General features: G+C 47.7%; 58 protein-coding genes (2 of these 58 only partly in view). 8 read left to right on the top strand and 50 right to left on the bottom strand.

The features are described from left to right. A protein-coding gene (locus AC58QC_RS10055) for a SepM family pheromone-processing serine protease (RefSeq protein WP_497415022.1) crosses the window boundary here: on the bottom strand, positions 1 to 388 show its 5' end (the start). Its footprint begins 734 nt before the window's first position; 388 of the gene's 1122 nt are visible here — the first part of the coding sequence; its start codon is at positions 386 to 388; its stop codon lies beyond the left edge, outside the window. Between the two features lie 123 nt (positions 389 to 511). Between AC58QC_RS10055 and AC58QC_RS10050 the strand changes: the two genes are divergently transcribed. Next, complete coding sequence (locus AC58QC_RS10050; protein ID WP_497415021.1) at positions 512 to 1801, top strand: nucleoside recognition domain-containing protein; 1290 nt, start codon at positions 512 to 514, stop codon at positions 1799 to 1801. A gap of 25 nt (positions 1802 to 1826) precedes the next feature. Here AC58QC_RS10050 and coaD read toward each other — a convergent pair whose 3' ends face one another. The 3 genes from coaD to AC58QC_RS10035 form a co-directional block, all read right to left on the bottom strand. Beyond that, complete coding sequence (gene coaD / locus AC58QC_RS10045) at positions 1827 to 2339, bottom strand: pantetheine-phosphate adenylyltransferase (RefSeq protein ID WP_414813329.1); 513 nt, start codon at positions 2337 to 2339, stop codon at positions 1827 to 1829. Positions 2340 to 2356: 17 nt separating this feature from the next. Then, complete coding sequence (gene rsmD / locus AC58QC_RS10040) at positions 2357 to 2920, bottom strand: 16S rRNA (guanine(966)-N(2))-methyltransferase RsmD (RefSeq protein ID WP_497415020.1); 564 nt, start codon at positions 2918 to 2920, stop codon at positions 2357 to 2359. A gap of 314 nt (positions 2921 to 3234) precedes the next feature. Further along, positions 3235 to 3999 carry a stalk domain-containing protein gene (locus AC58QC_RS10035; RefSeq protein ID WP_497415019.1) on the bottom strand — a complete coding sequence of 255 codons (765 nt, stop codon included), beginning with the start codon at positions 3997 to 3999 and terminating at the stop codon, positions 3235 to 3237. Positions 4000 to 4201: 202 nt separating this feature from the next. Between AC58QC_RS10035 and AC58QC_RS10030 the strand changes: the two genes are divergently transcribed. Then, positions 4202 to 4372 carry a hypothetical protein gene (locus AC58QC_RS10030; RefSeq protein WP_497415018.1) on the top strand — a complete coding sequence of 57 codons (171 nt, stop codon included), beginning with the start codon at positions 4202 to 4204 and terminating at the stop codon, positions 4370 to 4372. An 85-nt stretch (positions 4373 to 4457) separates the two neighbouring features. On the opposite strand, the gene AC58QC_RS10025 is transcribed toward AC58QC_RS10030, so the two are convergent. Continuing rightward, on the bottom strand, positions 4458 to 4742 hold the full coding sequence (locus AC58QC_RS10025) for a hypothetical protein (protein WP_056624777.1): 285 nt from the start codon (positions 4740 to 4742) through the stop codon (positions 4458 to 4460). Positions 4743 to 4895: 153 nt separating this feature from the next. On the opposite strand from AC58QC_RS10025, the gene AC58QC_RS10020 reads away from it, so the two are divergent. Both AC58QC_RS10020 and AC58QC_RS10015 read left to right on the top strand, forming a co-directional pair. After that, positions 4896 to 5393 carry a GNAT family N-acetyltransferase gene (locus tag AC58QC_RS10020; protein WP_497415017.1) on the top strand — a complete coding sequence of 166 codons (498 nt, stop codon included), beginning with the start codon at positions 4896 to 4898 and terminating at the stop codon, positions 5391 to 5393. Positions 5394 to 5512: 119 nt separating this feature from the next. Then, complete coding sequence (locus AC58QC_RS10015; protein WP_497415016.1) at positions 5513 to 6562, top strand: polysaccharide deacetylase family protein; 1050 nt, start codon at positions 5513 to 5515, stop codon at positions 6560 to 6562. An 83-nt stretch (positions 6563 to 6645) separates the two neighbouring features. On the opposite strand, the gene AC58QC_RS10010 is transcribed toward AC58QC_RS10015, so the two are convergent. The 14 genes from AC58QC_RS10010 to AC58QC_RS09945 form a co-directional block, all read right to left on the bottom strand. Next, the gene (locus AC58QC_RS10010) at positions 6646 to 7104 is read right to left on the bottom strand and encodes a Fur family transcriptional regulator (RefSeq protein ID WP_497415015.1); all 459 of its coding nucleotides are present in this window, start codon (positions 7102 to 7104) and stop codon (positions 6646 to 6648) included. A 159-nt stretch (positions 7105 to 7263) separates the two neighbouring features. Further along, complete coding sequence (locus AC58QC_RS10005) at positions 7264 to 8277, bottom strand: CobW family GTP-binding protein (protein ID WP_497415014.1); 1014 nt, start codon at positions 8275 to 8277, stop codon at positions 7264 to 7266. Between the two features lie 41 nt (positions 8278 to 8318). After that, positions 8319 to 8861: a hypothetical protein gene (locus AC58QC_RS10000; RefSeq protein ID WP_497415013.1), complete on the bottom strand. Its 543-nt coding sequence runs from the start codon at positions 8859 to 8861 to the stop codon at positions 8319 to 8321. Between the two features lie 5 nt (positions 8862 to 8866). Beyond that, a complete protein-coding gene (locus AC58QC_RS09995) occupies positions 8867 to 10030 on the bottom strand; it encodes a metallophosphoesterase (protein WP_497415012.1) in 1164 nt (387 codons plus the stop codon). Between the two features lie 39 nt (positions 10031 to 10069). After that, entirely contained in the window at positions 10070 to 10750 is a 681-nt protein-coding gene (locus AC58QC_RS09990; RefSeq protein WP_497415011.1) for an SOS response-associated peptidase, read from the bottom strand. Between the two features lie 149 nt (positions 10751 to 10899). Next, on the bottom strand, positions 10900 to 11424 hold the full coding sequence (locus tag AC58QC_RS09985; RefSeq protein ID WP_497415010.1) for a YhjD family protein: 525 nt from the start codon (positions 11422 to 11424) through the stop codon (positions 10900 to 10902). Further along, on the bottom strand, positions 11421 to 12698 hold the full coding sequence (locus AC58QC_RS09980) for a DNA polymerase IV (RefSeq protein ID WP_497415009.1): 1278 nt from the start codon (positions 12696 to 12698) through the stop codon (positions 11421 to 11423). Before AC58QC_RS09980 ends, AC58QC_RS09985 begins: the two co-directional genes overlap by 4 nt. Beyond that, positions 12695 to 13081 carry a YhjD family protein gene (locus AC58QC_RS09975; protein WP_497415008.1) on the bottom strand — a complete coding sequence of 129 codons (387 nt, stop codon included), beginning with the start codon at positions 13079 to 13081 and terminating at the stop codon, positions 12695 to 12697. Before AC58QC_RS09975 ends, AC58QC_RS09980 begins: the two co-directional genes overlap by 4 nt. Before the next feature lie 242 nt (positions 13082 to 13323). Continuing rightward, positions 13324 to 13611 carry a stage VI sporulation protein F gene (locus AC58QC_RS09970; protein WP_497415007.1) on the bottom strand — a complete coding sequence of 96 codons (288 nt, stop codon included), beginning with the start codon at positions 13609 to 13611 and terminating at the stop codon, positions 13324 to 13326. A 547-nt stretch (positions 13612 to 14158) separates the two neighbouring features. Further along, positions 14159 to 14425: a DUF1294 domain-containing protein gene (locus AC58QC_RS09965; RefSeq protein WP_497415006.1), complete on the bottom strand. Its 267-nt coding sequence runs from the start codon at positions 14423 to 14425 to the stop codon at positions 14159 to 14161. A 91-nt stretch (positions 14426 to 14516) separates the two neighbouring features. Next, positions 14517 to 16562 (bottom strand): ATP-dependent DNA helicase RecG, encoded by a 2046-nt coding sequence (gene recG / locus AC58QC_RS09960; RefSeq protein ID WP_497415005.1) that lies wholly within the window; start codon positions 16560 to 16562, stop codon positions 14517 to 14519. 3 nt (positions 16563 to 16565) lie between these two features. After that, entirely contained in the window at positions 16566 to 17426 is an 861-nt protein-coding gene (locus AC58QC_RS09955; protein ID WP_497415004.1) for a DegV family protein, read from the bottom strand. 45 nt (positions 17427 to 17471) lie between these two features. Then, entirely contained in the window at positions 17472 to 19214 is a 1743-nt protein-coding gene (locus tag AC58QC_RS09950) for a DAK2 domain-containing protein (RefSeq protein ID WP_497415003.1), read from the bottom strand. 28 nt (positions 19215 to 19242) lie between these two features. Further along, complete coding sequence (locus AC58QC_RS09945; protein WP_310499088.1) at positions 19243 to 19602, bottom strand: Asp23/Gls24 family envelope stress response protein; 360 nt, start codon at positions 19600 to 19602, stop codon at positions 19243 to 19245. Between the two features lie 248 nt (positions 19603 to 19850). Here AC58QC_RS09945 and rpmB point away from each other — a divergent pair, with 248 nt between their 5' ends. Further along, positions 19851 to 20039 carry a 50S ribosomal protein L28 gene (gene rpmB / locus AC58QC_RS09940; protein WP_029197753.1) on the top strand — a complete coding sequence of 63 codons (189 nt, stop codon included), beginning with the start codon at positions 19851 to 19853 and terminating at the stop codon, positions 20037 to 20039. Positions 20040 to 20143: 104 nt separating this feature from the next. Here the strand turns inward: rpmB and spoVM are convergent, their stop codons facing one another. The 19 genes from spoVM to AC58QC_RS09845 all read right to left on the bottom strand — a co-directional run bounded on the left by spoVM (position 20144) and on the right by AC58QC_RS09845 (position 41107). After that, the gene (spoVM, locus tag AC58QC_RS09935) at positions 20144 to 20224 is read right to left on the bottom strand and encodes a stage V sporulation protein SpoVM (RefSeq protein ID WP_036634233.1); all 81 of its coding nucleotides are present in this window, start codon (positions 20222 to 20224) and stop codon (positions 20144 to 20146) included. A 230-nt stretch (positions 20225 to 20454) separates the two neighbouring features. After that, positions 20455 to 20700 (bottom strand): hypothetical protein, encoded by a 246-nt coding sequence (locus AC58QC_RS09930; protein ID WP_497415002.1) that lies wholly within the window; start codon positions 20698 to 20700, stop codon positions 20455 to 20457. A gap of 16 nt (positions 20701 to 20716) precedes the next feature. After that, positions 20717 to 21367 (bottom strand): ribulose-phosphate 3-epimerase, encoded by a 651-nt coding sequence (gene rpe / locus AC58QC_RS09925; RefSeq protein ID WP_497415001.1) that lies wholly within the window; start codon positions 21365 to 21367, stop codon positions 20717 to 20719. A 5-nt stretch (positions 21368 to 21372) separates the two neighbouring features. Beyond that, positions 21373 to 22305, bottom strand: coding sequence for a ribosome small subunit-dependent GTPase A (gene rsgA / locus AC58QC_RS09920; RefSeq protein ID WP_497415000.1), 933 nt, complete (start codon positions 22303 to 22305; stop codon positions 21373 to 21375). Beyond that, entirely contained in the window at positions 22305 to 24410 is a 2106-nt protein-coding gene (pknB, locus tag AC58QC_RS09915) for a Stk1 family PASTA domain-containing Ser/Thr kinase (protein ID WP_497414999.1), read from the bottom strand. The genes rsgA and pknB overlap by 1 nt, the downstream gene beginning before the upstream one ends. Further along, on the bottom strand, positions 24407 to 25171 hold the full coding sequence (locus AC58QC_RS09910) for a Stp1/IreP family PP2C-type Ser/Thr phosphatase (protein WP_497414998.1): 765 nt from the start codon (positions 25169 to 25171) through the stop codon (positions 24407 to 24409). Before AC58QC_RS09910 ends, pknB begins: the two co-directional genes overlap by 4 nt. Positions 25172 to 25183: 12 nt before the next feature. Beyond that, positions 25184 to 26254 (bottom strand): dual-specificity RNA methyltransferase RlmN, encoded by a 1071-nt coding sequence (rlmN, locus tag AC58QC_RS09905; RefSeq protein WP_171635546.1) that lies wholly within the window; start codon positions 26252 to 26254, stop codon positions 25184 to 25186. A gap of 80 nt (positions 26255 to 26334) precedes the next feature. Then, positions 26335 to 27795, bottom strand: coding sequence for a 16S rRNA (cytosine(967)-C(5))-methyltransferase RsmB (gene rsmB / locus AC58QC_RS09900; RefSeq protein WP_497414997.1), 1461 nt, complete (start codon positions 27793 to 27795; stop codon positions 26335 to 26337). A 252-nt stretch (positions 27796 to 28047) separates the two neighbouring features. Further along, a complete protein-coding gene (fmt, locus tag AC58QC_RS09895; RefSeq protein ID WP_497414996.1) occupies positions 28048 to 28995 on the bottom strand; it encodes a methionyl-tRNA formyltransferase in 948 nt (315 codons plus the stop codon). After that, positions 28992 to 29474, bottom strand: a complete 483-nt coding sequence (gene def, locus AC58QC_RS09890; protein ID WP_497414995.1) for a peptide deformylase — start codon at positions 29472 to 29474, stop codon at positions 28992 to 28994. The genes fmt and def overlap by 4 nt, the downstream gene beginning before the upstream one ends. 40 nt (positions 29475 to 29514) lie before the next feature. Next, positions 29515 to 32028 carry a primosomal protein N' gene (gene priA / locus AC58QC_RS09885; protein WP_497414994.1) on the bottom strand — a complete coding sequence of 838 codons (2514 nt, stop codon included), beginning with the start codon at positions 32026 to 32028 and terminating at the stop codon, positions 29515 to 29517. Beyond that, positions 32028 to 33251, bottom strand: coding sequence for a bifunctional phosphopantothenoylcysteine decarboxylase/phosphopantothenate--cysteine ligase CoaBC (coaBC, locus tag AC58QC_RS09880; RefSeq protein WP_497414993.1), 1224 nt, complete (start codon positions 33249 to 33251; stop codon positions 32028 to 32030). Before coaBC ends, priA begins: the two co-directional genes overlap by 1 nt. A gap of 68 nt (positions 33252 to 33319) precedes the next feature. Next, entirely contained in the window at positions 33320 to 33547 is a 228-nt protein-coding gene (gene rpoZ / locus AC58QC_RS09875; RefSeq protein ID WP_497414992.1) for a DNA-directed RNA polymerase subunit omega, read from the bottom strand. Continuing rightward, complete coding sequence (gene gmk, locus AC58QC_RS09870) at positions 33548 to 34186, bottom strand: guanylate kinase (protein ID WP_497414991.1); 639 nt, start codon at positions 34184 to 34186, stop codon at positions 33548 to 33550. It lies immediately after the preceding gene. Beyond that, a complete protein-coding gene (gene remA / locus AC58QC_RS09865) occupies positions 34176 to 34436 on the bottom strand; it encodes an extracellular matrix/biofilm regulator RemA (protein ID WP_009672664.1) in 261 nt (86 codons plus the stop codon). Before remA ends, gmk begins: the two co-directional genes overlap by 11 nt. A 34-nt stretch (positions 34437 to 34470) precedes the next feature. Further along, a complete protein-coding gene (locus tag AC58QC_RS09860) occupies positions 34471 to 35355 on the bottom strand; it encodes a YicC/YloC family endoribonuclease (RefSeq protein ID WP_497414990.1) in 885 nt (294 codons plus the stop codon). A gap of 29 nt (positions 35356 to 35384) precedes the next feature. Next, positions 35385 to 37259 (bottom strand): bifunctional homocysteine S-methyltransferase/methylenetetrahydrofolate reductase, encoded by a 1875-nt coding sequence (locus AC58QC_RS09855; RefSeq protein WP_497414989.1) that lies wholly within the window; start codon positions 37257 to 37259, stop codon positions 35385 to 35387. Between the two features lie 49 nt (positions 37260 to 37308). Beyond that, positions 37309 to 38139: a diaminopimelate epimerase gene (gene dapF / locus AC58QC_RS09850; protein WP_497414988.1), complete on the bottom strand. Its 831-nt coding sequence runs from the start codon at positions 38137 to 38139 to the stop codon at positions 37309 to 37311. Between the two features lie 163 nt (positions 38140 to 38302). Then, positions 38303 to 41107, bottom strand: a complete 2805-nt coding sequence (locus AC58QC_RS09845) for a calcium-translocating P-type ATPase, SERCA-type (RefSeq protein ID WP_497414987.1) — start codon at positions 41105 to 41107, stop codon at positions 38303 to 38305. 227 nt (positions 41108 to 41334) lie between these two features. Between AC58QC_RS09845 and AC58QC_RS09840 the strand changes: the two genes are divergently transcribed. Then, entirely contained in the window at positions 41335 to 43098 is a 1764-nt protein-coding gene (locus tag AC58QC_RS09840) for an Rqc2 family fibronectin-binding protein (RefSeq protein ID WP_497414986.1), read from the top strand. A gap of 60 nt (positions 43099 to 43158) precedes the next feature. Here the strand turns inward: AC58QC_RS09840 and galU are convergent, their stop codons facing one another. From galU to AC58QC_RS09815, 5 genes are all read right to left on the bottom strand, one after another. Beyond that, on the bottom strand, positions 43159 to 44040 hold the full coding sequence (gene galU / locus AC58QC_RS09835) for a UTP--glucose-1-phosphate uridylyltransferase GalU (protein WP_497414985.1): 882 nt from the start codon (positions 44038 to 44040) through the stop codon (positions 43159 to 43161). Beyond that, positions 44037 to 44882 carry a PHP domain-containing protein gene (locus AC58QC_RS09830; protein ID WP_497414984.1) on the bottom strand — a complete coding sequence of 282 codons (846 nt, stop codon included), beginning with the start codon at positions 44880 to 44882 and terminating at the stop codon, positions 44037 to 44039. The genes galU and AC58QC_RS09830 overlap by 4 nt, the downstream gene beginning before the upstream one ends. An 83-nt stretch (positions 44883 to 44965) precedes the next feature. After that, the gene (locus AC58QC_RS09825; protein ID WP_497414983.1) at positions 44966 to 45877 is read right to left on the bottom strand and encodes a selenium metabolism-associated LysR family transcriptional regulator; all 912 of its coding nucleotides are present in this window, start codon (positions 45875 to 45877) and stop codon (positions 44966 to 44968) included. Positions 45878 to 45986: 109 nt separating this feature from the next. Next, a complete protein-coding gene (locus tag AC58QC_RS09820; RefSeq protein WP_497414982.1) occupies positions 45987 to 46424 on the bottom strand; it encodes a hypothetical protein in 438 nt (145 codons plus the stop codon). A 267-nt stretch (positions 46425 to 46691) separates the two neighbouring features. Next, complete coding sequence (locus AC58QC_RS09815) at positions 46692 to 46955, bottom strand: YlbG family protein (protein WP_056612401.1); 264 nt, start codon at positions 46953 to 46955, stop codon at positions 46692 to 46694. A gap of 47 nt (positions 46956 to 47002) precedes the next feature. Between AC58QC_RS09815 and AC58QC_RS09810 the strand changes: the two genes are divergently transcribed. Beyond that, entirely contained in the window at positions 47003 to 48007 is a 1005-nt protein-coding gene (locus tag AC58QC_RS09810; RefSeq protein WP_497414981.1) for an asparaginase, read from the top strand. 6 nt (positions 48008 to 48013) lie between these two features. On the opposite strand, the gene AC58QC_RS09805 is transcribed toward AC58QC_RS09810, so the two are convergent. From AC58QC_RS09805 to AC58QC_RS09790, 4 genes are all read right to left on the bottom strand, one after another. Then, a complete protein-coding gene (locus AC58QC_RS09805) occupies positions 48014 to 48463 on the bottom strand; it encodes a YlbF/YmcA family competence regulator (protein WP_497414980.1) in 450 nt (149 codons plus the stop codon). A 52-nt stretch (positions 48464 to 48515) separates the two neighbouring features. Then, positions 48516 to 50570 (bottom strand): helicase-associated domain-containing protein, encoded by a 2055-nt coding sequence (locus AC58QC_RS09800; protein WP_497414979.1) that lies wholly within the window; start codon positions 50568 to 50570, stop codon positions 48516 to 48518. 13 nt (positions 50571 to 50583) lie between these two features. Beyond that, on the bottom strand, positions 50584 to 52269 hold the full coding sequence (locus tag AC58QC_RS09795) for a DNA repair helicase XPB (RefSeq protein WP_497414978.1): 1686 nt from the start codon (positions 52267 to 52269) through the stop codon (positions 50584 to 50586). Between the two features lie 69 nt (positions 52270 to 52338). Then, a complete protein-coding gene (locus AC58QC_RS09790; protein ID WP_497414977.1) occupies positions 52339 to 52527 on the bottom strand; it encodes a hypothetical protein in 189 nt (62 codons plus the stop codon). A 117-nt stretch (positions 52528 to 52644) separates the two neighbouring features. Between AC58QC_RS09790 and AC58QC_RS09785 the strand changes: the two genes are divergently transcribed. After that, positions 52645 to 53571 carry a LysR family transcriptional regulator gene (locus tag AC58QC_RS09785; RefSeq protein WP_497414976.1) on the top strand — a complete coding sequence of 309 codons (927 nt, stop codon included), beginning with the start codon at positions 52645 to 52647 and terminating at the stop codon, positions 53569 to 53571. Here AC58QC_RS09785 and AC58QC_RS09780 read toward each other — a convergent pair. From AC58QC_RS09780 to AC58QC_RS09770, 3 genes are all read right to left on the bottom strand, one after another. Continuing rightward, complete coding sequence (locus AC58QC_RS09780) at positions 53516 to 54589, bottom strand: Gfo/Idh/MocA family protein (protein WP_497414975.1); 1074 nt, start codon at positions 54587 to 54589, stop codon at positions 53516 to 53518. The genes AC58QC_RS09785 and AC58QC_RS09780 overlap by 56 nt on opposite strands. A gap of 23 nt (positions 54590 to 54612) precedes the next feature. Beyond that, positions 54613 to 55764 carry a Gfo/Idh/MocA family protein gene (locus AC58QC_RS09775; protein ID WP_497414974.1) on the bottom strand — a complete coding sequence of 384 codons (1152 nt, stop codon included), beginning with the start codon at positions 55762 to 55764 and terminating at the stop codon, positions 54613 to 54615. Between the two features lie 135 nt (positions 55765 to 55899). Continuing rightward, positions 55900 to 57671, bottom strand: the 3' portion of a protein-coding gene (locus tag AC58QC_RS09770) for a PAS domain S-box protein (protein ID WP_497414973.1). The gene runs 334 nt beyond the window's last position; the window shows 1772 of its 2106 coding nt (coding positions 335-2106); its start codon lies off the right edge, out of view — the gene reads right to left on this strand; the stop codon is at positions 55900 to 55902.

The raw sequence follows: 57671 nt of genomic DNA, 5'->3' as shown, positions 1-57671 counted from the left end.
AGGTCAGCATGACATATTCCTGACGCTGTGTGTACTCCTGCTCAGACTCTCCCTTCTTGAGTACGGCCGTTTTGGGCTGTATTTCTTCATAGGGATGAACGAGTCCTACCAAATAGTTCACGACATTGGCATCTGCTACGCGCACGGTTGTTAGCATGAGCGTCCCTTTTTCTGCACCGGTGCTCTTGGAAATCGACACCATCGGCTTGATTTCTTCCGCGGTACCCGGCATAAAAATAAAAAAGGGCAATCGCACAAAAAACAGCAAATATACAATGATAATACCTACTAGTGCAGATATTAGATAGCGTCTCGTCGCTGAGCTTCTGGGATAACGATACGAATCATTCGACCACGTACGTATCGTGCTCTCTTCTTCCTTATCCATACAGGCTCCCCTTTCCTGTTGTTTTCTCTTGATGTTTTTGGCTATACAATCTCATCGAATGCTTGGTCTAATCACCTTCCATGTTGCGTACAATGAAGCATGTTCGAAGGACGAGGTGATGCTATGCAGCCTATGAATATAAGATCCAGTTCTAAATTTACAACACTAGTTCTGGGAGCTTTGGCTGGACTAGTCGTTATATCTATCATTTTATTTCCAGATAAAGCTTTTCAGTCTTCCCTCGAGGGGTTGACCGTCTGGTGGAAGCTCGTCTTCCCTGCTTTGATGCCATTCCTCATTATGACCGAGCTCTTGATCGGCTTCGGTGTCATCCAAGGGACAGGCGTGCTCTTGGAGCCGCTGATGCGCGTTATTTTCCGTCTCCCTGGTGTGAGCGGTTGGGCACTGGCTTCAGGCTTTGTTGTAGGATTTCCAGCAGGCGCTAAAATTACTGCATCCCTGCGTGAAAAAAATCTCCTTACACGTACAGAAACAGAGCGTTTAACAGCCCTCTCCCATTTGTGCAGTCCTCTATTCCTTATTATGGTTATCGGTATCGGATTCCTTCACAATGCCAAGCTAGGGATCTTACTTGCCATCATTCATTACATTTCCGCGATCGCAACAGGCTTCTTGATGCGACATAGCAAACAAACTATAGCACCTGCTCTTGTTGAGGCGAAATCTCGGACACTTAGACCAAAGGAAATGCAGAATGCTTCCATTTGGAAATCAGCCCTTATGACGATGCGCCAAGCCTATTGGGAGGATGGGCGTGCTTTTGGCAAGCTGCTTGGCGATGCAGTAACATCCGCTGTACAGACGCTGATGTTGATAGGCGGCTATATGATGATATTTTCCGTGTTAATCAACGTCATCTCCATCACTCATTTTGCCGATATGCTCCGCCCCATCATTCAATTTCTACTTAGCTTTATGGGGGTTTTCACGGATACAACACCACAATGGATCAAAGGATTGATGGAGATTCACCTTGGTTCGTATGCTTTTAGCCAAGCTAAGGATCTCCCGCTTCTGCCTCAATTGGCGCTGCTTAGCGCATTCCTCGGCTGGGGAGGCTTGTCAGCCCATGCACAGGTGGCTGGCTTTCATCAGAAAACCGATGCGCGTTACACGTTCTTTCTTCAATCCCGTGCTCTGCATGCCGTGCTTGCGTTGTTCACAACCATTTTGCTATGGAAACCTTTGCAGTTGCTTCTGTTAGATACAGAACCTAGCTTTCTTAGGTTAGATCTCGCTGCTAACACGGCCGCCGCGGCACCGTTTCCTTTGAACGGCGAATCGGCATGGGGCCTATGGGGACCAATGCTGTCGCAATTCTTTTTTCTTTTTACCTTCATGCTATTGGTTTCGGTTGGACTGCGCCTCTTTCATAGAAAAACAATGGATTAACTTGAAATTCCTTTAGATCTGTCTGTTAGGTCTGAGGGAATTTCTTGCGTAACTCCTCTTCCACTTCCGCCGGTACGAGATCCTCGACAGGTCCATGGAATTTGGCAATCTCTTTCACAATGCTTGAGCTCAAATACGAAAACTGCGGCTTCGACGTCATAAAGAACGTCTCCACATCCGGATTCAGCTTATGATTCGTCGATGCCATTTGCAATTCATACTCAAAATCCGAAACGGCCCGAAGTCCGCGAACGATAAGCCTGACATTACGAGCTTTCATGTAATTGACCATCAAGTCCCGAAAACCGTCAATCTCCACATTAGGCAGATCCGCGGTTACTTTTCGAAGCAGTTCCATCCGTTCTTCCAGGGTGAATAGCGCATTTTTGGACGTGTTATTCAGCACCGCTACAATTAGCTTATCAAATACTTTTGCTGCTCTATGTATAATATCAAGATGGCCATAGGTAACCGGGTCAAAGCTCCCTGGATATACCGCGACTGTAATACCGTGTTCTTGCCTCATCATGCTGTTCATCTCCTTCAATTACTGATTCATACAGACGCTATGTCGCGTTTAAATATCGTAACAGCCGTATCCCCATAATCCGCTCTACGTAGCTGCTTGAATCCACCTATCGTTTCTAGCAGTACATCCTTGGCGTCGTGCTCGACCACGATCGTAGCGTTCGCCTCGACTATGGCTTGTTCCTCCATCGTCGTCATTAGTTCAGCGATCCCTTTCATCCGATAAGGAGGATCCAGAAATACCAGTTGGAATTGTTCCGCCCGCTTCGCCAATACCTTCAACGCTCTTGCCGCATCCGTGCGGTAAATCTCCACCTGATCCTTCACTTTGGCTACTTCAACATTATGTTGAATCGTATCGATACTTTTCTTCTCGATATCAATAAATACCGCCTTATCCATGCCACGGCTCAGCGCTTCAATCCCAAGCCCTCCCGTGCCAGCGAACAGATCTAGCACCTGCCCTCCGTCGAAATAAGGTCCGATCATACTGAAGATCGCTTCTTTCACTTTATCTGTTGTTGGCCGTGTGCTTGTACCAGGTACAGCCTTTAACGACCGGCCTTTGGCCGTGCCTGAAATCACTCTCATCGTACTTTATTCCCTTCTTGCTGGTTCATTCTTTTGCTATCGTACCACAAGCACTAATCTGACACAAAAATTTTATCCCTCCGATGTATAAATTTACCGTAAAACGGTCATGCTTGAACTATCGACATCAGAGAATGTCGTAGACAACCGCGGAGAAGGCTTACGTTTCCCCATAAGCTCTTCATCCGGTTTCTCCTCTCCCATGAGGCGGCTGCGCAAGCAGTCGCCGTTATTATTTTATAGGACAGTCATTTCACACAAAATAACGCAAAAATGCCCACATATCCTTTGGGCCTCTTTTGCGTTTTCTACAGTTATATTTTGGACACGGTTTTGCTATTAGAAGATTTATCTGGCAAGAGTTTATTATTCTTAATCTGTAGTTCATGAATGATTGCATTCGTGTTGTTCAAGTTTTTTTGTGCGACTCGCAATGAGCTAAGCAGGCTGATGCTAAATTGTTTCTCGAATTCAGGCATTATATTTCCAGTTAGTTTAAAAGATAGCAGGTTCTTTGTTTGTTGAATATTGTTAATTGCAATGCTCTCACTCTTAATAATAGATATCAGATCATCTGAATTACTCACTGTTTCTGCAAGTTTTTGTGCCATTTGGCTAGAGTCATTGTATAGTTTCATTAATTCTTCAAAATCCGCATTTAATTGATAAGCATATTCGCTACCATTAGTTAAATTGGCATACGGCTGAAGTTGTTGTGAGAAGGTTAGTAATGCTGTATCTGTATCCTTTAGCCATTGGTATGCATTCTGCAAGTATTCTAATTCTTGTTTTGCAGGATCTAATTGTGTTTCTGCTGGGGGAGATTGAGGCATTGTCACATTAACACTATAGGTATTGGGATTCCATGTTACGAGAACCCCGAGTTGTCGCAACATGGACAAGGGTACTACTGTGTGATCTTTATAAATCATTGCGGGTATTTCATCGACATTTAAAACTTGTCCATCAGATGTTACATTTACAATGGGATTACCTTCGAAATCTCCATTTATAGTGGCAGCGCCAGCTACTCCAACGGGGATTGAGAGTACTAGTAAAAATAGAATAAACTTTTTCATTGTTCACCTCGTTAGGAAATAATAATCTTTATGGCTAGTTAGTTGAACCAAGCATTTGTTTGGCTACTAGTTACATTCCACATTTACAGCACACTCTCCTTCTGCTGGCTTGATGCCCCCTTCCATTTTATGCTATAATCAAAACAAGAACATACATTCCCTTTATTTTACATCATCCTACAGTCAGAAAAGAAGGTCAGCCATGAAAGATCAACCTGTATTTGAGAATCTGCGTGACAAGTATGCCGATGAAGACCGCGCCAAGCTTGTGATGCTGCAGTTGCGAACATTAATGGGACAGAAGCAGAAGAAGAAATGGTATCAGAAATGGAAAACACCAACAAAGACGCAGCCGACGAATTGGAACGACTAGAATGTCAGTCTAAGCTTGTGTGCCTCTGAAAATAAAATAAAGGCTCCCCCTCGTAGATGGACTACTTGGAGAGCCTTCTTTATTTTTATCGGTTTCTTTTGCGTGAATAATATAAGACCCCTAAGTAATGCGCCCCTGTAAACAAAGTTAGAATCCCGAAGAATAACAAAAATCCGCCGTTCCGGTCACGGAAAAACAATTGCACAACGAATAACGCAAGGGAGATTTCGCTCCAGAGAAGCGTTCTTTTCTTAAGCTGAGTTAGATCAGCTGTTGATTTACTTATTTTGCGAAGATTCATGTAAGTCAGTCCAGCGAGTACGATGACTCCAATAACGATCACGAGAATATAACTTGAATTGCCTGACATGTGACTCCCCCTAATTCTAGTAGATATTATATTTAAGATACATGGATTAGGACGGAATGTCTATTTGAATATGTCATTTCAAAGAGGTATTTGGCTATTGCTGTGGAACATATATCGAAAATTGTTTACTAAACTCAGCGAGGTGCCCACATCATGTCCACCCTAACATTCAAACCATTAGAGTCGTCCGACATTCCTTTTCTGATGGATATTTACAATCATTTCGTTGTTCACACGACCTATTCTTTCCATACGGAACCTGTTGCATTACCCGAGTTCACAGAAAGTGTGGTCCACACCAACCCCCGCTATCAGACTTACGTGATTCTACTAGATGAGAAGCCACAAGGCTATGTTCAAGTGATGCCCCACAAGAAAAAACAAGCCTATGATACGACCGGTGAGGTGACGATTTACCTTCATCCAGATTGCGTCGGCAAAGGCCTCGGCTCTGCCTCTATTCAATACGTAGAAGCGATCGCCAAAGAGCGCGGCTTCCACTCCCTAATTGCGACTGTTTGTGCGGATAATTCAGCCAGCATTCACATGTTCACTCGGAATGACTATCAGCAATGTGCGCATTATCGCGAGGTCGGCTTCAAATGGGGGCAATTTCTAGATATTGTTACGTTTCAAAAAATCATTTCATGATCGGTTCACATCTTACCTGACCATCTACAAAGACCATCCGTTTCCGTTATTTGCACTGGATAAGATCTCCCTCCCTAACAGAAACTAGAGCATATTCATAATGCTCGGAGGGGATTGCCATGACCAAGCGGCTTTGGTCCTTTAGCATCGTTTGTCTGCTTGTAACCAGCTGCGGTGCGCCTTTTTCAAAGCCTTTTCAAGATCAGAGTTCAGCCCAACATGCCCATCCAGATGTCACCCAGACATCCACGGAGGCAAGTAGGGACTTCGAGGAGTCCCAGCTTGTTACAGATGATGCAGGTTCAAAGAATCGCATTCGCTTGGTGTCACCTACGAGCACACCCTCAACTTCTGTGCAGCCAACAGCTACACGAGCACCAAATCCTACGTTGACGCCTAGTGTGAAGCCTAAGATTAGCCCTAAAAAAACAGCAACTCAGCCAGAAGCTACTAAGCGGCCTTCCTTGCCCGTTCAAAAAAACCAAGGCCAAATCCGAATTTCTCAGAAAAAGCTCACGCTCTCACAGCTAGTTGTTAAATACCCCGATACGTTCAAGCTACGCGGCTCCAGTCAAGAGAAGAAAGTCGCATTAACCTTTGACGACGGACCCGATACGCGGTTTACACCTAAAGTTCTTGATGCCTTGAAAGCGAATCAAGTGAAGGCTACCTTTTTTGTACTTGGTGCAATGGCTAGCACGCATCCCGACATCATACGGCGAATCGTGAATGAGGGCCATGTGATTGGCAACCACTCTTACAGTCATGAGAATCTACCCAAGCTCTCTGCGGATAAATTTCAAAACCAAATTCAAAGTACAGAAAGTGTGCTGCAGGGCCTTATCGGCTACGCCCCTAGGTTAATACGTCCACCCTATGGTGCAATTAATGAAGAGCAGGTCAAATGGATCGCCGATCATCACTATTTAATTGTGAATTGGAATGTCGATTCCCTTGATTGGAAATCACTAAATTCCGATCAAGTCCTTCATAACATCATGCAGCAAACAAAACCTGGGTCCATTATTCTCCAGCACTCTGGAGGTGCGGACAGCCAGGATTTATCAGGAACTGTCCAAGCAATCGGACCGTTAATCAATAAACTTAAAGCCGCTGGCTACACATTCGTCACAGTTCCCGAGCTGCTTCACGTTACCAAAGGTAAATAGCTCCGCTCACGCAAAAGAGCAGCCTAGCCAGGTTCATTCCCAGCAGGCTGCTCTCTTTTTTTCGTGGCGCCTGTAACAATAAGCTATTCTCCTGCTTGAGCGGTAGGCATAGCTGTTTTACAATCCGCACAATAGCCAAATATTTCAAACCGATGGCTTTGAATCTCAAAGCTCTCCGGCAAATCCTGCACAAGCTTCATCGGACAGAACTCGAACGTAACGGTCTTCTCGCAGCTGACGCAAATCATGTGATGATGATGGTGTGACAAGCAGCTTGCTTTGAACTTCAAGCCATCCGCCAAATGAAATTGCTCCAGAACACCCATCTCACTCAACAATCGGAGATTACGATACACAGTATCGAAGCTTACGCCTGGATATTTCATTTTCATATGCTCATAAACATCCTTCGGCGATAAGTAACTACCCGACTCTGCAAACAAGGTCGCTAAGCTTCTGCGCTGCTCTGTAATTCGCCAGCCCTTTTGCGACATCGCTCTTAGCATCTCATCGATCGTATCCGTATGCGTACTCACTTGCATTACCCCTCTGTGTTGAAATGTTCTCTTATTATAGTGCAGCAAATGGACCGCTTGCGTCAAGTGTAGAACGATGACGGAATTTGCAAAGCACGGAATTAAGCAGCGCTAGTATTCCTATAGAAAAACCCTCAACCTGTGTTGAGGATTTATAATTTCCGGCTAGCCGATAGCCGATTCATCGGACACCGCTTCTAACTTCAGCAATTCCGCACGTATGACATCTTTGTCGAAGTTCTCCCCGATGAAGACGGCAACGTCAGGCACATCGCCTTTTGGCGTTATTTTCACAAAATCCATCTCTCTGTACGCATATTGAAATAAGAACCGACTCGATGTATCCGAGAAGCTGAGAATCCCTTTGGCACGATACACTTCCTGAGGGAGTTTACTTACGAATTCCTCAAACGCGTTGCTATCTACGGCCCGTTCAAAAAAATGTGTATACGCCATCACATGGCGATGTGAATGGTGATGATTGCCATCCTCATGGTGATGCTCGTTGCTATTCGGCTGGTTCTCATCGTTCGATTCGGACTGCTCAGACGCTCTGCCAGAAACTTCTGTATGAATGTCTTCGATCAGCTTGATATCAATCTGACTGTACACGGTATAATGCAATTCCGCATAGGGATTCCATTCCCGTACAAGATCATGCACTTCTTGAAGCGCCGTTTCGTGCAGCAGGTCCGTCTTGTTGAGCAGTAGCAAGTTGGCACAGCGGATTTGATCTCGCATAAGCCGATAGGTTTTTCCGCGACTTGTTCGGTTTAACTCAAGCAGCTGTGGTGCATCCACAACAGTGATCATGGCTGAAAGCTCTATCGGAAATATGAGCGAAGCATCGGTTACCTCATCAATAATCTCCATCGGATTTGCAATCCCCGTTGATTCAACGAAAATCAAATCCGGTTGCTCCCCCGTCACTAATTCGTTCAAGGCTGTGGCGAGATCTCCACGACTAGAACAGCAAATGCATCCGCCGAGCAGCTCAGACATGGGTACCTCATTTGCTATTAACTGTCCATCCAAATTCACTTCTCCAATTTCATTCATGATCACGGCAGGCTTGCGTCCCGCTTCAGTGAAATAATCGATGGCCTTGGTGAGTAAGGTCGTTTTCCCGCTCCCCAGGAATCCAGATAAAACATAAACGTGAATTCGTTTGTTTGCCATTTGTGCTGCTACCTCCGTCCTTGGGCTTATTACACCCTCTGTTACTCTGGCTTAACTTCAAATTTCGTGGCCAAGATCGGCCATTTCCCAACGATGCCAGCTAAAAATGGAAATAACCTTGCCCACAGCAAGCTCGTGGCTGGATCTGCAGGCTTCAAGGGAAGCTCTATGCGCTCGTAGAGAATCTTCGCTGCTTCTTGAACAAGCTCAAACGCCAAATCAGCAGGCGTCGTCTCGGCTACAGCCTCTAACCGCGGGAGATAGTTCTGTGCAATCGATTCCGATAAGCGATGCTCTGCTAAGTTCTCTGAAACCATCACCTTGCCCATTGCTAAACTAACTAGCCGTGCTGTTTCTTCCTCAAAAGCGTGCGGAATACAGTAAATTTCCAGCGCCAAGGCCGCTACATAAATATCTCTTAGCAGTTCATCTTCTTTCGCCATCGTTAAGACAGGTTGCGGTAAATAGGCTATTATAGCGGGTTTCAATGTGTCCCAACTATTCTCTATGCTCTTCATCGTAAACTGCATCATCGCTGCTGCCAGCTCTACAGGGGTAATTTGTTTCTTCTCTAGCTCTTGCATAAGGGTTAATCCTCTTTTCTTTCGTTACTTGTAAAATGGATGATCAGCTCAATGATTTCAGATTGACTGCCTAAACGGATCGGTGGTCCCCATGTACCGAAGCCAGAGGACACAATCGCGTGTAGGTTACCTTTGCGTAAATAGCCCCAATCCAGCTCAAAAATCCGTCTGGTGAACAGATGATTCGGTGCTATTTGACCACGGTGTGTATGACCTGACAGCATCACATCGGCGCCTGTGGCTGCCGCTACGTCTAGTTGGTACGGTTGATGATCCATAACGATAATCGGCTGCGCAAGGTTTATGCCCTCCATCAAGGACACTAGCGGTTTACGTCCTCCAGCGGAATGTTCCGCTGATTTATCCTTACGCCCCACGAGATATACGCTCTCTTGGACATGAATGACTTCATCCATCAGCACGCGAATGCCGATTTGTTCCATTTGTTCCACGAAGGCTGGAATATGTCCGCCATAGTATTCATGGTTGCCAAGTACGGCATAAATGCCTAACGGTGCCTTCAGTTCTCGCATGGTTTGTCCCATTTGATAACGAATAAAAGGTTTAATATCATCGTCTATGACATCACCAGGCAGTAGAATCAGATCAGGTTTCATCCCATTCACATACTTGACAAGCTTGCGCAAATGACGGTTACCGACGACTGCTCCTAAATGAATGTCCGAGGCGACTGCTACACGAAGCTGTTCCCAGTCCCCTGCTCGTTTGGGAATCGTAACTTCATACTTGCGGATGATCGGCGTCCGTGCCAGATACGAGCCTAATGCGAGTAGAGCAAGTACAACAGCTACGTCAATCCAACCCAGAATCGGCACATAGGTCATTGGCGAGACGGATGCGAAGTGGAGTACAGCGATCATCACGTCGGTCAATGGTAGAAGGAGCACGCCAAATTGGATGAGGGCAAACCAGTAGGAGCCGATTATTTTAAAAAGCCGCGATACACTTGGAGGCAACATGCGCGATCCAAACCATGCTAATAAATAAGATAAAGCAACAATCCAATACACAATCCAATACACCACAGGCTGAAAGGAAGCACCCATCAAATACGCTAGAAAAACCTTCAAGTGCCAGCCTATATAACCGTTAATACCCACGACAATAGCAAGTATAAGCGTGATCCTAATTACCATACCATTTCTCATGTTTCTTGGACGCTCCCATTCTCTATTACCCTCTACCTTTTAAAGCAAAAGACTTATCGGCTCTATGCATAGCTCATCATCATTCCGCACATTCCCCACTCGACTAGACACAGGGTAGGCCATCATTAACTCCGAGGGGAATGGCTGCAGCAATGCACGCAGTTGATCAACATTCTTCATACCGCGATCCAGCCAAACTGCTTCCTTCTCCCGTGGCAAAATGACAGGCATTCGCTCATGAATATCCTTCATCATCTCGTTCGACTCCGTCGTAATGACAGTACATGTTGAGATGCGTACGCCTTCGGGGGACGTCCATGTGTCGTACAGTCCCGCCATGCTGAATAGTTCCTTGCTGCGCAGCATGATGCGCATCGGCTGCTTCTGCTTGCCCGTTCCTTTCCAGTCATAGAAAGAATCAGCTGGGATGAGGCAGCGCTTGCGTTCAAATGGTTTGCGAAAAGCAGGCTTGTCCACTAAGGTTTCGGAGCGCGCGTTGAGCATTTGATAGCCCATTTTCTCATCTTTGGCCCATTCTGGAATCAGTCCCCATCGCAGCTCCCCTAGCTTATTTCTCTGCCCGTCATGAACGATCGCCATCACCTGCTGTCCAGGCGCTACATTATATTTGGGGCTGTATCTCGGCATATAGGTATCGTACATATCATAACGCAGCATCAATTCCTCTAACGTAACAGTGATCGTGTAGCGTCCGCACATAGGTAAACATCCTTCTCCTTCACACGGTTATCCAATTCCCTCTCTCCATTATGGAAAAAAGATAGGCTGACGTCAATTCGTACAGCCCGAAGAACCGTTCTTCTTCAGGCTGTGTGCGAATGGGTGCTTCGTGATATTTCGTGGCATATTCATGATTTCTTCTTCGCTTCCGTCTCTAACACACTCACACGCGGATCCGTCCCATAAATGGTTGTGACCAGACTGTCGGCATATCGGCCTATTCTCGCGCCAATTTCAGCACGCATATAGTCTCTCGTCATCGTAAATCGATCCTCGTGCTCACGGCACCTATACCGGTAACGGATCATCTGATCGTCTTTCTCCTCTTCCGCAACGTGCATATCATGCTCCAGCATATGCCGCTTCACTTTTGCTAAATCGGCGTGCATGTTTTTGGCCAGTACCTGGGCCACCTTCGAATAAAGTGTGCGTAGCATCTCGGAGGAACGCTCCACTTCGCGCGCCCTTCGCAAAATAATTGTATGCATCAGCGGCAGCAGGACTGATTCTCGTATAATGCTAATGTCATCCGCAGTTGGGCGCTTCGTAGGAACCGGTTTGTCATGACGTTGGCTTTGAACTGCTTCTCGGTGCTGCGGCAGCATCATGCGACTTGACTCCCATAAGCCGTTATTCTGCAATTTTTTACTCATTTATAGTGACCTCCGATTTTGAGCGAGCGAACCTGCGCTTGACCGGCTGTCGTCAGGGAGGACGCGCGAACAATCGCCGCATTGCCGAACCTATCCTTAATTCTGTCCGTCACTTTCTCCAGCTCTCGCGCCTTAACTTGATCTTCGAAAAGGGTGAGCTGGTATGTCTCGTCATCCACGAACTGGCTCAGCATAACGCCCGCACGGCGAACAGGCATGGTGTCCCAGAACTTATAGAAAAGCTGCTTCACAGCTTGAAACACGGTACCGGTATGATTCGTCGGATCCGGCATCTTCATCTGGCGTGAGAAGCCTGTTGGCGCATCAAAAGGACTGCACATACAGCTGACCGTCACGATAGAAGCCATATAGCCTTTGCGCCGGCAGTCCCGGCACACTTCCTCGGTCAGCTCCATGAGGATCGTGTTCACTTCCGACGATTCCGCGTAATCCCTCGGCAGCGTCATCATATGGCCGATGGACTTCGGAGGTGTATCAAACGTGCCAGGCGTAACTGGACTGTCATCCAAACCATTCGCCGTCCGCCACATCACCTCTGCGTGAATATCCGACTGCTTGCCGAAGCGCGCGCGAAATTTCTGCTTAAGCTGCGGCAGCGGCGTCCGTGCCACATCGCCGATGGTATACATGCCCAATTTGGCAAAATGGGCCGTCATCCGCGAGCCAACACCGAACATTTTACTGACTGGCTCCTTCCACAAGTGTTCCTCAATGGCAGATGGGAGTAGCGTGAAAATGCCGGTCGCATTCTTTTTAGCCCATATATCCGTCGCTATTTTCGCTAGAATTTTATTCGAGCTAATACCTACGCGAACTTTGACACCTGTTTGTTTGAGCACTTTATACTGTAGACTCATCGCTACCTTCTCCGCATCTCCAAAGAGCGGCAAACTCCCTGTAACGTCCAGAAACTGCTCATCAATACTAAAAATTTCAACGAGATCCGTGAATTCCTGATAGATGTTGGTAATCATCAGCGAAATATCAATGTAATGCTGCATCCGTGGCCGCATGACAATCAACTCTGGGCACTTCTTAAGTGCTTCACCCAACCGTTCCGCTGTGGATACACCATATCCTTTGGCAACAGGGCAGGCGGCTAAAATAATACCTGACCTTAACGCAGGGTCTCCTGCAACGGCAACTGGCTTATTCTCTAGACCTGGATGATCGGCCTTCTCTACACTTGCGTAGAAGCTCTGACAATCTGCCAGGAAGATCGTTCGTTCCCCACCCTTGTTCCCCTTGCTCATCGCAATTCCCCCCGCATATTCATCAGCGTAGTCATAAGCTCAGCCTTGACCAAACTACGAAGCATCGTGAAATGATGGATGTAACCTCGAACTTTGTACTCTACTTGAATGCCTAAAGCATTCATTTCCGTGTGGATCACCTTAATATCTCGCTGCTTCATCTTACTTTTCAACCGTTGTAATTCTGGATAAATAGCCATCTCAACCTCTCTGAGGTAAAAAAGTATGTGATTATAAACAATTTTATCTTTATAAACCTTAAGCTCCTCCATATCTCTTGCCAGCATATCAAGCAAAATCGGCAACAGCGTGTATTCCTTAATCATTTGAACATCCTCTTCTGTCTCAACCCTTGAAGTACCACTCAATGTTCTCACCACCATATGCGAACATATATTCGTTTTTCCATATTATATACCGAACACGTATTCGTTATGCAAGTGGTTTTTTGGATATTTTTTTACTAATAACAGGAATTATTGAAGTTAATCACTATAAAATTACCTATTTCTACCTATTTTTTCGAAAAATGTGCGAGTCGCATACCGTTAGTTCCTAGTCTTCATACGAAAAACTCCACTTGCAGAGCATCTTCCGCTCTGCAAGTGGAGTTTTCAGCGTGCACCTATCGAAACATGGACCATAATCGAATCAAGTGAAACGTGTTATTTGGGTCAATCTTTTGCGCGAGGATAAACGTTAAAATCTGGTGTGTTTGGTTCCCACTAAGCTTTTCACCGAAAATACCCGCGGCAAGACCGATTAGGCGCGTAACCTTCGCCGTGTTTTGTAAATCTGCCTTCGTGACGCCTTGCAGCAGCATTTTGATGCGTTCCTTTACCTCAGGGTTTTTCATCTTGAACTTCACACGCTCCACGAGCGCAGGATCGATGCCATATTGCTGATAACTCATACCCGCACCTCCGATACCCGTCATGCTCCTATCCTATGAGTGAAAGTAGGCAAACTTGACTGAGACAGCTTTATATAAGAAAAACCAATATGGATAACCCTGAAGTCGGACAAGACCTTTTGTAGCAGAATGATCGGTCATGCGGTAAATTTCTCATCTATTCAAATGGAAGATGTGCGGAAGCGGAAGCGTTTAAATGGAAAAAGTACAGTTAAATTCGCTCTTTTTCGCAATAAATACCAAATAACTGGATTTCATGCATGTATTTGTTGCGAATATTCGAAGAACCTCAAAAAACAACGATTTTAACTACATATTTTCCATCTAATCGGAAATTCCGAAGAGATTTTTGGAAAATAACCGGAGTTTTTCCAGTTAAATTAGTTAAGGGCAAAGTGTGGAGGTTCGGGTTGGGGTTCAGGGTTCAGGGGTCAGATTCGAGTTCGAGTTCGTGCTTCGGGGTTATGGTTATGGTTATCCTTCTACTAGTCCTACCACCCTAATACAACAAAAAAACAGCCACCGTTCCCGGCAGCTGTCCCTTCTCTTACATATACATGGCGATTAAGATAACGCAGATGCAATTTAACGCAATAAGCAATGGAAAGCCCACGACAAACGAAGTGTGCTTCGTTTTATGCCTCCACATCCGCATACCGAGCCAACCACCAATCCCACCGCCGAGGGCAGCGAGTAAGAAAAGGCGTTTTTCCGGCACACGGCGGCCGCCTTTTTTGGCTTGCCCTTTGTCATGTCCCATCTCAATAAATGTAATGATATTCATCAGCAATAAATATACAAGAAAATAAGTCACGGCAGTACACCTTCGTTCCCATAAAATAGTGCAGCTACTCCTATCTTAAAAGGGAACTCGCTAGGGGTCAACCTGTCTTATATGCTATCTACTAATCTAGCACTTCGCTGTCAAAAATATGAGCCCGCTCCAAATAAGCCCTCAGCGGCATGAAAGAAGCACCCGTCCAGAAGGCCGAGTCGCCTACAAGTTCAGCCGCATCATCTCGCGCTTGCTCCATGATTTCGAAATCCGCCATCATATCGGCGATGCGGAACTCCGGCAGCCCGCTCTGCTTCGTGCCGAAGAAATCCCCTGGCCCGCGCAGCTCCAGGTCGCGCCGGGCAATCTCGAAGCCGTCGGTAGTCTCCGTCATCGCCTTCATGCGCTCCTTGCCGACCTCCGTCTTCGGGTCGGCGATGAGCACACAGAAGGACTGGTGCTCGCCCCGCCCGACCCGGCCGCGCAGCTGGTGCAGCTGCGACAGGCCGAAGCGGTCGGCATCGTAGATCACCATCAGCGTGGCGTTCGGCACGTCCACGCCTACCTCAATCACCGTGGTCGACACGAGCGCCTCCACGGTGCCTTCCTTAAAAGCACGCATGATCGCTTCCTTCTCCTGCGCGCTCATACGACCATGCAGCAAGCCGATCCGCATCTGCGGAAAATGCTGCTGCAGCTGAATGTGGACGTCGATCGCATTCTGCACGTCCAGCTTGTCCGACTCCTCGATGAGCGGACAAATGATATACGCCTGACGTCCTGCGGCCACCTCGCGCTGGATGAAGCCGAGCACGCGCTCCAGCATCGCATGCTGAACCGCGTACGTCTTGATCGGCTTGCGCCCCTTCGGCAGCTCACGCAACGTTGAAACGTCCATGTCGCCGAACGCTGTAATGGCCAGCGTACGCGGGATCGGCGTCGCCGTCATCGTCAGCACGTCTGGATTCATCCCTTTGCGCCGCAGGATGCTGCGTTGGTTCACCCCAAAGCGATGCTGCTCATCCGTTACAACCAGACCCAACTGGCGGAAATATACATCCTCTTGAATCAGCGCATGCGTCCCGACCAGCACGTGGATCAAGCCCATCTGTAAAGAGGCCAGCAGATCCCGCCGCTGGCGCTCTGTGGAGCTTCCGGTCAGCAAAGCGACCTGCAGCCCATAAGGCTCAAACAAACTGCTGAGCGAGCGGTTATGCTGCTCAGCGAGAATCTCCGTCGGCACCATCAGCGCGCCTTGGTAGCCTGCCTTCACCGTCGCGTACAGCCCGATAGCCGCGACGATCGTCTTCCCCGCACCGACATCGCCCTGCAGCAGTCGGTTCATCGCGTAGGGCTCCTGCATGTCGTGCAGGAGCTCGCCGACGACCTTCTTCTGCGACTCCGTCAGCTGGAAGGGGAGCGCGCGCACGAAGGCGCGGACAGCAGGTAGATCGACCTGCTGCTTCAACCCGTCCGTGCGGCTGCGCGTCACAGCCCGGTAAGCCTGGAGCTTGAGCTGGAATAGGAACAGCTCCTCATACACCATGCGCCTGCGCGCCTGCTTGCCCTCCTCCACGCCGCTCGGCGTGTGGATGACAGCCAGCGCCTTGCTGCGCGGCATAAACCCGTACCTGCCGGTAATGCCCGCAGGCAGCACTTCACTGATCAATGCGCTGTACTGCGTCAGCGCCTGCCCAATGATCTTACGCATCCACTTCTGCGTAATCGAGCCCGCAACCGAATACACCGGCTGAATCGTACCGGTATTCGAATCCCCTTGTCCGGGAAACTCCGAATCGGACACACTCATTTGGCGCCGCTTGGCGTCCCATTTGCCAGTGAGGATAATCTCCTGCTGGGGCCGCAAGCGATCCTTCAGGAAATGGCGGTTAAACCACACCGCCGTTAACAAGAAATCATCGACCATCACCTTGCAGGATAAGCGAGATTTACCGCTGTAGCGCTGCAGGACCGGCTCCCCGATGATATAGCCTTTCACGGTGACACGGTCCCCATCCTTAACGCTGGCTAGATCGCGAACGGTATAATCCTCATATCGGAACGGAACATACTCCAGTAAATCCATAACCGTAAAAACGCCCATGGCGTTTAGCTCAAGTGCTTTTTGAGCGCCAACTCCATGGACTTCACGTACTTCGCATTGATTTAAATCCATCTCTTACACCGTACTCACGAAGGCTGCGATGGTACCTGGTCCCGCATGTGCGCCAATAACAGGACCCAGAGTAATGTAATCCACGTGCTCCACGGCAAACCGCTGCACGATGGCCTCCCGCAGCTGCTCCGCGCCTTCCAAATTATTAGCATGAGCAATGTGCAGCGTGCGTACCGTCTTGTCAGACACATCCGCCGCTAACAGTTCAAGAATGCGTGCAATCGCTTTTTTGTTACCGCGAACCTTATCAACAACGGTCACTTCACCCGCACTATCCAAAGTTAGAATAGGCTTAATGTTTAATAAGGAACCGAGGAGGGCCGACGCTTTGCCAATCCTACCGCCTTTTTGCAGGAACTCCAGCGTATCGACAAGGAAATAAATATAAAAGTTCGCTCTCATCGTCTGAACAAGAGCTACGATTTCATCTACACTTTTACCAGCTCGAGCAGCCTCCGCAGCAGCCACAACGAGTGCCCCAATCCCATAAGAAGCAGAACAGGAATCAACAAGGTGAACCCTACCGAGCTGATCGCCCTCTAGCAGCGTAGAAGCCAGCTCAGCCGTCCTGTACGTTCCACTCAACACGGAAGACAAGTGAATGGAGATGACCTCCGTATCGGGCTCCTCCAGTAAGCTTTGATATACCGTCAGAAACTCACCAGGTGACGGTGTTGACGTTGTTGGGAAGTGTGTGGATGACGTCAGCTTCCGATAGAAATCCTCCGACTGAAGCGTCACCGTATCCAGATACTGTTCTTCGCCAAAATTAATTTTGAGCGGCACCATTTCGATGTTCAACGCTTCTCTGACAGCCAATGGAATATCGGCCGTGCTATCCGTTACAATACGAATGTTTGTCACAGTGCTCACTCCAATCACGAATTTGCAATACCTACTCTTACTCTCTTATTCAACCGAGAATAGGTACGCATACAAGGGTTGTCCACCAGGATGAAGCTCGATTTCCATATCTGGATACATTGTCTGAATAAAAGTTTCCAGCTCTTCCATGCCTTCTTCTGTCGCATCTTCACCCGTCAGAATCGTCACAATTTCACTGCCTTCGTCGATCATTTCCTCCAGCAGCTTCTTGCAAGCGTCCATCAGACTTGGCTGGGAAGAGACAATGCGGCCATCTTGGATGCCGATGAAATGACCCTGTTTAATATCCATACCATCCATGTTCGTATCACGTACGGCATACGTGACTTGACCGGATTTTACACGTCGAAGCGATTCATTCATCGCGTCCGTATTCGTCCGTGCATCCGCCTTCTCTTGGAAAGCCAGAATGGCTGCAAGTCCCTGCGGAATGGATTTCGATGGGATGACGATAAGTGTTTTATTATCAACCAGATCAACCGCTTGCTGCGCGGCCAAAATAATGTTCGAGTTATTCGGAAGCACATAAATCGTGTCTGCGTCAATGCTGTTCACAGCATTCACGATATCCTCTGTACTTGGGTTCATCGTTTGTCCGCCTGATAGCACGACATCTACGCCTACACTGGATAAAATATCTGTAATCCCGTCCCCAAGTGCAACAGCAACGAACCCATATGGCTTATTAGGAGCAGCAACAGCTGTAGCGGTAGGAATGACTGCAGGAGCCTCGTACCCATGCGTCGCATCTTCTAAAATATGTGAATGCTGATCACGCATATTTTCGATTTTGATACGGCTCAGTGCGCCGTAATTCATCGCTTGATTCATAACCTCACCTGGGTATTCCGCATGAATATGCACTTTCACGAGTTCTTCATCAGCAACAACAAGGAGCGAATCTCCTAGCTTGCTAAGTTGATCACGGAACGTACCTTCATCGAATGTGAAGCCTTTGACCTTACCAGGAGCAATCGTCAGCATGAATTCCGTACAGTAGCCGTACTCGATATCTTCTGTAGCTAAATGGGCTTGTGCAGGTAGATGTGCGTGCATTTCTTTCGCCAAATTCATACCAGGAAGAAGCGAAACCTCACCCGAAAGATTCGTATCCATCGTAGCAAAATCCTCATCCACTTGTACCAATCCACCGCTTAACGCCGCAACAAAGCCTTCATAAACGCATACAAGACCTTGGCCCCCTGCGTCAACAACGCCTACCTGTTTAAGAATGGCAAGTTGATCCGGGGTCTTAGCTAGTGCTTCCTTCGCTCTGCCCAGAACCTCGTTCATCAGATCCAACAAATCGCTGCTTCGGCGATATTGCATGGCATACTTAGCGGCTTCCTTGGATACCGTCAAAATGGTGCCCTCCACTGGTTTCACAACAGCCTTATAGGCCGTTTCGACACCTTGCTGCAAAGCAGCCGCGAATTGCTGACCATTCACTTTTTCCAAATCATGCACATGCTTCGCGAACCCGCGGAACAATTGCGATAAAATCACACCAGAATTGCCTCTTGCACCCATCAGTAGCCCTTTGGACAATGCATCAGCTGCTTTCCCAATATGAGAAGATGGCTTCTTCTTCAGTTCCTCACAACCTGCCGTGAGTGTTAAATTCATGTTGGTGCCAGTATCTCCGTCGGGTACAGGGAAAACGTTCAATCCATTAACCTTATCTACATTCCTGCGAAGGTTATCCGCACCCGCCAAGACCATGGCAGTGAAGTCATTTCCATTTATTGAAATAAAGCGCTTACTCAAAGTGATTCCCCTTCCTGATTTCGGGCTATTATTTGGCTACTCGAACGCCTTGAACAAAGATGTTCACATCGTCCACCTGCAGCCCTACAACGTCATTTAAAATATATTTGACTTTCGTTTGGACATTCCCTGCCACTACGGATATTTTGGTTCCATAGCTGACAATAATATAAAGATCAATTTCAAGTCGCCCGTTCTCTCTACGAACTTCTACACCGCGGCTTAAATTATCTCGACCTAGCAGCTCAGCTATACCATCCTTCAATTGCTTTCTTGTTGCCATGCCCACAAGTCCATAGCAATCTAATGCAGCAGATCCGGCCAGAGTTGAAATCACTTCATTGGTAATATACACTTTTCCATACTCGGTTGTGAGTTCAATCGGCATTATGTAACAACTCCTTCAAGTTTCGCTTTAGCAAGACTAATCTTCATTGTACTATAACATACTTCATAAATAAACGGCAAAAATGCAGCTAATTCGTTGACTCGACTCCTTTTGCTATGCTATTATGTTTAAGTGTGTTTTTGCTGGATGCAATACGTATCACAAGAATTAATTTGAGGAATACTGTCATGTCAAGCTTAGGCTTGCCACCCAGGCTTCTTTGTATACTGCCGAAGGAGGTGTCAAACATGTCCCGCAAATGTTTCATTACAGGTAAAAGTCCTAGTTCAGGAAATCACGTGTCCCACGCTAACAATAAAAACAAGCGTACTTGGGGAGTTAACGTTCAAAAGGTTCGCATCCTTGTTGATGGTAAACCGAAACGGGTTTACGTAAGTACTCGTGCGTTGAAATCCGGAAAAGTGGCTCGCGTTTAATTCGTAGCTGCGGATACTTAACTTACTTATGTGAATGACAAAAAGCACCTTAATCGGTGCTTTTTTTGCATTCCTGGGGAGAATGACGTAAGTATGGGCGAACCTTAGTTTTTACTAAACGTATTAAGTACGGCTTTTACGAATCCTCCCAAAAATCTCGGCAGTTTGATTGTGTAGAATTTCATTCTCTACCCCTCCTTAGAGTTTTCGTCAGAAAACGGACATCGCCGGCTCCCTGACTTCTTGAGCAAACGCTTCACAACGTGCATGACAGCTCCTTAACATCATTACAACAGTGTATGCCCAGAGCGGAGAAAAAGTGACATCTATTTTTACTTCCTCCCACAATTCAGTTGCTTCCAGAAAGCAAAAAAAGCTACAAGAGCGCATCACTCTTGTAACTATATGTATGCGGCTATGGAGCAGTTATGCCAGCCTGTGTGTACAGCGCAACAATTAAACTGAAAATGAAATAGAAGATGACCGAAATGACGATAAACCATATGCGGAAACCAATTTGTTCAAATCGGCGGAAGAACCGCATCCCTACATAGAGGGCACCAAGTGAGAATATGTACTTCACGAAATCGTGAATCGTTGAAAAGCACGTCAATAATACCGCGCAAAGCAGGCTGTACATCAGTAGCCAGAGAAATCTCATTGTCCTTAGTCCCCTTTTAGCCGCGTATTCGCCTAATGGCCTCAGCACGGTCCTGCTGCCCGAATACGGCATTGCCGGCTACCAAGACATCAGCCCCCGCCTCTATGACCTGACGAGCTGTTACCTCATTGATACCGCCGTCTACTTCAATATGAAGACCCGTAAGCCCCTTCGCATTCGCTTGCTCACGCAGCGCGCGAATTTTACTCAGCATTCCAGGGATGAATGCCTGCCCACCAAAGCCTGGATTCACCGTCATAATCAGCACGAGATCCAAGTGCTCATCAAGCACATGCTCAATAAGCGAAATCGGTGTAGCAGGATTCAACACAACGCCAGCCTTAATACCGCTTTGTTTAATAAGGTCGAGCGTCCGGTGCAGATGCGTACAGGCTTCTACATGCACAGAAATCAGATCCGCACCTGCCTTCACAAAATCAGGAATATAACGGTCTGGCTTTTCAATCATCAAATGAACATCCAGCGGAAGCTTGGTGACTGGACGAATCGCGTCAACAACAAGGGGACCAATTGTAATATTGGGCACAAAATGGCCATCCATAACGTCGACATGAATCCAGTCCGCTCCGCCCTGCTCCACTGCCTTAATCTCATCGCCAAGCTTGGCAAAATCGGCAGATAAAATAGAAGGTGCTACATATACCATTACGCCTAATACCTCCGCTTCCGCTCCTTGATTTCAGTTAAAAATAACAAGTAATGATCATAACGAGAAGCTGCGATCGTACCAGTAGCTACACCATCCCGTACTTTGCAGTCCGGTTCGTGCAGATGTAAGCAGCCTCTGAAACGACAGCCCTCAGCAACAGCCGCGAACTCTCTGAAGCAGCTGCTAAGCCCTTCCGCATCGACCTCCATAAAGTCCAGTTGGCTGAAGCCCGGCGTATCGGCAACAAGACCGCCATTAGCAAGCGGCAGCAGTTCCACATGACGTGTAGTATGCTTTCCTCTTCCTAATCTTTGAGAAATCGCATTCGTCTCCAGATCAAGACCGCTAATCATTTTATTCAATAAAGAGGACTTGCCAACACCGGATTGCCCAGCAAACACACTAACTTTGCCATCCAGATGCCCTAGAATCGCTTCTACACCCTCTTCTAGTCTGGAACTCGTTGTAACGAAGGGATAACCGATTCCCTCATAGAGCTTCGTTATCCGTTCAAATTCCGATGCTGTCATTTCTTTGGCATGAGAAGCATCCTCATCAGTGTCCGTCAACAAATCGCTTTTGGTGAAGCATAACAGCACATCAATGCCCGTATTCTCGATATGAACTAGAAACTTATCCAGCAGCTGCGTATTCAGAACAGGCTCCGTAACCGAAAATACGAGCACGACCACGTTCACATTCGCAATCGGCGGACGAATAAGCTCCGAAGAGCGAGGAAGGATTTCCGTAACGGTTCCCTCCCCGTTCTCCGTGGCTTCGTACACAACACGATCTCCAACAAGAGGCGTAATATTTCTATTTTTAAACACGCCTCTTCCACGACAGGTCACCGTATTGCCCTCCAGAAGTGCAACTCCTTCAGGCAACACATAATAATAACCGCTAAGCGCCTTGACAATGAGTCCTTGCGGCATTAATTAGCTCCTCCAACAGGTGCTTTCGTAGCTGTTCCACCGGTTTGTCCTTGGCCATTACCACCAACAGGTATAGCAGGACCGGTATTTTGCTGCTTCGGAGTTGGGGAAGGACTCGGAGATACGGTCTTCCCATTTTTTTGATCCAAATAATCTTGATAGGTACGTGTGATTGAGTTAACCAAGCTGTCTCCTTCTTTGATCAAGATTACGGCTTTTTTGTCCGGTGAAACAATGACTTTGACATCCAAATTTTGCGGCTTCGAGACTTTTTCCGTCAAGTATTCGAAGTTCTCATATTGGGCGTCGCTCACAATAATTTTGAACACTGAATCCTTGCCTTCTGCTGTAGGCTTCACAGGTACGCTAACCGTGAGTTGTCCAGCATCCTCTGGCAATCCATCACTTATAACTAACGACGAAATTTCAGATCCTGCGGAGACATCGGCATTTTTTTCGTAAGGAAATTGTGCAATAACTCGCCCTTTAGCGACCTTGTAGCTCTTCTCACGTGTAATACCATTGACAGCGAGTTTCAATCCCGACTTGGTGATTTGAGCCTTCGCTTCTGCTTCCGTCAAGCCAACCAGATCCGGCATTTTGAACGTTTCCTTCGCTTTACTCACCGTAAAGGCAATGGCTGCCTTCTCCAATTCGAACTCTTCCCCTGCGAGCGGCGATTGCTGCAAAATCATATCAGGTGCATTCTCAGATGTCTCTTGGGTAATTGTAATTTGCTCATCCTTGATCCCGAGAGCTTTCAACCTTAATCTGACGTCCTTAAGAGGCTGCCCCGCGAAATTGTCCATTTTGATTTTGGGTATGCCTTTACTCACGTAAAGTGTTACCTTGGTGCCAACATTCAGTCTCATCCCGCTAGGATCTTGACGAATGACCGTATCTTTGGGCAGCTTGCTCTCTGCGTCATATTCAACCGTAGAACCTAATCTAGCGACCGTCAACTCCGCTTGGGCTTGTGTCAGCGTCTTATTCACCACATTCGGGACCTCAACGGTCTCAATGGCGAACATCCCTTTCACATAGCCAACCAAGTACCACATAGCACCCAGCACAATTAATAAAACAGCAATCCAAATCAACGGCTTAACCCAGCCTTTACCTTTGGAAGGAGCAGGCTCGTCCCGCCAAGCTGGCTTGTCTGGTTGTTCATCATCATCCTCATCGAATTGAGCAAGCTGATCAGCACGAATGGCTGGCATCACTAGCGTGCGCTCTTCATCCATGCCATAGGCGTCCCAGAAAGCAATCTTGGCTTCATTCCGGCGATCCGGAGCTAAGCATGTATCGAGATCCGCCATCATCAGCTTCGCAGATTGATAACGCTCTTCCGGCTTTTTGCGCATCGCCTTGAGAATAATGTTCTCCACGCTCTGGGGAATCAGCGGATTCACCTTACGCGGCTCTTCCACATCCTCCTGCAAATGCTTTAGAGCGACAGAAATTGGACTTTCCCCCAGAAAAGGAAGTCGACCCGTCAGCATCTGATACATCACGATACCGAGCGAATACAAGTCCGATTTCTCCCCCGTATTCGTGCCTTTCGCATGCTCAGGCGAGAAATAATGAACTGAACCGACGACGGATCCGGTTTGCGTAATCGTGGATGACGTCGCGGCTCTAGCGATACCGAAATCGGTCACCTTCACACGGCCGTTTTTGCCGATTAGAATATTGTGCGGCTTAATATCGCGATGAATAATCTCGTTATGATGAGCGTGATCAAGTGCATCTGCAATTTGACTCGCAAAATGAACAGCATCTTCCACCTGAAGCGGTGCCTTTTCCTTAATTAAATCGTTCAGCGTCTTGCCTTCGATATACTCCATCACGATGTAATGGACATCTTCTTCTTGCCCCACGTCATAAATACTGACAACATTAGGGTGAGATAGGGAAGCGGCTGCTTGAGCTTCTCTGCGGAAACGACGAATGAATTCTTCATCGTGCACATACTGCTGACGCAGCACTTTAACAGCCACTTTGCGATTCAAAAGCAAATCATGCCCTTTGTAGACCAAAGCCATGCCGCCTCCGCCAATGCGTTCTAATATCTCATAGCGGCCTCCAAGCTTTCTACCGATCAATTCCCATCACCCCTTTTTTCGTCCGAATCCTGATCATGTGCAAATAAAAGGACCGTTACATTATCATCTCCGCCTTCGCGAAGCGCACTCTGGATTAACGCCTCTGCCGCATCTTCCAATCGCTCGCTCGCACGAACAATACGCAAAATATCAGCATCGTCGACCAATCCGCTCAAACCATCCGAACAAATGAGAATAACATCGTCTGGACGCCACGTGTACTCATAGAGATCCACTTCCACACTAGGCTCTGTGCCTAATGCGCGTGTAATCCAATTACGTCTTGGATGATGATCAGCTTCTTCCATCGTCAGCTGCCCATTCTTAACAAGCTCGTAAACTAAGGAATGATCCTCCGTCAATTGTTGGATGGATTCCCCTGTCAGCTTATACGCACGGCTATCCCCGATATGTCCGATAATTAGAAGCTCCTGTGAAGCAATAATGGCAACGACCGTCGTTCCCATCCCGTGGTACTTTTCTTGATCCGACGCAAAAGCATAAATCTCCTCATTCGCCTTCTCAATCGCTTCCCTCAGTAATTGCTTACAGGCCTCCACCGACATTCCCCAATGGATGGATTGCAATTGCGCTCCAATCGTGTCAATGGCCATTTGACTGGCGATGTCACCAGCCTGATGCCCTCCCATCCCATCCGCAACAATAGCCAAAGATAGACCATTGAGCTGATGGTGGATAGCGGCACGGTCCTCATTGACTTGACGGACTTTACCTATATCGGTACGACTTACCATCTTCATCCGGCTCTCACCTCATTTACTGCTCTCCATATGCTTCGCTCGCAGTTGTCCACAGGCAGCTGCAATATCACTGCCTTGTTCACGGCGTATGGTGGCATTAATTTTGCCCTTCTCCAGAATACGTTGGAAGGTAAAAATATCATCTCTGGGTGTACGTTTGAAATCACGTTCAGCAACAAAGTTGACAGGAATCAGATTCACATGGCTGAGCGGCATATCTTTCAAGACAAGCGCCAGCTCTTCCGCATGCTCAGGCTGGTCATTCACTTCACCCATAAGGGCGTATTCAAACGTAATCCGTCTACCTGTTTTCGCGATGTAATACTTGCAAGCTTCGATTAAGTCCACGAAAGGGAATCTGCGGTTAACTGGCATCAACTTCGACCTGAGCGCATCATTCGGTGCATGAATCGAAATGGCCAAATTCACTTGCAAATTCTCATCAGCGAATTTATAAATGTTCGGTACGATCCCGCTTGTAGAAACGGTGATGTGACGCTGCCCGATGTTCAAGCCTTTCGGGTGGATCATGACACGCAGGAAATTCATGGTCGCTTCATAATTTTCGAAAGGCTCACCAATCCCCATGATCACGATCGAAGAGATACGCTCTCCCGTCTCATCAAGCAGTTTCTGCGCTTTCACAACCTGTGCGACAATCTCGCCAGGTCTTAGATCCCGCTTCAGACCGCCCAAGGTGGACGCACAGAACGTACAGCCAACTCGGCAGCCGACTTGGGTCGTCACGCAAATACTGTTGCCGTAATTATGCTTCATTACGACAGTTTCAATAGCGTTCTTATCTTCAAGCTCGAACAAGAACTTGACCGTGCCGTCCTGGGATTGATATTTCGTAATCTCGGACAGGGTAACGAATTCAAACTGATCCTTCAGCTTGTCACGAAGTGTTTTCGGCAAATTCGACATCTCGTCGAAGCTGAAAACGCGTTTAATATATAACCAGTCAAAAATTTGACCGGCACGGAACGCGGACTCTCCGTTTTCTTTTACCCAGCTTTGCCACTCATCCCAATTCAAATCATATACAAATGGTTTCTCTTTCAAATACGGCTTTATACCCACTTTTATCACAACCTGTTGTTATTTCGTCTATTTGTAAATTATTTTAACACAAAGCAGGAACGAACACACGTCCCTGTCCGTTACACGTCACGTTTACGCAGCCGAGCGATAAAAAAACCGTCCGAGTGGAACTGCTGCGGGAGGATTTGCACCATGCCCGTTGTCGCTGCTTCCGGTTCAATCCTCGTGAAAACCTCCGCCGGCAGCGGAGCTAGCTCAAATTCACTGTGTTCCGAAAGGAACCGCGCGACCATGCCCTCATTCTCCACTTGTTCGATCGTACAGGTGCTGTACACCAGCACACCGCCTGGCTTGAGCAGTCGGTGTACACGACTCAGAATCGCATATTGCGTTTCGCTGATCGCTTCGATCTCAGCCTCCTGCTTCGCCCACTTGAGATCAGGCTTGCGGCGAATCACGCCAAGACCTGAGCAAGGCGCATCAAGCAGGATACGATCGAAGGACTCCTCCGCAAAATGCTCGTCCAGCTTCGCAGCATCCATCACGAGCGTCTGAATCGACGATAGTCCCAGACGCTCCGCTTGATCTGCGATCAGCTTCTGCTTGTGCTCATGCAGATCACAAGCCCAAATCTGACCCACATCGTCCATCTTCTCCGCGATGTGAGCGGTCTTGCCGCCGGGGGCGGCGCAGCAGTCCAGCACCTTCATGCCTGGACGCGGATCAAGAGCTTCGGCGACGAGCATCGAGCTCTCGTCTTGAATCGAGAAGTCCCCTTGCTGGAAGCCGGGGACTAACGCCATGTTCCCGGCCCCCTGCACAAGGATGCCGGCCGGGGCTAGCTCTGACGCTTCCGCGCTGAGGCCGCTAGCTTGGAGCTGCTCCAGCAGCTCCAAGCGGCTGCGCCGCCTCGCGTTCGCGCGAATGCTCACGTGCGGCGGCTCGTTGTTCGCCGCACAGATCTGTTCCGTCAGCTCAGGTCCGAGCTGACGGATCCACCGGCGCACGAGCCATTCCGGATGGGAATGGCTCAGCGCGATGCGCTTCACGTCGCCGAGCGCAGCCGGCAGCGTGAGCTCGTCCTTGCTGCGGATGATCGCGCGCAGCACGCCATTGACCATGCCCGAGATGCCTTGGTGGCCTCGGCGCTTCGCGATATTGACCGCTTCGCTCACGACCGCATGATCAGGGATGCGATCCAAATAATGCAGCTGATAGAAGCTCAGCCGCAGCAAGCACCTCACCCAGGGTTCCAGCTTCGCTAGCCCTTTGCTGACGAAGCGCTCTAAGAAGAAGTCGATCGTATTCTGACGCCCGATCGTGCCATACACAAGCTCGGTAGCAAGACCAGCATCAGCCCGCTCCAGCGCATGCTTTTGCAGCACTTGATTCAGCAGTAGATTGCTATATGACTGATTCTCTTCAACTCGAATAAGCACATCGAGTGCCGCATCACGGGCAGAACGCTTAACAGCGCTGCTTTTCGCAGCGCCCGAGGATGATTTTGGCGCAGAGGGCTTACCTGATCTCTGCGAATTCGTATGTCCATGTTGCGGACGATTGGGTTTAGTCGTAGACAAAATCAAATACCTCATTTTTTTCGTGGCATTGTTAATTGATTAACATTAGTCTCAAAAATCCTTCTTAAATGAGCCAAGTCGGCCCAAGAATGTACAATAATTCGATTTTACCGAACTATATGGCTTTTTATCGAGGCGACAGCTGGTTCAGTCCACTGTAGGTGGGCGATATCGAACTATTGCCGCTAATCTCCTCTCAAAGTCGGAAATAAGCAGGTAAAATCGAACTATAGCACCTTCAAGCTAATCTCGTTACCCGTTCCCTAGTACCGTACCCGCCGGAATTTGTACCCCGCGAATAAACTCAGATACAGGCATCGCCTTTTTGCCAGCAGGTTGAATCTCCGTTAGCCACAGCGTTCCGGCTCCCGTTATCACTTCAATCCCCTGTTCATTACAACGAAGAACGGTCCCTGGAACTCCAGTATGACCGCTGGTTTCCGTGGTCTGCGGCTTCAGACTCGCCCATACCTTCAACACTTCCCCATTCCAGAACGTATATGCGCCAGGAAATGGGTTTAGCCCTCTAATATGATTCCACAACTCAGTAGCAGAACGCGACCAGTCTAAAAGTTCATCTTCTCTACGAATATTGGGCGAATAGATCGCATCAGCCTCATTCTGAGGAACAGCTTCAATCCGGCCAGCCAATAGTTCGGGCAGCGTCCGCTTCAGCAAATCAGCCCCAGCAATGCTCAGCTTGTCAAACAACATCCCCGTCGTATCCGTATCTTCAATTGGAAGTTCAACACGCGAGATCATATCTCCCGTATCAAGTCCAACTGCCATATACATGATGGTAACGCCCGTTTCGGCCTCACCACGCATGACAGCATGATGAATCGGCGCTCCCCCCCGATATTTCGGAAGCAGCGATGCGTGAATATTAATGCAGCCATACTTAGGCAAATCTAACACCGATTTCGGTAAAATTTGACCATAAGCCGCTGTTACGATTAAATCTGGCGCTAGCTGGCGGATCTGCTCAACGGAATCTGTTTCACGCAGCTTCACTGGTTGAAGCACCGGAATGCCATGCTTCTCCGCCTCTACCTTCACTGGCGTCGGCGTTAGGACGCGTTTGCGTCCCTTCGGCCGATCCGGCTGTGTGACTACCGTTGTCACGTTGTAGCCTTCCTCCAAGAGCAAACGCAAGGAGGGAACTGCAAAATCCGGTGTGCCCATGAAAATTATGTTCACTCTTCTTCTTCCTCTTCATCGGCTGTATAGGTTTTAACTGCAAGGTCTGTAAACAATACCCCGTTCAAGTGGTCAATCTCGTGGAAAATACAGCGAGCCAAAAGCTCAGTGCCTGTCACTTCAATTGGATTCCCGTCACGATCTTGTCCTTTGGCCGTTACGTTCAGCGCACGAAGGACATCACCACGAAGACCAGGAATACTCAAACAGCCTTCAGGCCCCATTTGCTCACCACTGGAAGTAACGATCTCTGGATTTATCATTTCGATCAAACCGCCGTGCTCTTCACCGCAATCCATAACAATTACACGCTTCAGAATACCGATTTGAGGAGCAGCAAGACCAACGCCTTCCGCTTCATACATCGTATCTGCCATATCATCAAGCAATTTATGCAGATTGGAATTAAATTTTGTAACTGTGATTGCTTTCTCGCGCAGCACAGGATCTGGATCTTTAACAATAATACGAATAGCCATGAATGTGCACCTACCTTTAAGTCGTCTCGATTAGGGGTTATTACATCAAATATTGCGGGTCAACATCCACGCTTATTAGCAGCTTTTCTTTGGCTGAGCGTTCCTCAAACCAAGCTACTGTCTTCCCAACGATCTCTGCAGCTAAATCTTCCCCCCGATATTTTACCACGCATTGGAATCGATATCTATCTTTGATTCGGGAAATTGGCGATGCAACAGGTCCTAACACGTCAAAATGAAAGGATGAATCCATCGGTACTGCTTCCGAAAATAAATCTACCTGTTGTCTCGTGTAAGGGAGGGCGATCTCTTTCAACCGTGTAACAAAGGCTTCCGCCATCCGCACCAAGAGCGGTACTTGTTCGTGTGAGAACGTAATTAAAATCAATCTTTGATACGGCGGATATCCTAAATTAGCACGAATATCCATCTCATGGTTCGCAAAAGCCACATAATCATGATGACTCGCATATTGCACACTGTAATGCTCAGGCGTGTACGTCTGCACGAATACTTCCCCTTGCTTCTCGTGCCGTCCTGCCCGGCCAGCAACTTGGGTTAACAGCTGAAACGTCCGTTCTGCAGACCGGAAATCAGGTATATTCAGCACAGTATCCGCCGCGATCACCCCAACTAGGGTAACATCGGGAAAATCAAGCCCTTTCGCCACCATTTGTGTGCCAAGTAACACGTCCGCCTGCTTCTCGCGAAACATCGTTAGCCATTTTTCATGAGAACCCTTTTCAGTGGTTGTATCTACATCCATGCGAATGACCCTTATACCCGGAAAAATCTTACTAAGCTCTTCCTCGACCCGCTGCGTCCCAGTCCCAAAATGCCGAATATGCTCCGACTGACAGCTCGGACACTCGGTGACCTCACGCTCCGCATAGCCGCAATAATGACAGCGAAGCATGCGCGAGCTTTGATGATACGTCAGTGAAATGTCGCAATGCGGACACTGTGAAACGAAACCGCACGTACGGCACATCACGAACGTCGCGTAGCCCCGCCGATTAAGAAGTAAAACCGTCTGTTCCTTCTTTTGTAACCGTTCTTCGATAGCTTTATACAAGGATCTGCTAAACATCGACCGATTGCCGGTTTTGAGCTCCTCACGCATATCCACAATCGTCACTGGCGGCATCGGTCTGCTTGCAACGCGTTCCTTCATCGTCAGCAACGTGAACGGAGGCTTGGGTCGATCTCTCCTGCGTCTCGTTTTCTCCATACTCTCTAGAGATGGCGTAGCGGAACCCAGTACAACAACGGCAGCTTGCTGCTTCGCCCTTTGAACAGCCACATCACGGGTATGATATTTCGGACTCTCTTCTTGTTTATACGAGGATTCATGCTCTTCATCTATAATGATCAAGCCAATGTTCGTAAAAGGGGCAAAAATCGCCGAACGAGCGCCAATCACGACCTTCACTTGCTTGCGCGTAATTTTACGCCATTCATCGTATCGCTCGCCATTGGACAATCGGCTATGAAGAACTGCAACAAGGTCGCCGAATCGCCCTTTGAACCGCTCCACCATTTGCGGTGTCAGCGAAATCTCCGGTACAAGAACAATGGCTTCTTTATCCAAATCCAAGCATTGCTGGATGGATTGTAAGTATACCTCCGTCTTGCCGCTTCCCGTCACCCCATGCAGCAGAAACACTTCATGGCGATCTTCAGCCACCGCATCGCGAATAGGGGCAAACACGCCGCTCTGCTCTTCCGTCAAGGTAAGCGGCTTCGTCCGGGCAAAAGCACGCCCCATATACGGGTCGCGCATCACTTCGACCTCGCGCAGCTCGATCCAGCCGCGATCCGCCAAGCTTTTGACCGTGCTCGCTCCGACCTCGATCGTTTCCATCAGCTCGGTCAATCGAATGGCATGCGGATGCTCGATCAAATAGCGCAGCACGTCTTTCTGTTTGTTCGCTCTGGCAGGAAGCTCGGCCAGCGCCTCTTCCAAGCCATGACCTCCTGCAGGCGGAAATACCGTTAACGCCTTTTTGGTGTTCATCCGGTCTTTGACCAACTGCACTTCCGAGAGCCTTCCCGTAGACAATAACTCTTTAATCAAAGCGCCTTCCTTGGAGAAACGCTCCAACAACACATCCATGGAAACCGATTCCTTACTCTTCACAAAGCTAATAATGGCCTGAATATCCGGCATATCCAGGAATGATTGCTCTTCCGACTCATCACCGACGATAATTACACGCTCATATTTCGCTTTGAGTGCCGCAGGCAGCATCGCTTGCAAGGCTGTCACCTCGTGGCACAAGTACATGTGGGCGATCCAGCGCCCTAGACTCACAAGCTCACTTGTTAAAGGGGGCACCAAATCCAACACATTTTGAATCGGTTTGATCCGCTTCGCATCGACTTGGGTTTCTTCTTGCAGTTCAACCACAAAGCCTTGCAGAACACGAGGTCCAAAAGGCACCCCTACTCGGCTGCCGACCTCGACCCACTTGCTCAGAGATGCCGGCACTTCATAGTCGAACGCCCGATTGGTTTGCTTGGCTGGGACATCGACAATGACTTTGGCGTACATCAGGATTCCCCCGCCGTGGCAGCCATTCGTTCTGCAGCAAGCTCAAGCAGCTTGCGTGCAACGTCACATTTGCTTTGTATCGGTAGAGCTTGTATAAGCCCATTATGATCATAGAATCGAACGACGTTCGTATCCCCGCCAAAGCCCGCACCCTCTTGTGACACATCGTTCCCCACGATGAGATCACAATTTTTGCGCTTCAGCTTGTCCATCGCATGCTCGTCTAAGCGCTCGGTTTCTGCTGCAAACCCTATAACGAACTGATCCGCTGTTTTCAGCGTGCCTATTTCCTGTAAAATATCCGGATTTTTGATCAGCTCCAGCGTTAGCGAGTCGGATTTTTTCTTGATTTTCTGCTCGGCCACAACAACAGGCCGATAATCGGCCACTGCCGCAGCCTTAATAATGAGTTGGCTTTCCCCGAGCCTAGTTAAGACCGCTTCGCGCATGTCTAGCGCAGACTGCACAGGAACAAGCTGAACACCTTCAGGCACGGTTAGGGCCGATGGTCCTGAGACCAACGTTACCTTCGCACCCATCCGTACAGCTTCTTCCGCGATGGCATAGCCCATTTTGCCTGACGAGTCATTGGTCAAATAACGAACTGGATCCATGCGCTCCACGGTGCCTCCTGCCGTCACTAGGACACGCTTCCCCGTTAAGCGCCCTGCCTCCCCTTGAAAATGCCGCTCAACCGCGGCAAAAATTTCCTCCGGCTCAGCAAGACGCCCCTTGCCCACATACCCACAGGCTAGTTGCCCTTCACCAGGTTCAATGAAACGTACGCCGCGGCGGCGCAACGTCTCCATATTGGTCTGCACAGCTGGATTCGCGTACATATGCACGTTCATCGCAGGCGCCACCCAGATCGGTGCCATGGTTGCAAGCAGTGTCGTGCTTAGCATGTCATCGCCAAGCCCTAATGCCAGCTTGCCAATTGTATTCGCCGTGGCCGGGGCAATCAACACGAGATCCGCGCTGTCTGCCAAATTAATATGTGAAACGACTGCCGGATCCTTCTCATCGAACGTATCGACAAAAACATGATGCCGCGACAAGGTTTGAAACGTTAACGGCGCAACGAATTGCACCGCGGAGCGTGTCATAATCACCCGCACAACAGCCCCAGCTTGTGTTAATTTACTCGTTAACGCTGCAGCTTTATAAGCCGCAATGCCGCCACAGACACCGAGCACAATCGTTTTGCCTTGCAATACACCCATGGGAATCCCCTTTCGAAATGCCAAATGAGAAAAAAATAACAACCACGAGGGTTGTTGGGTAAGGCAGTTTATTTCTTCGAATATTTCTCGCTCTCGTTTGTGTTGATTTTCTCATAACCGATGTAATTACCGTATAGTTCTTCTAACGCAACACCAACATGTTTATGGGCCTTCTGGCCTTTCAAATCGGATTTTGCACCATCACGCAGGGATCTAGCTCTTTTGGACGCTGCAACAACCAGAGAGTACTTGCTGTCCACGATATCAAGCAGTTTATCAATTGAAGGGTATAACATTCAATTCACCTCATCCATCCATTGTACGATTTTTGGAAACATACGATCTTTTCTGCAATGCTCAGCCGCTAGAATCGCTTGTATTTTCGCGCATGCGGTATCTACATGATCATTCACGATCGCATAATCATAGTGCTCCATCAAACGAATTTCATCGATGGCCACTGACATGCGGCTGCGAATGACTTCATCCGTTTCCGTGCCACGTGTAACAATACGATTCTCAAGTTCATCTAGAGATGGCGGCAGTAAGAAAATAAATACACCTTCGTCAAACTTTTGTTTGACCTGCAGTGCACCTTGAACCTCAATCTCTAAGATCACATCATGGCCTGAACGTAGAGTCTCCTCTACGAAACGTCTTGGTGTGCCATAGAAGTTGCCCACGTATTCAGCCCATTCCAGCACTTCATCCGTTTCAATCAAATGCTGAAACTGCTCACGCGTTTTGAAAAAATAATTAACGCCGTCTACTTCACCTTGTCTTGGAGAACGCGTTGTTGCTGATACCGAATAGACAATATCTGGAGCAACCTTGCGCAGTGCCGCACAAACCGTGCCTTTGCCGACACCAGACGGACCGGATAAAACAATCAGAATACCTCTCTCACGCTCAAGAGTGTTCGTATTACTCGTCATGATCATCGTCCTTATTCGAAAGTCTATGCGCTACCGTCTCTGGTTGTACTGCCGACAAGATCACATGATCGCTGTCTGTGATAATAACGGCACGGGTTCTTCTACCATATGTAGCGTCAATCAGCATGTGACGATCACGCGCTTCTTGAATGATTCTCTTGATCGGAGCCGATTCTGGACTCACGATCGAGATAATGCGGTTCGCCGATACGATGTTGCCGAACCCGATATTGATTAATTTGATAGCCATCTAGGACTTCCTCCTCGCGAAGCACATGCAAGCTTCACTCGATATTCTGTATTTGTTCCCGCATTTTCTCAAGCTCTGCTTTCATCGCAATCACTCTCGCCGTAGGCTCGGAATGATTCGACTTGGATCCGATCGTGTTCACTTCCCGATTCATTTCTTGAATCAAGAAATCCAACTTTCGGCCAACAGGCTCTTTGTCTGAAAGCAATGCCTCACATTGCCCAAAATGACTCTTCAAACGAGTCAATTCTTCATCCACATTGGAACGATCTGCGAATAGAGCAATTTCAGTCGCTAATCGCTGCTCATCCACAGGAATCCCATCCAACACAAGGGATTGGATACGAATCGTCATCTTCGCCGCGTACTCCTGAACAACTTGAGGAGCCAGCGCTTCCAACTCGATATGCATTCGCTTCATCTCGGTTAACCGTTCACGAATATCCTGCTCCAAGAATTCCCCTTCGCGGCGTCTCATCGCGGTTAACTGAACGACAGCCTCCTGTAAACAGGCGCATAGCTCCTGTTCAATCTCGTCGTCAGGCTCTTGACGAACATCTTTCATTTGAATCAGCTCAGGAAGTCGCAATAAATCTTTGAGCTCAACCTGACCCGCGATCCCATACCGCTGCTTCAACTGCTGAGCTGCTTCCAGATAAGCATCTGCCATAGCAAAATTAACCGTTACGTTCTTCGGGGAAGCCGCTTCACGTTCTGCCGTGATAAAGACATCTACACGTCCTCGCTTCACAGCTTGCAATACCGTTTTCTTCAAAGCGTCTTCGAAAGCCGCCCATTCCTTAGGCAAACGTATCGACACTTCACTATACCTATGATTGACCGATTTCACATCGATAAACACGTTGTATCCCGCAAAAGAACGATTCGCTTGTCCGAACCCGGTCATACTGCAAATCATTCTAATCACATCCATTATTCTATTTTAATTCATTTTGAAAGTGGGTACAAGTGGAAATCATGCCTTTTCGACTTTTCCCACACATAATTAGTCAGATCTACGCACATTTCATATGCCAGGAAGGGGGTCATCAGATAGATCCCATTAAAGTATTGCATCGCGGTATCCAGCAATTCCTTGGCAATTTCAACACCCATTGCACGGCCTTCTGGACCTTTCAATCCATCCATCCGCGCCCTCACTTCATCCGACAAGCGAATGCCGGGAACCTCATTGTGCAGGTATTCGGCATTACCACCGCTAGCCAGCGGGGCGATCCCTATGAAAATAGGAATTTGCAAATGCTTAGTAGCTTCATAAATCTGTTCAATCAGCTTGGCATCGTACACAGGCTGCGTCATGATATAATCCGCACCAGCCTCGATTTTGCGCTCCAAACGCTGAACGGCTTTATCTAAATGCTTAACATTCGGATTGAATGCTGCACCTACAACGAAATTAGCCTTCTGCTTCAAGGGTTTACCGGAGAAGGCGATGCCTTCGTTGAGTTGTTTAATCATCCGAATAATTTCAAATGAGGTGAGATCGTACACGGAGCTGGACCCCGGCAGATCGCCAAACTTGGCGGGATCACCGGTCACGGCCAGCACGTGGTCTATCCCCAGCGCGTGCAAGCCCATAAGATGGGACTGCGTCCCGATCATGTTGCGGTCACGACACGCGATGTGAATGAGCGGACGCGCGCCCAAACGCTCCTGCACGAGGTAGCCGAGGGCAAGGTTGCTCATGCGCGTCACTGCAAGGGAATTGTCAGCCATCGTAATGGCGTCGACATGAGCCTCCTGCAGGGCCTTCGACCCCTGCATGAACTTCTCGATGTCGAGATCCTTCGGTGGATCCAACTCGACAATGACGGTTTTGCGCTGCTTCACGATGTCCAGCAGCGAAGGAATGCCCGCTGGCGGCGCAGGCTTCGCCGGTGCGGGCTCGACCACGATCACGGCGGCCTCCGCAGGGGCAGCGCCTGGCGCAGCAGGCACGTAGCCCTGCAGCGCCTTCGCTACAGCGGCGATATGCTCCGGCGTCGTACCGCAGCAACCGCCGATGATGCGCGCGCCAAGATCTGCAAAGCGCAGCGCACTTTCAGCGAAGTACTGAGGCGTCGCCGCATACGTATAGTGCCCGTCTACGTAGTCGGGCAACCCCGCGTTCGGAAACGCCGAGAACGGGATGCCAGGAATCGGCGCGATTTTCTCCATCGAACGCAGAATTCCGTTCGGGCCGACGCGGCAGTTAAAGCCGATCACATCAGCGCCTTCATCACGCAGTCGCAGGAACGCTTCTTGCAGCGGAACACCGTCTTGCGTGCTGCCCGTGCCTTCATTGGCGAATTGGCAAATCACTGGAAGCTGGCTCATACTACGAATAATGCGCAAAGCAAGTTGAAGCTCTTCCAAATCATAGAAGGTTTCAAGCAGCAACCCGTCCACAGGTGAGTCTAACAAGACACTGATTTGTTCCCGAAGCGACTCTTCCACATCGGATGTTCGTACATTTTTACGCTTACCAGCACGAATGGAGCCAATTGCACCTACAACATACGCGTCGTCGCCAACGACTTTCCGAGCCAGCTCTACACCCGCACGATTAATGGCTTCAACGTCGCCTTCCAGACCGTACTTCGACAGCTTCTCCCGATTCGCCGAAAACGTATTCGTTTCAATAAGACGAGCACCTGCCTCGTAATAACGGCGGTGCACGTCAGCGACCGTTTCTGGTCTAAGCAAATTCAATTCTTCATAAGAAATGCCGACAGGAAATCCCATCTGATATAAGTATGTCCCCATAGCGCCGTCACCGGTCAAAATTTCCCGCTGCAGCGCTGCACGAAGATCCAATTTCATGCATCATTTCCCCTATCTACCCGACTTATCGTATACAATATATATATTCTTATAGTTTGCCTGTAAACACTTCTTCCGCTGGTCCCGTCATATACACGTGATTATCCTCTTCCAGCCACTCGATGAACAAATCTCCACCTTTGAGTGAAACGGTCGCTTCACGATCGGATAAACCATTAAGTACAGAGGAGACTAGCGTAGCGCAAGCACCAGTTCCGCACGCAAGCGTCGGGCCAGCGCCTCGCTCCCAAACCCGCATGTCCGTATAAGCGCGGTCGCGAACGGTTGCGAATTCGACATTTATTTTACGGGGAAACATAGGATGCGCTTCAAGCTTAGGCCCCCACGTGGCGAGGTCAAAATTCACAGCATCCTCTACATAAATGACACAATGCGGGTTCCCCATGGAAACTGCTGTAAAACGAAACGTTCTGCCATCTACCTCAATCGGATAATCGATCACCTCGTTGGCATCAACCGTTGTTGGCACCTGAAGTCCTTGCAAAATGGGCGCTCCCATATCCACACGAGCGGTCACAACTTTACCGTCTTGCACGTTAACTTGCACCTTCTGTACACCAGCACCAATGGTTTCAATGGTAATTTCTGTGGCATCGATCAGCTTATGATCGTACACATATTTGGAAACACAGCGGATTGCATTGCCGCATTGCTCGGCCTCAGATCCATCCGAGTTGATAATGCGCATTTGAAAATCAGCCTTCTCTGAAGGAAGAATAAAGACAACACCGTCGGCACCAATACTAAAAAATCGATTGCACAGCTGAATTGCCAGCTGATCAGCCCCGGCAGGAAGCTCTTTCTCACTGGCTACGACGATAAAATCATTGCCGAGTCCGTGCATTTTCGTAAAATTCATGTCAAGCACCCCTATGTGCGGTTTAGCCATTATCATAGCGTAAAATCCTCAATATGCATAGCCCTACGCCCCCGCAGTACGTCATAGTCTCCAAATCGCCATATCTTGCTTGCCGGCAAAAAGACAAAGAAAAAGCCGCCTCCGGCAGCTCTTTCCACGTCCCTTATCTAAAGCTAGGTTTGGACGATTTATTATACACGGAGGCGCTTGAACCTCTTGATCCTTTGGTGCGTTTTGGCGACAAGACGCTGCCGAGTCCCATTAAGAAGGTTGGAATACCAGCAGCAATGAGAACGAGAATCCAGTCCTTCCAGCCGAGCGGTACAGTTTTGAAGATCGGTTGAAGGGCTTCTACATACATAACTCCGAGCATCAGAATCAGCGATGACAAAACAGCCAGAACTAAGTACTTATTTTGCAAAGGATTCCGGTGGAAAATCGAACGTGAACTGCGACAATCGAATACATGGATGAGCTGGGCCATAACCAAGGTCGCAAACGCGACACTTTGTGCTTTCAATAACGTCTCCGCATCTGAAGGATTCACGCGTAAAATGAGCCAGAAGGCACCCAATGTACACACCCCGATGAGCATACCGCGTGAAATAATTTTCCAACCTAATCGTCTAGCAAAAATACTTTCCTTCGCCGAACGCGGCTTATGCTGCATCAAGTCTTTCTCGGCCTGATCGACACCAAGTGCCATAGCTGGCAGACCATCTGTCACCAAATTCACCCATAAAATCTGAATAGGCACGAGCGGAAGCGGAAGTCCCGCCATCATGGCGATAAACATCGTCATAATCTCGCCAACGTTAGACGCAAGCAGGTAGCGAATGAACTTACGGATATTTTCATAAATACTGCGCCCCTCTTCAATCGCCGCAACGATCGTCGAGAAATTATCATCACTAAGAATTAAAGAAGATGCCTCTTTGGATACATCGGTTCCCGTAATCCCCATGGCAATCCCGATATCAGCCGCCTTAATCGCTGGCGCATCGTTGACACCATCACCCGTCATCGCAACAACGTGTCCATTGCGTTGCAACGATTTCACAATACGCAGCTTATGCTCAGGGGATACCCTTGCATAGACGTAAGTATCATTGACTTTGGCATCGAGTTCATCATCGGAGAACTGTCCGATCTGCTGACCGCTCATGCTGACGCCATTGGGTGGAATCATGCCAAGCTGCTTCGCAATCGCTTCTGCTGTCGTTTGGTGATCCCCTGTGATCATAACGGTCTTGATGCCAGCTTTACGACATTTGGAAATCGCTTCACGCACTTCTTTGCGCGGAGGATCGATCATACCCGTTAAACCTACAAAGACCAACCCATTTTCAACATCCTCATAGTCATCATACCGATCGCTAACTTTAAGTTCTTTATACGCAATTCCCAACACACGAAGCGCCGATTTGGCCATACCTTCATTCGCTGAGATCACCTTTTGTTTCAGAGTTGAGGTGAATGGAATGACTTTACCATCCCACAAAATGTAACTGCAATGCTGCAGCAATACATCTGGCGCCCCTTTCGTACAAGCCATGCGGCCATTCTCAGAGGACACCAGTACAGACATCCTTTTACGCTCCGAGTCGAAGGGGAACTCGGCGATCCTTTTATATTTTTCACTCAGCGAATCTTGCGTAATTCCACTCTTGGCACTAAGAACAACTAAAGCTCCTTCTGTTGGATCCCCTTTAATATTCCAAATTGAGGCAGGTCCCTCTGTGCCGTCTTTGCCTTTCTTTCTCTTCGCTTCTTGTTTTTCTTCAATTAACGTTGCGTTGTTACACAGAGCTGACACATGGAGCAGCTTTGTAAGAGATGGATGCTTATGCACGTCTGTATGTTGGCCGCTTAGAAGAATATTGCCAACCGGCGCATAGCCATCCCCCGTTACCTCAAGTACATCACCGCCAACCCACAAATGGGTCACCGTCATTTTGTTCTGCGTCAGTGTTCCTGTTTTATCTGAGCATATGACGGATGCACACCCTAATGTCTCAACCGAAGGCAGCTTTCTAACAATCGCTTTCCGTTTAATCATCCGTTGTACGCCGAGAGCTAGTGCGATCGTTACAATCGCTGGGAGCCCTTCTGGGATAGCAGCAACGGCTAAGCTGACACCTGCCAAGAACATTGCATACGGTGGTTGTCCATGCATAATACCTGCTACAACAACAAGAATTGTCAACGCAATGGCAACGATAATTAAAATTTTACCTAACTGCTCCAACCGGTGCTGCAGCGGTGTTTCCATGGATTCTGTATTTTGAATCAGATCCGCGATTTTACCCATCTCCGTGCTCATCCCGATCCGAACGACAACCGCCTTTGCTGTGCCACGAGAAACCATCGTGCCCATGAAGCCCAAGTTGCGCTGATCACCAAGCGGTACTTCCTCGTGTGGGATAGGAGCAGTTATTTTACTTACGGCAACTGACTCCCCGGTTAGAGCAGACTCCTCGATATAAACGCCATTCGTTTCCAGAAACCGAACATCCGCTGGGACTCTGTCGCCGCTTTCCAGAAAGACAATATCACCTGGAACCAAATCACGAGCAGGAATTTGATGAACGGCTCCTTCTCTCCAAACATTTGCATTAGGCGCAGACAGCTCTTTCAGTGCACGAAGTGAACGTTCCGCTCGAAATTCTTGGGTAAAGCCCAAAATCCCATTCATCACAATAATGACGACAATGGTAATCGCATCTAAATATTCACCTAGTAAGCCGGATATCAGAGTCGCCCCCAATAGGACCAGCACCATGAAATCTTTAAATTGATTCAACAGCAATGTGATTGGCGATACACGCTGCCCCTCTGAGAGCTCGTTTCGCCCTACCTCAGCCTGACGTTTCCAAGCTTCTTCCCAGGGCAATCCTTGCTGCATATTCACCTGCTGTAACTGCAAGACATCCTCCGAGTTCAACTGGTACCACTTATTCTGACTCATCCGCCCTTCTCCCTCCTACATCCACTTGATCTTGTCTCACACTTATACGTATTTGTATTCAGACAAGCAGGAAAATATCCCTGAAATCATCTTTCCTGCCCAGAGCCCCTTAAGTTTTTGTGAAAAGTATGGCATCATAGAGATTAGCAAAGCTGTCAGCTATGGAACTGGTTGCAAGATCAAGACGCAAATGGCAGCTAGCCCCAAAGAATGGAGTTGTATGCATCATGGCTTTAGACGGACTCGTCCTTCATGCAATTGTTCACGAGCTTCAAATGTATGTCGGAGGCCGAATTAATAAAATTCATCAACCGAGCGAAAATGATATTGTGCTGCAGATTCGTACCCAAAGACAGAACGTGAAGCTGCTGCTTTCCGCTAACCCTACCTATCCTCGGGTTCAAACGACAGAACAAGTTACCATGAATCCCATGGATGCTCCTATGTTCTGTATGCTGCTTCGCAAGTATTGCGAGAGCGGTGTCATAGAAGCTGTGGAACAAATCGGCATGGAACGGGTGATTCGCTTCCAAATTCGTCATCGTGACGAATTAGGCGATGTCTCCCTCAAGCATATTATTGTGGAAATTATGGGACGTCACAGCAATATCATTCTTCTCGACCCTGAAACTGAAACAATTCTGGATGGCATTCATCATGTCACGCCAGCGATTAGCTCCTATCGTGTCGTCATGCCAGGAAGCAAATATGTGACACCGCCCGAGCAGGATAAGCAAAACCCGCTAGAGGTCGATGCTGACGCATTCATGCGAGCGCTAGAGAGCACGACTTCGTCGGATGTCGATTCCGAAACTGTAAATCAGATCAAACCCGAACAACAATTGGTTACTGCATTCAGCGGACTTAGTCCACTGATCGCCAAGGAAATTGTGTATCGCAGCATGCAGGGAAAAACTGCAGTCGATCCATCAGCGCTTTGGCAAGCGTTCAGTGAAGTAATGACCGCCATACGCGAGGATCGCTATGAACCGGTTATTGTGGAGCAAGAAACGACCGGTAAGCTATTCTTCGCGATGACGCCACTTACGCATATCATCGGCACATCGAAGTCTTATCCTACGCCGAGCGCGTGCTTGGAACAGTTCTATGGCGACAAAGCTGAAAGAGATACGGTCAAACAACGTGTATCCGATTTATTAAAATTTTTACAAAATGAAGTAAATAAAAATGTAAAAAAGCTGGAAAAACTCCAGGATACTGTCGAAGACTCCAAGGACGCAGATAAATTTCGCATTCTTGGAGAGTTGCTGACGGCTTCCCTGCATACGATTAAAAAGGGAGACAAGGAAGTCCAAGCCATCAATTACTACGATGAAGATCAGGCGATGATCACGATCAACTTGGACCCGCTGCTCGGCCCTGCGGAAAACGCACAGCGCTATTTTAAAAAATACAGCAAATTAAAAAACAGCACAGTGATCGTCGAGGAGCAAATTGCCCAAACGCATCAAGAAATCACCTACCTGACGACCTTGCTTCAGCAGTTGAGCGTGGCCTCCCTGCCAGATATCGAAGAGATTCGCGACGAGCTTATGGAGCAAGGCTATGTGCGTGACCGCAACAAGAAGCAGCGCAAGAAAAAGAAAAAAGATAAGCCTGCACTAGCCTGTTACGAGTCCACTGAGGGCGTCCCAATCTATGTTGGGAAAAATAATACGCAAAACGAATATCTAACGAACCGGCTTGCATCTTCCATGGATACCTGGCTGCACACGAAGGATATCCCTGGCTCCCATGTCGTCATACGCGGTGAATATAGTGACACGACCTTGCTTGAAGCCGCACAGCTAGCCGCTTATTTCAGTCAAGCCAAGAATTCGAGTCAAGTCCCTGTTGATTACACGACAATCAAGCATGTTCATAAGCCGAACGGCTCGAAGCCCGGATTTGTGATTTATGTGAATCAGAAGACACTTTATGTGACGCCAGAAGAGGACGAGATTAAACAATTGAAAGTGACCATCAAATGAACATGCAAAAAAACCTATCGGGATCCTAGATCTCGATAGGTTTTTTATCATATAAATAGGCTACTGCTTGTCCCATTGCTTAATTAATGAAAGTAAATAGGCCTTTACTTGGTCTTGCAAGTCTGGACGCTGTAAAGCCAACTCAATCGTGGCTTCAATATAACCCATCTTGTCCCCCACATCATACCGCTTCGCCTGCATCAGGTAAGCTGCCATCTGCTGTTCCTTATTCAGGACGCGCAAAGCGTCCGTTAATTGAATCTCACCGCCGCGCCCAGGCTCTTGACGCTCTAAAATACGGAAAATTTCAGGCATGATAATATAACGCCCGATAACAGCAAGATTCGATGGCGCCTGATCTCGATCTGGTTTCTCTACCAAATCCTCAATCAGTCGATAATTATCGCAGCTTGCCGCTGGAGAGATAATACCGTACTTGCTGACATCGGCCCAAGGTACCTCTTGTACCGCAATAACCGAGGTTTCCGTTTGCTCATAAATATCCATCATCTGCTTAAGTCCCGGAGGAGAAGATTGGAGAATGTCATCGCCAAGCAGAACAGCGAAAGGCTCATCCCCTATAAATTTGCGCGCGCAGAGAATGGCGTGACCTAGACCCAGCGGCTGCTTCTGACGTATGTAATGAACATCTGCCAAATTAGAAACGGACTTCACAATCTCAAGGAGCTGCTTGCTCCCTTTTTCCTCAAGCATCATCTCCAGCTCAACGGATTTGTCGAAATGATCCTCGATCGCCCGCTTGTTACGTCCCGTAACAATGATGATATCTTCAATCCCCGACTCAATCGCTTCTTCCACAATATACTGAATAGCCGGTTTATCAACGATGGGCAGCATTTCCTTCGGCTGCGCTTTAGTCGCGGGCAAGAAACGAGTGCCTAGTCCCGCTGCGGGGATAATGGCTTTACGAATTTTCTTCATGAATGTTCCTCCTTCACAGACTGTAAATGCGCAAGTACATCCATTCCGATGCGTTTCGAACCAATAGCTGCATGGAAAGCAACGCCATCTCGGACACCATGGAAATCAGAGCCTGCCGTCATCTGTAGACCTTTGCGATTAGCAAGCAGCCTGTATCTCTCTTCGTCTTCTGGCGAATGGTCGGCATGATACACTTCAATGCCATCTAGTCCTTGTGAGGTAATGGCCTCAACCAGCGTGTCATCGTGATAAATGCCAGGATGCGCAAGAACTGCACTGCCTCCAGCATCATGAATCCAAGTAATCGCCGTTACAGGCTCAATCCGAGGTGGATTGGCGTACGCGGCCGCTCCTGTTGCCAAATAGCGATCGAAAGCTTCCGTGATCGTGCTCACATAGCCCTTATTTAAGAGCACTGCAGCAATGTGAGGTCGCCCTACTGTATCCCCTTTTCGCTTCACATTCGCTACTTCTTTGAGGACTTCCTCTATCGTAATTTCGATGCCTAGCTCCTGTAACCGCGCAATGATCATCTCGTTGCGGGTATCCCTAGTTTCACGCAAAGACGCCAAGCGCTGTAAAAATTGTTCATCCTCTATATTGATGAAATAGCCAAGAATGTGGATGTCTTGTCCATTCGCGACCGTTGAAATTTCAACCCCAGGTACGACCATGATGCCTAGCTCTGTACCCGCTTCAAGTGCTTCAGCTACCCCGGAAATGGTATCGTGATCCGTGATCGCAATAGCCCCCAAGCCAGCGTCCAAAGCCATCTGTACGTTTGCTCTTGGCGATTGCGTCCCGTCTGAGGCCGTTGTATGTGAATGCAAATCTGCTTCCATTCGATCCCCCCTAGTTGCTTCCAATTATCGTAGACGAACCTCATTGAGCGTATTGTTCACTGAGCAGTCCATCTCATCCCTTCTCATAGAAAACGGCTTAAATCCTCTTGTCTCAAGAAAGTCATAAAGCTAACTGCCGAAATTGGCAGCAAGGTCGAGTTTAAGTAAATCGCATAAAAGCTGCGCTCAAACACGATATTCTCGATTTCCTTTACTTTAAAAAGACCCAACGTTACCTCATGCTTCACAGACGATTGAGAAAGAATTGAAATACCTAGCCCCGCTTCAACAGCTGATTTAATGGCCCCTGTGCTTCCAAGCTCCATCACGATCTTCATCGTGGAACAATCCATGTTGCAGCGAGCGAATTCTTCCTCCATGACCCTCCTAGTACCAGAACCTTGCTCACGCAGCACAAAAGGGTACTTCAATAGTTCCTCCAATTTAACAACTTCAACATCCGCAAGTGGATGATCCGTTGGTACAATCAGACGAAGCTCATCGCTGAGAATCGGTTCGGTGTGAACATCCGGATGATGAATCGGCGCTTCAACTAGACCGAAATTGAGTTGATGACTGAGCACCTCGTCCAAAATCTGAGCGGTGTTCATCACCTTCATCGATACGGAAATATTGGGGTAATCCTTGCTGAATGGGCCCAAGAGGCGAGGTAAGATATACTCCCCCATTGTTAAGCTGGCCCCTAGCTGAAGCCGACCTTCAATCATCATCGTAAATTTCGACATTGCGACATCGGTGTCACGAATGAGTTCAATGCTATTCTTAGCAAAAGGCAGCAGCGCTCTTCCAGCCTCGGACAATTCAATCTTCTTCGTGCTGCGATGAAAGAGCTTCACACCAAAGTAATCCTCAAGCGACTGTACCTGCATCGTCACAGCAGGTTGTGTCATATGTAAAGCACCGGCCGCGTGTGAGAAACTGCCTTTTTCCGCAACGGTATAGAAAATGTGGAGTTGATGAAAATTAAGTGCCATAGTATACCGCCTCTCTATGCTTCCATTATATGAAATCGAACCCGCGCAGTCCATCAATACGCCAAAAAAGAGTATGTCTGCCCCAGACATACTCTGATCAATTGAACGATTAGCGACGCTTGCGACTATTCTTAATCAATGTCATACGACGAGAATGCCTCAACCAGGAATAGTACGACTTTAAATCGCGCAGCTCCATAGTCTCTGACATTTTACCGAGAAAGGTAACTATAATCATTTTGTGCAGAGGATTGCCTACAAGATCTGTCTCATGCTCTAAATGTGAAAATTCAGCCACAACTACCAAATCATCGTCAATGAGATAGACATCTTCCTCGTTCCGGTAGTAAGGGACCATGCTATCATTTTTAAGCTTCTCCCAAAGGAAAGCGCAAATTTCCTCGAGTGAATTGTTACTGCTTGAAATACGATCGCTCCATCTCAGCTTTGCATGATTCGTGATCACGATATCCGCCACTTTCTTATCACCTAGCTGTACGAAGAATGGCTCGTAAGTACTCCATCTCCCCATAACTTTATCTTTCATGATCACATCCCCTTTCCTATTTAAATGGGACCTAATACCTACTCCCTGATGTTCTGTAAGTTATATTTTACTGTATTATAACTTTTTTTCCCATGGAAGAATATATAAAATTATTAATAAGTATTTATGAAGACAAAAAACTATGCCTAATTTTCGGAAAATTGAGAAAACTTCTATCAATGCTGTTCAATAAATAGCAACAACAGTCTAATGTGGACAAAAAACAAAAAAAAGCTTCTCGCGAAGCTTTCATTTTGCACTACAGCCTCAAAGCGTGTAAAATCTAGTTTTGTCAGGCACGTCACTACTATATTCCGTTTTAATTTCATTACGGTAGGATTTCTCTACCTTTTTGACGTAAGGCAGCTTAAGTAGGCTGCGTGTCGTCTCTTCCAATTTACTGGCGTGTATATAAAGAACTGCATAATTCATTTTCTTGGATATGTAATGAAGGGAACCGAACCGCTCCAAATTTCTGGCGGCTTTGATATCGTTTACCCAAATGATTAATCCGCTACGCTCAATCATCATGATTGCAACCTCTTTTCAATAATCCTAGTATGGAGTGATCTCACAACATGAAGCCATCAGAAATAATTGTCCGCGTATCTCGTGGAAACATTACTGAAAGTATACATCGCGTCCACCTTGCTGTCGTGGACACCCAAGGAACGCTCCTGCACAGTGCAGGCGATCCGCACCTGCTTACCTTCGCCCGTTCGACGGCGAAGTTGATTCAAGCATTGCCGGTCATTGAATCCGGCGCCGCTGATCATTTCGGCCTGTCAGAAGCCGAAATTGCCTTATGCTGCGCTTCCCACAATGGGGAAGCTGAGCATGTGAGCACGGCCCGCGGCATGCTGGGCAAGCTTGGGTATCATGCCAAGCACCTGCAATGCGGTGCTCACGAACCATTCCATGCGCCAACCGCACAGGCGATGCGCGAACGCGGGGAGTCCCCCTCAACCTTGCACAACAATTGCTCGGGCAAACATTCGGGTATGCTATCCCTAAGCAGCCATCTAGGGGCTTCACCTGATACCTACATGAGCCCAGATCATCCTGTTCAACAGTTGATGTTGGATGCCGTAAGCGCTATGTCAGATGTACCTAAGGAACAGATGGAGCTCGGTATCGACGGCTGTGGCGTTCCTGTTTTCGGAATGCCTATCGACCGCCTCGCACTGGCTTTTGCCCGTTTGGGGAACCCTAAGGGGCTATCTGCAGAGCGTGCAAACGCTTGCCAGATAATTGTCGATGCTGTGCGAAAATATCCTCAATTCCTCGCAGGAAGCGATCGCTTCGATACGCGATTAATCGAGGTAACAAAGGGTCGAATCGTAGGTAAAATGGGCGCTGAAGGAATCTTCGCCATATCTATACCAGAACAAGCCATCGGCTTCGTTTTAAAAGTAGAAGACGGCAATCTTCGTGCCTTGTATCCCGCGGTAACGGAAGCATTGATGCAGCTAGGCTATCTCACGGAAGATGAGGTCCGCGAGCTTGCAGCTTTCCATACGCCTGTCGTTCAGAACTGGCAAGGAACCGAGGTCGGACGTATCCGCCCCGATTTCTGCCTTTAGGTCAACTTAACCGCAGTTCCCGCTGCAGCTTCCACCGGAGCTGCAGCCTTTGCCGGTTGGCAAGGGATTGTTGCTTGGCACTTTAATTGAATCCGATACCGCATGAGCAATCGTCGTTGAGACGGTGAACAACAAGTCGTCCAAGCGATCCTCAGCTTCTTTATACTTGCGAACCGCCTCGACTGCAAGCAGCTTCTCTTGCACTTCATTCACTGCCGCTAACGCATCATGATAACTTGGATGGTAATGTCCGAAACGCTCGCATTCCTCAAAGGCATCTTTCTTCCTAGCAAACACAGCTTGCAAATCTTTAACTTCCTTGCTGTTCTCAACCGCAGTCTTCCAATATAAATAATCTGCAACTTCCGCAGAAGAATTAATCATGTCACCCATGTCGTAGGCCTGCATAAGGATAGCCGACATATCCAGTGTTTCTGTTTCCATTGTTTGTAACATTACGACAACCCCCATCCTTCCTCTCGAAAAAGTCTATAACACTTCTATCATATCACAGTTCGCCAAGAGTTTCTTCCTTTTCTCGCACACACCCATCGTTGATTCCTGGTAAAATGAGCTTCATCTCATTCCAGTCCTCGCTTGACCATGAAATCTCCTGATATTCTTCCCAGCCTTCCAGAATCCAACCTGCCCGATCCTCTCGCAGCATCCGCGGAATAATCAAACAGTCGCGGCCTTCTTTCCGCAGCTGCAGTACACTTTTCCACTCGATGGCTTTGCGAATCATATCTTTGCGTGTGGAGGCATGATAGTCTCGGAACTCCTTAAGCCAACTCATAGGGATTTGCTGCATATCCGGATATATATCGGCTAGTTGCGGAAGATGCGGATCAATTTCATAGAGCTGAATCGTGTCTCTGGAGTAACAAAGGCCTATGACTGCCTCATTTATGCGCTCCCCTTCCCCTTCCACAGGCGTGTTTGATGGGAGACTGCGCTTGGGATGGAAGCCCATCGTTTCCAAGCATTTCGTCAAATGTTTCACATGCTCACGAGAAATAATAAAATTGGATTCGCCAATGCGATCCCCGAGCAAGCTACGGCACTTCTCATTTCGAAGCAGAGCTTCGGCAACATCAATAGATTGACAGCGAAGCAGTGTTACATCCTCTACATAGAGCTTGTCCTTCTGATTCTCCCACTGCTGTAAGGTAATGACGACTTGTTCTGGAACTTCATAATAAGCATTCGCTTGGAGAAGGTGAATCACGTCCGCGCTCTTCAGTTCATGATCTAACGCGCGTTGAAAGCTTTCCTTGGTCAAACGATAGGTTCGAACGAGATCAGCGTTCTGGAGGTCAGCAAACGCCGCAATATGCCACTCAAGAAGAAGAGTAGCATCAGGAGGAAGCAGCAACTCGAAATCTGGCTGAACGTAGAGTGAAGGCGTGGTTTCGAGCTGCGACTCATTATGAGAGTTCGCCCTCGCAACCACATTAGGAGGCAGAGGATTGATTAGCCATCTGAACCAGAGCTGATCTTCTTGATCTTTGGCTAACTCGAGAAAACGAAACGCAGTCAACGGCTTGACCCATGCTGTAATCAATTCCTGTCGAAGATCCGCCTCATCCATCGATTTACAGACGATCGAACAGCTGGATCGGATAGCTTGGGTCAACTCATGTAGGTTATACCATTGAGAAACAGCGCCCCTCTCCATGAACGAGATTCCATGCTCTAACCAAACTGGCGCTGGTATTAAAGCCTGTCGCCAAATGCGATACAGCTGAGTTTGCTGGTGTTCATAGGAGCCTTGGAGCCACTCATGAAAGTGTCGATGATTGATTAGGAGGCTGATGCTTGCTTCATTTTTATAAAGAAAGCCCATCCGCAAGGCCATTTCAAGCATTAACGCGGCAGGTTCATCATACACGTCAGTAAATGCGTAAGTAAGTCCTGACATCGTGATAATTCTTCTCGGCAGGCTCACATGTTCAGTAAGCTTCTGTAGTTGCTTTTTATGTAAGGTTCCTTTATTCGTAAGGGAAAGCGCAGGCTGCTGCGAACAGTTTACCATAAAATGAAACAATTGCTGTGCCAGTCCTCTGGGATTCACTTGGATGTCTTCATCCCAATCTAAGTAGCGCTCGCCAATGACCTCTGTTCCCACAAATTCGAGTTGGCTTTCTGGTTCCCTCATGGGGTTCAGTTCGAAAGGAAATAATAAGCTCTGCCAACCGGCAAAAGCATCTTCAGGTAACATAAATAACTGTTCCCCCCATGATTTGCGGAAAGCAACAATGATGCCGTATCGACGAAGTCCCCATAGACCCAAGCTAACTTGAGCGCCTGCCATTTGGAGCGTCGCTTCCTTCTCCAATCGCTCGCCAGTAAAAGAAAGGCAGCCAAATGTTGACATCACAAGTCGTAACGTACGCCTCTCATCTGAAGAAAGCTCCTTATAGAGTTCGATTAGGTGATGAGGTCGCGTGAGCACCTCTCCTAATGACTCCCTAGTCGTACGAAATGCAGAGCACCAGGGTTGTCTTAGAATAAGCTCCTTTAACGAAAGCGGCATTTTCCTTTCCACCTGTTCGTACTTCATAACATATCTCCCCTCATCTTGCCGCTTGATTCCAGCTTGTTATCTCATACTGATAGCCTTGTTCAACGAGAAATAATTGCCTCTTCATCGCAAAATCCTGTTCCTTCGTGTCTGAGCTGACGAGAGAATAAAAGACGGCTACGTTTTCGCCATTTCTCTTCGGACGGAGTATACGCCCTAGTCGCTGCGCTTCTTCTTGCCTGGAACCATAGCTGCCCGAGACCTGAATGGCGATAGCAGCATCCGGTAGATCCACAGCGAAGTTCGCTACCTTAGACACGATAAGCAGTGGCAGCTGCCCCTTTTTGAACCGCTCATACAGCTCCTCACGACGTTCATGTGGGATGCTGCCACATATCATGGGTGCACCTGTGTGGGCTGCAATCTGTTCCAGCTGATCAATATACTGGCCGATAATTAGCGTTGGCTCATCCGGATGAAGCTTCAATAAATGATCAATAACCTCCAGCTTCGCGACATTCTCCCCTGCAATTCGGAATTGATGCCTAGAGCTTGAAGCACTGTAACGATCACGATCCTGCATAGACAGAGGAACGCGCACTTCTTGGCAAGTAACCTTGGCGAGCCATCCCATCGTTTCAAGTTGCTTCCAAGCCATGTCATATTTCTTGGGCCCGACTAAGGAGAAAACATCGCCTTCTAGTCCATCTTCTCTAATCAGCGTTGCTGTTAAACCTAGCCTGCGTGTAGCTTGTATCTCAGCAGTCGCACGGAAAACAGGTGCGGGCAGCAGGTGAACCTCATCATAGATGATGAGGCCCCATTCCCTCTCGCTAAATATCCGCAAATGCGAGAACTCGGCCTCCTTGTTCCCACGGTGAGTTAGAATTTGATAAGTGGCAATAGTGATGGGCCTAATCTCCTTCGTGGTGCCATTATACTCACCTACCTGATCACTCGTTAGGCCCGTTTTGTTCAGTATTTCGCGCTTCCACTGCTTCACTGAGGTAACGTTGGAGGTAAGGATCAATGTCGCACAGCTTGCTTTCGCCATAGCGGCAATACCTACTACCGTCTTTCCCGCTCCGCAAGGAAGCACAAGTACACCGCTCCCGCCGTGACCTACCTGCTGAAAAGCATCTACCGCTTGCTTTTGATAATCACGCAATTGGAACGGTTCTTCCGACTCGTCTTCCTCTCGCCATGGAATCTTCAGAAATTCGCCGCTGCGGTACGACGCCAAATCCTCTACCGGATAGCCCAGCTTCATTAATTCTTGCTTCAGAATCCCGCGGTAACTCGGTGATATAGCAATAGCCCGTTCACCACGGGTGTCCTTGAGATATTTTTGTAAAGAATCATAGGCACAAATTTCTTTAAATACGACGGTATCCTCACTTACCAAGAAGAGCTCACTCCCCACATGCAGCATGCGCAGGAGCCCATATCTATTCGTGTATTTACGAATTAAGTTAAGCACTGCAGGAGGAACACCGAATTTAGCATATTGCTGCAAGCACGCTGTCATTTCATTCAGTGCCATACCTGCCGCGGCAGCATTCCATAAGGATAGCGGTGTAATCCGATACGTATGAAGATGCTCTGGGCTTTTGACCAAATCAGCGAATCGAGCCAGCTTACCCTGGAGCATCTCAAATTCAGGATGATGCGTTTCGAGAAGGATCGATAAATCACTCTGAATAATCAGAGGTCTTGCTGGATCATATGTCAATCGCATACTCCCTCCTTTTTCCTTAGTATGAAGGGAAAGTACTTGATTTAAACATTGTCTCCATGCTAACGTATCTCAAAAGAGTTCACGTAGGGAGATATAACCAATAACCAGCACGACACCTAGTGGTAACCAGCGAACAACTTTGTGCGTATGCAGTCCCTTAATATCCACTTTCTCGTACCAATGTGCTTTCCTCGAGCGCGCTTCAACTTCTTTCACGTGAGCCTCGTATTTTTTATCTATCTCGTATAAGTTCCACATGGTAATTCCCCCCATCCTTTGGTTGGAATTGATTTTAACATGGCAGGAAGTACCAGAGTTATCTATAATAAATGATCGGTTCGATCGAAAATAGTGATGATTGAGGAGTGCATGCCTATGGATCTTACGTTATACAAAACACTGCTTGAAGTAGCCAAATGGCAAAACTTTACGAAAGCTTCGGAAAAATTGGGCTATGCCCAGTCCAGTGTGACCTCACAGATTCAAAAACTGGAGATCGAATACGGGGTCGAAATCTTTGAACGCATCGATAAAAAGATGAGACCGACGCCTGCGGGGGAAATTCTACTTCGTTATGCTGCGAAGATATTGAAGCTATATGAGGAATCCAAAATCAATGTGGCCGGCCAAACGACAGGAAGCTTCATGATCGGCACGCACGAAACAACACTCTTCTCCTATATGCTGCCTCCGTTCCTCGGAGCTTTCAAAAAGTGCTTTCCAAACATTACGATCACCATAAATGAATTATTGGAAAATGATACGTCACGCGCGCTGAAGGCAGGCGAATGCGATTTAGGATTCATCGTCGATAAGGAACTTAGCGATCCTGATTTAATATTTAGGACGATCCAAGAAGAGGAATTTGTGATTGTAGCGGCACCTGATCATCACTTAGCAGTGAAAACTGCGATCGTCGCGGAGGATCTCAATGGCTCTGAAATCCTGATGTCCATCTCAGGCGGACGTTGCCGGAAGCTATTCGAAACGATGCTGCGCAAGCACAATGTGCAATACACAATCACATATGAGATCAATAACTATGAAACGATCAAAAAATGCGCCATGCACGGGCTTGGTCTTTGCTTACTACCGAGAACAACGGTGACGACGGAAATACAAAACGGGCAGCTAGCGATTTTACCGCTAAACTACCCGAGTTTTAAATTGAATGTGCAATTATGCTATCATGCTAAACGGCAATTATCCGTCCCATTAAAAAACTTCATTCAACTGATGTGTGAAACTACTCCACACGAACGGCTTTCGTTTGGGCAAGTAAACACAATTCAGCCGCTTTGAACGTATGAGCTTGTGTCATGGCATTTTCCGTACGATGAATACAATCCAAGATCAACTGACCGAAGAATGGAAAGCCTACTTGTCCATGCAGACTGTAGTGCTTTTCTCCTTGTTGGTTGACAAGGTAAAGCTGATCCCCTTGCGGATCTCGAGCAATATCAATATATTTACGCAGCTCGATATACCCCTCGGTTCCAAGAATCAATGTACGTCCATCCCCCCATGTCCCCAAGCCGTTTGGTGTCAGCCAGTCTACACGGAAATAATTCGTTGCTCCATTGTCCCCAATAAGTGTGGCATCGCCGAAATCCTCAAGCTCCGGATAATCCTTCGCATGATAATTCGCCACCTTACTACTAGCCACTGTCGCATCCTTACAGCCCGAATAAAAGAGGAATTGCTCGATTTGATGAGAGCCGATATCGCACAGAATACCACCGTATTTATCTTTCTCAAAAAACCAATCTGGACGACTTGATGCATTCAAACGGTGAGGTCCTAGACCAATGACTTGAACAACGCGTCCAATTGCGCCCTCTTCAATCAATTGACCAGCGAAAACAGCACTTTCCACATGTAGTCGCTCACTGAAGTACACAGCATATTTACGTCCTGTTGCGAGTACTGCAGCCTTCGCATCAGCAAGCTGGTCTAAGGAAGTGAACGGGGTTTTATCTGTAAAATAGTCTTTGCCATGCTCCATCGCGCGAATGCCTAACGGGCCACGCTCAGAAGGTACAGCAGCGGCAGCAATTAGCTTCACTTCTGGGTCGTGAAAGATTTCCTCTTCAGAAGCAGCCACCTGAACTTGAGGAAACTTTTCTACAAATGCCGCTACTTTCGCAGGATCTTTATCATACACCCATTTCAGTTCAGCGCCTGCTTCCAGAAGTCCGTTACTCATGCCATAAATATGGCCATGATCCAGCGCGATGACCGCGAAGGTAAACTCCCCTTTTTGAACAACAAGGTTCGGTTTCCCTTTCGGAGCATAATTCATGCCATCATTCTTTTGCATATCGAATTTCCCCCATCATCTTCTTAGACATCAAGTGTTTTAAAGGAGCCAGCCTCTTTATTCGTTTTGGAGTTTTTGATTTTCTCTTGCAAATGCTGCTCAAACAGATCCTCATCAATCGGCAAATCAACCCAGTTGTCTGTGAACGTCGAGAGCATAATCGCATTGGAAATCATCAAACCTTTAATGCCTTCTGCTCCTGGTGCGATCAATGGCGTACCATGCAGGATGGCATCAACAAAGTTCTGTGTGATCCCCATGTGGCCTGTTTCTGTACCTTCAACTGGAATTTCACATTTCCAGCATTCAGGTTGACCGAAGCCGCCTTTGTACGTTTCATTGAATTCTCTTTCCGATACACGTAAACGCCAGAAGGTCAATTTACCGTCTTCAATGACAATCTTGCCACGGTCGCCTGACAATTCGAAACGGTTCGTTCCGGGAGCTTCGCCTGTCGTAGTCACGAACAGACCTGTCGCGCCATTTTCATACTCAACAAATGCAGTTACATCATCTTCGACCTCGATATTGCGGTGTTTACCGAAATAACAGAATGCGCGAACACGCTTCGGCATCATATCGATCGTCCACTGCCATAGGTCTAATTGATGCGGGTCCTGATTAATGAGTACGCCGCCGCCTTCACCAGCCCATGTTGCACGCCAGCCGCCTGAATCGTAATAGCTTTGGGATCTATACCAGTTTGTAATAATCCAGTTAGTTCTGCGAATTTCACCAAGCTCGCCAGAAGAAACTAAATCCTTTAATTTCTTATATAAAGGATTTGTACGTTGGTTGTACATCATACTGAATACTTTACCTGAAGCTGCAGCAGCTTCGTTCATTTGACGCACTTGCTTTGTATACACACCCGCCGGTTTCTCACAAATAACATGTAAGCCTGCTTGGAATGCACGTACAGCTGTTTCAGGGTGATCATAGTGAGGTGTTGCGATCAAAACCCCATCAATCAATCCAGAAGCTAGAAAATCGTCAAGATTGTCAAATAATTGGACACCTTCACCTAAATTTTCTTTTGCCCACTCTAGGCGATCTGCTCGTGGTTCACAAATAGCGGTAAGTACGCCGCCCTTCACTTCATTTTTCACCAAATATTTGGCATGTCCGGTTCCCATGTTCCCCAGACCAACGATACCAATCCTTACTTTCTCCACTGTACGTCACCTTTTTCTTGTCAGATTCACAATTATTAAGCACGTTTTCACTTTAGCATATTTACGGAAAGGCATCTTGTCGCAGATTGACTACCTTATTGCGAACTTTGACAGTTACACCTCAGTGGGACAAGTTTACTGAACAAAAGCTGGTAATTGTATGTTTACCGTTGTTCCGACTCCAAGCTTACTTTGATAGCGGATAAAACCATGATGCTCCTCAATGATCGTAAAGCTCACCATCATGCCGAGGCCCGTCCCTTTTTCCTTCGTCGTATAGAAAGGCTCGCCAATTCGCGGCAGTCTATCCTCCGAGATGCCTTGACCCTGATCGACAAACTCCAATACGACGTCATTACCTTGCATTCGTGCTGTAATGATCAAAGTACCGCCAGAAGGCATTGCTTCGATCGCATTTTTAATGACATTCACAAAAACTTGCTTTATTTGATTGCGCTCACATTTGACCGCCGGAAGAATCGTTTTGGCATTTAACATAATCTCAACATTGTTCATGATCGCTTCCGTATTTAATAATTGAATCACTTCTTCAAGAATCGCTAATGGGCCGTGAGGCATGTAGGCAACAGCTTGCGGCTTCGCGAGGATCAGCAGCTCACCTAGAATCAGCTCAATGCGATTAAACTCTTCTTGCATAATGTGATAATAGCGCAGTTTACTCTCTTCGTTCGCATAGCACATCAGTTTCACAAAGCCCTTCAGCGCTGTCAGCGGATTGCGAATCTCATGTGCTATGCCAGCCGCCAATTGGCCAGCAACATGCAATTTCTCCGTTTTACGGAGCAGCTCTTCCGTCTGTTTCTGGACCGTGATATCCTGGACTGTACCGAATAAACAGAGGGCTCTTCCCCACTCGTCATACGAAGTTCTTGCTAAGGTATGCAATATTCGTACATCCTCTCTAACCACAACCCTATAGACGAGATCCAATGATCCTTCATGAAGAGCATTTTTAATAGCTGCCTTCGTTATAGACAGGTCATCTGGGTGAATACTTTCAAGAAGGGCTTCAATAGGCAACTGTTGAACAGCATCTTTGCAACCAAATAATGCAGTCATTTCGTCGGATAAATACACCACATTATGAATTACATCCCACTCATAATGCCCCAAGCCTGCAATTTCTTGCGCAATTTCCAATTTCGCTTTACTTTGGATAAGTTCACTTTCGATTTGCTTGTGAATGGTTATATCATGAACAAGTCCACGAACTGCCATTCGACCACCCTCTAAACCGACACGTTCGATTTGGGTACGTAAATGACGAACTTCCCCATCTTGACGTGTAATTCTATATTCTATATCTGACATACCACACAGTATGGCCTGTTTAAAAGCAAGCGCTACTTTCTCACGATCATCAAGTAGGATTAACTCAATCATTTTACTCAAATCTATCCTTAAACCCGGTTGAAAACCATGTATCCGGAACATTTCATCCGACCATGTGATCTCATCCTCTTCTAAATCTCGTTCGAAGCTGCCAAATTGACCTAAACGCTGTGCCTGAATGAAACGTTCTTCAACGATCTTTCGTTCGGAAATATCTCGCCAAATCCCTAATTTCTGACTGCGTTTACCCTGTTCGTCCAACAACCATTTGAATTTGTTTTCGAACCATACATACCATCCCTTCTTGTGAAGGAATCGACAGGTTATTGTTCCTTGGTCATTCGTCGCATACCCATTTTCTATCTTGAAAATTTTCTTCAGCCCATCGATATCCTCGGGATGGCAAAAAGCCAACACATTAGCTCCGTACATATCCTCTAGTTCATATCCAAGAAGGCTTTTAATCGAAGGAGAAACATAAAGTAGAGTGCCATCCTCAGCTGTCAATGTAATGAGATCTTGTACATAGTCTGTATATTTTTGATATAGATCAT

This window comes from Paenibacillus sp. J22P51, assembly GCF_059692215.1.
The sequence above is the reverse complement of the archived record's forward strand: the minus strand, read 5'-3'. Positions and strand labels throughout refer to the sequence as shown.

Excerpts from the sequence above, each read along its gene's own strand:
- AC58QC_RS09815 (WP_056612401.1), bottom strand. The coding sequence starts at position 46,955 with ATGATGATTGAGCGTAGCGGATTAATCATTTGGGTAAACGATATCAAA.
- AC58QC_RS09780 (WP_497414975.1), bottom strand. The coding sequence starts at position 54,589 with ATGCAAAAGAATGATGGCATGAATTATGCTCCGAAAGGGAAACCGAAC.
- AC58QC_RS10020 (WP_497415017.1), top strand. The coding sequence starts at position 4,896 with ATGTCCACCCTAACATTCAAACCATTAGAGTCGTCCGACATTCCTTTT.
- rpe (WP_497415001.1), bottom strand. The coding sequence starts at position 21,367 with ATGGTATATGTAGCACCTTCTATTTTATCTGCCGATTTTGCCAAGCTT.
- priA (WP_497414994.1), bottom strand. The coding sequence starts at position 32,028 with ATGTACGCCAAAGTCATTGTCGATGTCCCAGCCAAGCAAACCAATCGG.
- spoVM (WP_036634233.1), bottom strand. The coding sequence starts at position 20,224 with ATGAAATTCTACACAATCAAACTGCCGAGATTTTTGGGAGGATTCGTA.
- AC58QC_RS09860 (WP_497414990.1), bottom strand. The coding sequence starts at position 35,355 with ATGATTTGCAGTATGACCGGGTTCGGACAAGCGAATCGTTCTTTTGCG.
- gmk (WP_497414991.1), bottom strand. The coding sequence starts at position 34,186 with ATGACGAGTAATACGAACACTCTTGAGCGTGAGAGAGGTATTCTGATT.
- AC58QC_RS09910 (WP_497414998.1), bottom strand. The coding sequence starts at position 25,171 with ATGAAGATGGTAAGTCGTACCGATATAGGTAAAGTCCGTCAAGTCAAT.
- remA (WP_009672664.1), bottom strand. The coding sequence starts at position 34,436 with ATGGCTATCAAATTAATCAATATCGGGTTCGGCAACATCGTATCGGCG.
- rsmD (WP_497415020.1), bottom strand. The coding sequence starts at position 2,920 with ATGAGAGTGATTTCAGGCACGGCCAAAGGCCGGTCGTTAAAGGCTGTA.
- AC58QC_RS10015 (WP_497415016.1), top strand. The coding sequence starts at position 5,513 with ATGACCAAGCGGCTTTGGTCCTTTAGCATCGTTTGTCTGCTTGTAACC.
- AC58QC_RS09975 (WP_497415008.1), bottom strand. The coding sequence starts at position 13,081 with ATGGTGGTGAGAACATTGAGTGGTACTTCAAGGGTTGAGACAGAAGAG.
- AC58QC_RS09980 (WP_497415009.1), bottom strand. The coding sequence starts at position 12,698 with ATGAGCAAGGGGAACAAGGGTGGGGAACGAACGATCTTCCTGGCAGAT.
- AC58QC_RS09840 (WP_497414986.1), top strand. The coding sequence starts at position 41,335 with ATGGCTTTAGACGGACTCGTCCTTCATGCAATTGTTCACGAGCTTCAA.
- AC58QC_RS09800 (WP_497414979.1), bottom strand. The coding sequence starts at position 50,570 with ATGAAGTACGAACAGGTGGAAAGGAAAATGCCGCTTTCGTTAAAGGAG.
- AC58QC_RS09930 (WP_497415002.1), bottom strand. The coding sequence starts at position 20,700 with ATGAGATTTCTCTGGCTACTGATGTACAGCCTGCTTTGCGCGGTATTA.
- rpoZ (WP_497414992.1), bottom strand. The coding sequence starts at position 33,547 with ATGTTATACCCTTCAATTGATAAACTGCTTGATATCGTGGACAGCAAG.
- AC58QC_RS09945 (WP_310499088.1), bottom strand. The coding sequence starts at position 19,602 with ATGCCGATTGAACTCACAACCGAGTATGGAAAAGTGTATATTACCAAT.
- AC58QC_RS09855 (WP_497414989.1), bottom strand. The coding sequence starts at position 37,259 with ATGAAATTGGATCTTCGTGCAGCGCTGCAGCGGGAAATTTTGACCGGT.
- AC58QC_RS09785 (WP_497414976.1), top strand. The coding sequence starts at position 52,645 with ATGGATCTTACGTTATACAAAACACTGCTTGAAGTAGCCAAATGGCAA.
- AC58QC_RS10010 (WP_497415015.1), bottom strand. The coding sequence starts at position 7,104 with ATGCAAGTGAGTACGCATACGGATACGATCGATGAGATGCTAAGAGCG.
- def (WP_497414995.1), bottom strand. The coding sequence starts at position 29,474 with ATGGCTATTCGTATTATTGTTAAAGATCCAGATCCTGTGCTGCGCGAG.
- AC58QC_RS09810 (WP_497414981.1), top strand. The coding sequence starts at position 47,003 with ATGAAGCCATCAGAAATAATTGTCCGCGTATCTCGTGGAAACATTACT.
- dapF (WP_497414988.1), bottom strand. The coding sequence starts at position 38,139 with ATGAATTTTACGAAAATGCACGGACTCGGCAATGATTTTATCGTCGTA.
- coaBC (WP_497414993.1), bottom strand. The coding sequence starts at position 33,251 with ATGGGTGTATTGCAAGGCAAAACGATTGTGCTCGGTGTCTGTGGCGGC.
- AC58QC_RS09995 (WP_497415012.1), bottom strand. The coding sequence starts at position 10,030 with ATGAGAAATGGTATGGTAATTAGGATCACGCTTATACTTGCTATTGTC.
- AC58QC_RS09845 (WP_497414987.1), bottom strand. The coding sequence starts at position 41,107 with ATGAGTCAGAATAAGTGGTACCAGTTGAACTCGGAGGATGTCTTGCAG.
- AC58QC_RS09790 (WP_497414977.1), bottom strand. The coding sequence starts at position 52,527 with ATGTGGAACTTATACGAGATAGATAAAAAATACGAGGCTCACGTGAAA.
- AC58QC_RS09805 (WP_497414980.1), bottom strand. The coding sequence starts at position 48,463 with ATGTTACAAACAATGGAAACAGAAACACTGGATATGTCGGCTATCCTT.
- AC58QC_RS10000 (WP_497415013.1), bottom strand. The coding sequence starts at position 8,861 with ATGCAAGAGCTAGAGAAGAAACAAATTACCCCTGTAGAGCTGGCAGCA.
- AC58QC_RS09795 (WP_497414978.1), bottom strand. The coding sequence starts at position 52,269 with ATGCGATTGACATATGATCCAGCAAGACCTCTGATTATTCAGAGTGAT.
- recG (WP_497415005.1), bottom strand. The coding sequence starts at position 16,562 with ATGGATTTAAATCAATGCGAAGTACGTGAAGTCCATGGAGTTGGCGCT.
- AC58QC_RS09825 (WP_497414983.1), bottom strand. The coding sequence starts at position 45,877 with ATGGCACTTAATTTTCATCAACTCCACATTTTCTATACCGTTGCGGAA.
- AC58QC_RS09985 (WP_497415010.1), bottom strand. The coding sequence starts at position 11,424 with ATGAGTAAAAAATTGCAGAATAACGGCTTATGGGAGTCAAGTCGCATG.
- rpmB (WP_029197753.1), top strand. The coding sequence starts at position 19,851 with ATGTCCCGCAAATGTTTCATTACAGGTAAAAGTCCTAGTTCAGGAAAT.
- rsgA (WP_497415000.1), bottom strand. The coding sequence starts at position 22,305 with ATGCCGCAAGGACTCATTGTCAAGGCGCTTAGCGGTTATTATTATGTG.
- coaD (WP_414813329.1), bottom strand. The coding sequence starts at position 2,339 with ATGAACAGCATGATGAGGCAAGAACACGGTATTACAGTCGCGGTATAT.
- AC58QC_RS10050 (WP_497415021.1), top strand. The coding sequence starts at position 512 with ATGCAGCCTATGAATATAAGATCCAGTTCTAAATTTACAACACTAGTT.
- AC58QC_RS09820 (WP_497414982.1), bottom strand. The coding sequence starts at position 46,424 with ATGAAAGATAAAGTTATGGGGAGATGGAGTACTTACGAGCCATTCTTC.
- galU (WP_497414985.1), bottom strand. The coding sequence starts at position 44,040 with ATGAAGAAAATTCGTAAAGCCATTATCCCCGCAGCGGGACTAGGCACT.
- AC58QC_RS10030 (WP_497415018.1), top strand. The coding sequence starts at position 4,202 with ATGAAAGATCAACCTGTATTTGAGAATCTGCGTGACAAGTATGCCGAT.
- AC58QC_RS09990 (WP_497415011.1), bottom strand. The coding sequence starts at position 10,750 with ATGTGCGGACGCTACACGATCACTGTTACGTTAGAGGAATTGATGCTG.
- AC58QC_RS09970 (WP_497415007.1), bottom strand. The coding sequence starts at position 13,611 with ATGAGTTATCAGCAATATGGCATCGATCCTGCGCTCGTGGAGCGTGTG.
- AC58QC_RS09830 (WP_497414984.1), bottom strand. The coding sequence starts at position 44,882 with ATGGAAGCAGATTTGCATTCACATACAACGGCCTCAGACGGGACGCAA.
- AC58QC_RS10035 (WP_497415019.1), bottom strand. The coding sequence starts at position 3,999 with ATGAAAAAGTTTATTCTATTTTTACTAGTACTCTCAATCCCCGTTGGA.
- AC58QC_RS10025 (WP_056624777.1), bottom strand. The coding sequence starts at position 4,742 with ATGTCAGGCAATTCAAGTTATATTCTCGTGATCGTTATTGGAGTCATC.
- AC58QC_RS10005 (WP_497415014.1), bottom strand. The coding sequence starts at position 8,277 with ATGGCAAACAAACGAATTCACGTTTATGTTTTATCTGGATTCCTGGGG.